This window comes from Micromonospora sp. NPDC047738 (assembly GCF_040642675.1).
GTDB lineage: Bacteria > Actinomycetota > Actinomycetes > Mycobacteriales > Micromonosporaceae > Micromonospora.
In genome coordinates this window covers 1-56605 of the sequence record NZ_JBEYSO010000023.1, presented here as the reverse complement: position 1 = coordinate 56605, position 56605 = coordinate 1, and the positions used below count along the sequence as shown (strand labels likewise).

Annotated in this window: 53 protein-coding genes and 1 pseudogene (1 of these 54 cut by a window edge); 21 read left to right on the top strand and 33 right to left on the bottom strand. The window is 70.4% G+C overall.

Annotation, left to right across the window (positions count from 1 at the left end; all coding sequences use genetic code 11):
* From ABZ783_RS27910 to ABZ783_RS27900, 3 genes and pseudogenes are all read right to left on the bottom strand, one after another.
* Nucleotides 1-1099: the 5' portion of an alkaline phosphatase D family protein gene (locus ABZ783_RS27910; RefSeq protein ID WP_357443174.1), read on the bottom strand. 407 nt of this gene lie to the left of the window's left edge; the window shows 1099 of its 1506 coding nt (coding positions 1-1099); its start codon is at nt 1097-1099; its stop codon lies off the left edge, out of view.
* A 285-nt stretch (nt 1100-1384) separates the two neighbouring features.
* A pseudogene (locus ABZ783_RS27905) lies at nt 1385-1525 on the bottom strand (hypothetical protein); the annotation flags it as partial.
* The gene (locus ABZ783_RS27900) at nt 1516-1647 is read right to left on the bottom strand and encodes a hypothetical protein (protein ID WP_357443172.1); all 132 of its coding nucleotides are present in this window, start codon (nt 1645-1647) and stop codon (nt 1516-1518) included. The pseudogene ABZ783_RS27905 and the gene ABZ783_RS27900, both read right to left, overlap by 10 nt.
* Before the next feature lie 53 nt (nt 1648-1700).
* Between ABZ783_RS27900 and ABZ783_RS27895 the strand changes: the two genes are divergently transcribed.
* The 6 genes from ABZ783_RS27895 (at nt 1701) to ABZ783_RS27870 (ending at nt 7323) form a co-directional block, all read left to right on the top strand.
* On the top strand, nt 1701-1961 hold the full coding sequence (locus tag ABZ783_RS27895; RefSeq protein ID WP_357443169.1) for a hypothetical protein: 261 nt from the start codon (nt 1701-1703) through the stop codon (nt 1959-1961).
* A gap of 358 nt (nt 1962-2319) precedes the next feature.
* A complete protein-coding gene (tuf, locus tag ABZ783_RS27890; protein ID WP_357443324.1) occupies nt 2320-3507 on the top strand; it encodes an elongation factor Tu in 1188 nt (395 codons plus the stop codon).
* Nucleotides 3508-3705: 198 nt separating this feature from the next.
* Complete coding sequence (locus ABZ783_RS27885) at nt 3706-4647, top strand: ABC transporter ATP-binding protein (protein ID WP_357443167.1); 942 nt, start codon at nt 3706-3708, stop codon at nt 4645-4647.
* Complete coding sequence (locus ABZ783_RS27880; protein WP_357443165.1) at nt 4644-4904, top strand: hypothetical protein; 261 nt, start codon at nt 4644-4646, stop codon at nt 4902-4904. Before ABZ783_RS27885 ends, ABZ783_RS27880 begins: the two co-directional genes overlap by 4 nt.
* A gap of 351 nt (nt 4905-5255) precedes the next feature.
* A complete protein-coding gene (locus tag ABZ783_RS27875; RefSeq protein WP_357443162.1) occupies nt 5256-5996 on the top strand; it encodes a hypothetical protein in 741 nt (246 codons plus the stop codon).
* An 88-nt stretch (nt 5997-6084) separates the two neighbouring features.
* Nucleotides 6085-7323: a hypothetical protein gene (locus ABZ783_RS27870; protein WP_357443160.1), complete on the top strand. Its 1239-nt coding sequence runs from the start codon at nt 6085-6087 to the stop codon at nt 7321-7323.
* Here ABZ783_RS27870 and ABZ783_RS27865 read toward each other — a convergent pair.
* Nucleotides 7296-9269 (bottom strand): zinc ribbon domain-containing protein, encoded by a 1974-nt coding sequence (locus tag ABZ783_RS27865; RefSeq protein WP_357443158.1) that lies wholly within the window; start codon nt 9267-9269, stop codon nt 7296-7298. The genes ABZ783_RS27870 and ABZ783_RS27865 overlap by 28 nt on opposite strands.
* A 188-nt stretch (nt 9270-9457) precedes the next feature.
* Here ABZ783_RS27865 and ABZ783_RS27860 point away from each other — a divergent pair, with 188 nt between their 5' ends.
* The 3 genes from ABZ783_RS27860 to ABZ783_RS27850 all read left to right on the top strand — a co-directional run bounded on the left by ABZ783_RS27860 (nt 9458) and on the right by ABZ783_RS27850 (nt 12026).
* Nucleotides 9458-10618, top strand: a complete 1161-nt coding sequence (locus tag ABZ783_RS27860) for an alkaline phosphatase family protein (protein WP_357443155.1) — start codon at nt 9458-9460, stop codon at nt 10616-10618.
* On the top strand, nt 10549-10932 hold the full coding sequence (locus ABZ783_RS27855; protein ID WP_357443153.1) for a hypothetical protein: 384 nt from the start codon (nt 10549-10551) through the stop codon (nt 10930-10932). Before ABZ783_RS27860 ends, ABZ783_RS27855 begins: the two co-directional genes overlap by 70 nt.
* Nucleotides 10933-11252: 320 nt before the next feature.
* On the top strand, nt 11253-12026 hold the full coding sequence (locus ABZ783_RS27850) for a DUF2306 domain-containing protein (RefSeq protein WP_357443150.1): 774 nt from the start codon (nt 11253-11255) through the stop codon (nt 12024-12026).
* Nucleotides 12027-12082: 56 nt separating this feature from the next.
* On the opposite strand, the gene ABZ783_RS27845 is transcribed toward ABZ783_RS27850, so the two are convergent.
* Nucleotides 12083-12982, bottom strand: a complete 900-nt coding sequence (locus tag ABZ783_RS27845) for an alpha/beta hydrolase (protein WP_357443147.1) — start codon at nt 12980-12982, stop codon at nt 12083-12085.
* Nucleotides 12983-13066: 84 nt separating this feature from the next.
* Between ABZ783_RS27845 and ABZ783_RS27840 the strand changes: the two genes are divergently transcribed.
* Nucleotides 13067-13822: a PIG-L deacetylase family protein gene (locus ABZ783_RS27840; RefSeq protein ID WP_357443144.1), complete on the top strand. Its 756-nt coding sequence runs from the start codon at nt 13067-13069 to the stop codon at nt 13820-13822.
* Nucleotides 13823-13865: 43 nt separating this feature from the next.
* Here the strand turns inward: ABZ783_RS27840 and ABZ783_RS27835 are convergent, their stop codons facing one another.
* The 3 genes from ABZ783_RS27835 to ABZ783_RS27825 all read right to left on the bottom strand — a co-directional run bounded on the left by ABZ783_RS27835 (nt 13866) and on the right by ABZ783_RS27825 (nt 16877).
* Nucleotides 13866-14918, bottom strand: coding sequence for an FAD-dependent oxidoreductase (locus tag ABZ783_RS27835; protein ID WP_357443141.1), 1053 nt, complete (start codon nt 14916-14918; stop codon nt 13866-13868).
* Nucleotides 14919-15007: 89 nt separating this feature from the next.
* Nucleotides 15008-15670, bottom strand: coding sequence for a response regulator transcription factor (locus ABZ783_RS27830; protein WP_357443138.1), 663 nt, complete (start codon nt 15668-15670; stop codon nt 15008-15010).
* A 76-nt stretch (nt 15671-15746) separates the two neighbouring features.
* Complete coding sequence (locus ABZ783_RS27825; RefSeq protein ID WP_357443135.1) at nt 15747-16877, bottom strand: sensor histidine kinase; 1131 nt, start codon at nt 16875-16877, stop codon at nt 15747-15749.
* Nucleotides 16878-17020: 143 nt separating this feature from the next.
* Here ABZ783_RS27825 and ABZ783_RS27820 point away from each other — a divergent pair, with 143 nt between their 5' ends.
* The 3 genes from ABZ783_RS27820 to ABZ783_RS27810 are packed head-to-tail and all read left to right on the top strand — an operon-like array spanning nt 17021 to nt 20209.
* Complete coding sequence (locus ABZ783_RS27820) at nt 17021-18010, top strand: carboxymuconolactone decarboxylase family protein (RefSeq protein ID WP_357443133.1); 990 nt, start codon at nt 17021-17023, stop codon at nt 18008-18010.
* Between the two features lie 10 nt (nt 18011-18020).
* A complete protein-coding gene (locus tag ABZ783_RS27815; protein WP_357443131.1) occupies nt 18021-18473 on the top strand; it encodes a DUF6220 domain-containing protein in 453 nt (150 codons plus the stop codon).
* A complete protein-coding gene (locus ABZ783_RS27810) occupies nt 18470-20209 on the top strand; it encodes a multicopper oxidase family protein (RefSeq protein ID WP_357443129.1) in 1740 nt (579 codons plus the stop codon). Before ABZ783_RS27815 ends, ABZ783_RS27810 begins: the two co-directional genes overlap by 4 nt.
* A gap of 23 nt (nt 20210-20232) precedes the next feature.
* Here the strand turns inward: ABZ783_RS27810 and ABZ783_RS27805 are convergent, their stop codons facing one another.
* From ABZ783_RS27805 to ABZ783_RS27795, 3 genes are all read right to left on the bottom strand, one after another.
* A complete protein-coding gene (locus ABZ783_RS27805) occupies nt 20233-20556 on the bottom strand; it encodes a carboxymuconolactone decarboxylase family protein (RefSeq protein WP_357443125.1) in 324 nt (107 codons plus the stop codon).
* Between the two features lie 70 nt (nt 20557-20626).
* Nucleotides 20627-21037 carry a cupin domain-containing protein gene (locus ABZ783_RS27800; protein ID WP_357443122.1) on the bottom strand — a complete coding sequence of 137 codons (411 nt, stop codon included), beginning with the start codon at nt 21035-21037 and terminating at the stop codon, nt 20627-20629.
* Between the two features lie 87 nt (nt 21038-21124).
* On the bottom strand, nt 21125-22147 hold the full coding sequence (locus ABZ783_RS27795) for a zinc-dependent alcohol dehydrogenase family protein (protein WP_357443119.1): 1023 nt from the start codon (nt 22145-22147) through the stop codon (nt 21125-21127).
* A gap of 259 nt (nt 22148-22406) precedes the next feature.
* Here ABZ783_RS27795 and ABZ783_RS27790 point away from each other — a divergent pair, with 259 nt between their 5' ends.
* Both ABZ783_RS27790 and ABZ783_RS27785 read left to right on the top strand, forming a co-directional pair.
* Nucleotides 22407-23297, top strand: coding sequence for a helix-turn-helix transcriptional regulator (locus ABZ783_RS27790; protein WP_357443116.1), 891 nt, complete (start codon nt 22407-22409; stop codon nt 23295-23297).
* A 292-nt stretch (nt 23298-23589) separates the two neighbouring features.
* Nucleotides 23590-24633 carry an NAD(P)-dependent alcohol dehydrogenase gene (locus ABZ783_RS27785; protein WP_357443322.1) on the top strand — a complete coding sequence of 348 codons (1044 nt, stop codon included), beginning with the start codon at nt 23590-23592 and terminating at the stop codon, nt 24631-24633.
* A gap of 191 nt (nt 24634-24824) precedes the next feature.
* Here the strand turns inward: ABZ783_RS27785 and ABZ783_RS27780 are convergent, their stop codons facing one another.
* The 9 genes from ABZ783_RS27780 to ABZ783_RS27740 all read right to left on the bottom strand — a co-directional run bounded on the left by ABZ783_RS27780 (nt 24825) and on the right by ABZ783_RS27740 (nt 34821).
* Complete coding sequence (locus ABZ783_RS27780) at nt 24825-26459, bottom strand: hypothetical protein (protein ID WP_357443113.1); 1635 nt, start codon at nt 26457-26459, stop codon at nt 24825-24827.
* Nucleotides 26460-26743: 284 nt separating this feature from the next.
* Complete coding sequence (locus tag ABZ783_RS27775) at nt 26744-28972, bottom strand: discoidin domain-containing protein (protein WP_357443110.1); 2229 nt, start codon at nt 28970-28972, stop codon at nt 26744-26746.
* Between the two features lie 226 nt (nt 28973-29198).
* A complete protein-coding gene (locus tag ABZ783_RS27770) occupies nt 29199-30302 on the bottom strand; it encodes an ABC transporter ATP-binding protein (RefSeq protein WP_357443107.1) in 1104 nt (367 codons plus the stop codon).
* A complete protein-coding gene (locus ABZ783_RS27765; RefSeq protein ID WP_357443320.1) occupies nt 30299-31123 on the bottom strand; it encodes an ABC transporter permease in 825 nt (274 codons plus the stop codon). Before ABZ783_RS27765 ends, ABZ783_RS27770 begins: the two co-directional genes overlap by 4 nt.
* Before the next feature lie 17 nt (nt 31124-31140).
* Nucleotides 31141-31926, bottom strand: coding sequence for a molybdate ABC transporter substrate-binding protein (gene modA, locus ABZ783_RS27760; protein ID WP_357443318.1), 786 nt, complete (start codon nt 31924-31926; stop codon nt 31141-31143).
* 11 nt (nt 31927-31937) lie between these two features.
* Complete coding sequence (locus tag ABZ783_RS27755; RefSeq protein ID WP_357443104.1) at nt 31938-32363, bottom strand: TOBE domain-containing protein; 426 nt, start codon at nt 32361-32363, stop codon at nt 31938-31940.
* 136 nt (nt 32364-32499) lie between these two features.
* Nucleotides 32500-33414 (bottom strand): cation diffusion facilitator family transporter, encoded by a 915-nt coding sequence (locus ABZ783_RS27750; RefSeq protein ID WP_357443101.1) that lies wholly within the window; start codon nt 33412-33414, stop codon nt 32500-32502.
* A gap of 275 nt (nt 33415-33689) precedes the next feature.
* The gene (locus ABZ783_RS27745; RefSeq protein WP_357443099.1) at nt 33690-34130 is read right to left on the bottom strand and encodes an OsmC family protein; all 441 of its coding nucleotides are present in this window, start codon (nt 34128-34130) and stop codon (nt 33690-33692) included.
* Between the two features lie 10 nt (nt 34131-34140).
* Complete coding sequence (locus ABZ783_RS27740; protein ID WP_357443096.1) at nt 34141-34821, bottom strand: VTT domain-containing protein; 681 nt, start codon at nt 34819-34821, stop codon at nt 34141-34143.
* Between the two features lie 490 nt (nt 34822-35311).
* Between ABZ783_RS27740 and ABZ783_RS27735 the strand changes: the two genes are divergently transcribed.
* Entirely contained in the window at nt 35312-37285 is a 1974-nt protein-coding gene (locus ABZ783_RS27735; RefSeq protein WP_357443093.1) for a zinc ribbon domain-containing protein, read from the top strand.
* Between the two features lie 140 nt (nt 37286-37425).
* Here ABZ783_RS27735 and ABZ783_RS27730 read toward each other — a convergent pair whose 3' ends face one another.
* Together ABZ783_RS27730 and ABZ783_RS27725 are read right to left on the bottom strand one after the other, a co-directional pair.
* Entirely contained in the window at nt 37426-37821 is a 396-nt protein-coding gene (locus tag ABZ783_RS27730) for a VOC family protein (RefSeq protein ID WP_357443090.1), read from the bottom strand.
* 13 nt (nt 37822-37834) lie between these two features.
* The gene (locus ABZ783_RS27725; protein ID WP_357443087.1) at nt 37835-38608 is read right to left on the bottom strand and encodes an ArsR family transcriptional regulator; all 774 of its coding nucleotides are present in this window, start codon (nt 38606-38608) and stop codon (nt 37835-37837) included.
* A 62-nt stretch (nt 38609-38670) separates the two neighbouring features.
* On the opposite strand from ABZ783_RS27725, the gene ABZ783_RS27720 reads away from it, so the two are divergent.
* Nucleotides 38671-39945: an APC family permease gene (locus ABZ783_RS27720; protein WP_357443085.1), complete on the top strand. Its 1275-nt coding sequence runs from the start codon at nt 38671-38673 to the stop codon at nt 39943-39945.
* Nucleotides 39946-40018: 73 nt separating this feature from the next.
* Here ABZ783_RS27720 and iolD read toward each other — a convergent pair whose 3' ends face one another.
* From iolD to iolC, 4 genes are read right to left on the bottom strand one after another with little or no spacing between them, the layout of a single operon-like run.
* Nucleotides 40019-41965 carry a 3D-(3,5/4)-trihydroxycyclohexane-1,2-dione acylhydrolase (decyclizing) gene (gene iolD / locus ABZ783_RS27715; RefSeq protein ID WP_357443081.1) on the bottom strand — a complete coding sequence of 649 codons (1947 nt, stop codon included), beginning with the start codon at nt 41963-41965 and terminating at the stop codon, nt 40019-40021.
* Complete coding sequence (gene iolB / locus ABZ783_RS27710; protein WP_357443079.1) at nt 41962-42888, bottom strand: 5-deoxy-glucuronate isomerase; 927 nt, start codon at nt 42886-42888, stop codon at nt 41962-41964. The genes iolD and iolB overlap by 4 nt, the downstream gene beginning before the upstream one ends.
* A complete protein-coding gene (locus ABZ783_RS27705; protein ID WP_357443077.1) occupies nt 42885-43784 on the bottom strand; it encodes an aldolase in 900 nt (299 codons plus the stop codon). The genes iolB and ABZ783_RS27705 overlap by 4 nt, the downstream gene beginning before the upstream one ends.
* Nucleotides 43781-44758 carry a 5-dehydro-2-deoxygluconokinase gene (gene iolC / locus ABZ783_RS27700; protein ID WP_357443074.1) on the bottom strand — a complete coding sequence of 326 codons (978 nt, stop codon included), beginning with the start codon at nt 44756-44758 and terminating at the stop codon, nt 43781-43783. Before iolC ends, ABZ783_RS27705 begins: the two co-directional genes overlap by 4 nt.
* A gap of 166 nt (nt 44759-44924) precedes the next feature.
* Here iolC and ABZ783_RS27695 point away from each other — a divergent pair, with 166 nt between their 5' ends.
* The gene (locus tag ABZ783_RS27695; RefSeq protein ID WP_357443071.1) at nt 44925-45662 is read left to right on the top strand and encodes a GntR family transcriptional regulator; all 738 of its coding nucleotides are present in this window, start codon (nt 44925-44927) and stop codon (nt 45660-45662) included.
* A 31-nt stretch (nt 45663-45693) separates the two neighbouring features.
* On the opposite strand, the gene ABZ783_RS27690 is transcribed toward ABZ783_RS27695, so the two are convergent.
* On the bottom strand, nt 45694-46782 hold the full coding sequence (locus tag ABZ783_RS27690; RefSeq protein WP_357443068.1) for an FUSC family protein: 1089 nt from the start codon (nt 46780-46782) through the stop codon (nt 45694-45696).
* A 352-nt stretch (nt 46783-47134) separates the two neighbouring features.
* Here ABZ783_RS27690 and ABZ783_RS27685 point away from each other — a divergent pair, with 352 nt between their 5' ends.
* A complete protein-coding gene (locus ABZ783_RS27685) occupies nt 47135-48961 on the top strand; it encodes a long-chain fatty acid--CoA ligase (protein ID WP_357443065.1) in 1827 nt (608 codons plus the stop codon).
* Between the two features lie 103 nt (nt 48962-49064).
* Here the strand turns inward: ABZ783_RS27685 and ABZ783_RS27680 are convergent, their stop codons facing one another.
* The 4 genes from ABZ783_RS27680 to ABZ783_RS27665 form a co-directional block, all read right to left on the bottom strand.
* Nucleotides 49065-50438: a permease prefix domain 1-containing protein gene (locus ABZ783_RS27680; protein ID WP_357443063.1), complete on the bottom strand. Its 1374-nt coding sequence runs from the start codon at nt 50436-50438 to the stop codon at nt 49065-49067.
* Nucleotides 50435-50809, bottom strand: coding sequence for a helix-turn-helix transcriptional regulator (locus tag ABZ783_RS27675; protein ID WP_357443060.1), 375 nt, complete (start codon nt 50807-50809; stop codon nt 50435-50437). Before ABZ783_RS27675 ends, ABZ783_RS27680 begins: the two co-directional genes overlap by 4 nt.
* Nucleotides 50810-50975: 166 nt before the next feature.
* Nucleotides 50976-52007, bottom strand: coding sequence for a M14 family zinc carboxypeptidase (locus ABZ783_RS27670; RefSeq protein WP_357443057.1), 1032 nt, complete (start codon nt 52005-52007; stop codon nt 50976-50978).
* A gap of 240 nt (nt 52008-52247) precedes the next feature.
* On the bottom strand, nt 52248-53669 hold the full coding sequence (locus ABZ783_RS27665) for an MFS transporter (RefSeq protein WP_357443054.1): 1422 nt from the start codon (nt 53667-53669) through the stop codon (nt 52248-52250).
* A 241-nt stretch (nt 53670-53910) separates the two neighbouring features.
* Between ABZ783_RS27665 and ABZ783_RS27660 the strand changes: the two genes are divergently transcribed.
* Both ABZ783_RS27660 and ABZ783_RS27655 read left to right on the top strand, forming a co-directional pair.
* The gene (locus tag ABZ783_RS27660; protein WP_357443051.1) at nt 53911-54195 is read left to right on the top strand and encodes a heavy-metal-associated domain-containing protein; all 285 of its coding nucleotides are present in this window, start codon (nt 53911-53913) and stop codon (nt 54193-54195) included.
* A 289-nt stretch (nt 54196-54484) separates the two neighbouring features.
* Nucleotides 54485-55024: a hypothetical protein gene (locus ABZ783_RS27655; protein ID WP_357443049.1), complete on the top strand. Its 540-nt coding sequence runs from the start codon at nt 54485-54487 to the stop codon at nt 55022-55024.
* 71 nt (nt 55025-55095) lie between these two features.
* Here the strand turns inward: ABZ783_RS27655 and ABZ783_RS27650 are convergent, their stop codons facing one another.
* Together ABZ783_RS27650 and ABZ783_RS27645 are read right to left on the bottom strand one after the other, a co-directional pair.
* Nucleotides 55096-55470, bottom strand: a complete 375-nt coding sequence (locus ABZ783_RS27650; RefSeq protein WP_357443046.1) for a VOC family protein — start codon at nt 55468-55470, stop codon at nt 55096-55098.
* Nucleotides 55471-55717: 247 nt separating this feature from the next.
* A partial coding sequence (locus ABZ783_RS27645) for a zinc ribbon domain-containing protein (RefSeq protein ID WP_357443043.1) occupies nt 55718-56605 on the bottom strand: 888 nt, incomplete at its 5' end.

Here is a 56605-nt window from a genome sequence, read left to right as displayed (position 1 = left end):
CGCCGAGCTGCTGGCCCTGCGCGAACACGTGCCACGTGGCGCCGGTCGAGTTGATGCCGTCGATCAGCCACGCCTCCTGCTCGTTGCCGAGCTTGGAGACCAGCGGGTCGTTGTCGCCGATGCGGTGCTGACGGCTGTCCAGGAGGTCCAGCTGCGCGAGGCTACCGATGGTGAACCGGCGGAAGATCCGCTGGTCGGGGCCGACGGGCGGAGCGCAACGCGTGGGGGTGTTCTCCCACCACGCCTGGTAGCCGGCGGCGCGTCGGGCGAGCTGCTTCTGCCCGCGGTCGATGCCGCCGGCGTAGTCGTTGGTGACCTCGTGGTCGTCCCGGGTGATCGCCCACGGGAACGCGGCGTGCGCCGCCTGCAGGTCAGGGTCCAACTTATACAGGGAGTAGCGCAGCCGGTACTGGTCGACCGTGTTCGTGGCGGCGCGCACCTCATCGGGCACGAAGGTTCCGCCGCGGGGCGCGGCCGCGGTGATCGCGCCCTCGTAGATGTAGTCGCCGAGGTGCACGACGAGGTCGATGTCGTCCTGTGCCAGGTACCGGTACGCCGTGAAGTAGCCGGTCTGCCAGGTCTGACAGGACGCGTGACTGATGGTGAAAGAGTTGACCTGCGCACCGGCGGCTGGCAGGGTCCGCGTACGGCCGACCGGGCTCAACTCTGGCCCGCACCGGAATCGATAGAAGTACCAGCGGTCGGGCGCGAGTCCCTGAACGTCGACGCGGACGCTGTGGTTGTACTCCGGCAGAGCGAACACCTCGCCCTCCCGGACGATCTGGGTGAACGCCTCGTCGTGGGCGACCTGCCAATGGACCGGGACCTTCTTCGGCGGCATGCCGGACCCGACGGCCAGCGGCTCCGGGGCGAGACGGGTCCACAGGATGACTGAGTCGGCCAATGGATCACCGGAGGCCACGCCGAGGGTAAAGGGGTAGCCGGGCAGGTTGCCGATGCCGCCGCCGAGGGCGGCGGTGGCGGCGGTGGGGATGGCAGTGCCGATCGAGGTCGCTGCGGCGACCGCTCCCGACAGGATCAGGAACTGACGCCGGCTCGGCCCGGAAATGGCGGAACGGCCGTCTTCGTGGTGGGACAAGGTGAGCATCCTTGACAGAGGGGGCATCAGGAATGCCCAGGTGTACGCAGCCGCAGACGCTCGTGGATCTTGGTGACGTCTGTGTGGGATGCCAGGGAAGCAGCGGACCAACGGCAGCGGAACATCGGCCACCAGGCGCCTGCCCGGTAAGCCCGGCCCGAACAAGTCGGAACTTCTGGCCGAACGGGATCTTGCGCGCGTCGTCGCATCGATGCCCGACCGGACGGGTACCGGCTTTGACGCGTTGCTGAGGCCGTCGACGCGGTGTCGACTCGTCACGCCGGGTCAGCGGGCGGCCCGGCGGGGCGGCGAGCCCGCCAGCGGCGTGCTGTCCTCGTATCGGACCTCGTAGACGCGCTCGGTGAACCTCCAGCCGTCGCCGGTGCGCCGGTAGCGGTCGTGGTAGATGGCGTAGTTCAGCCCCTGGCGACCGTCGCGGGTACGCCCGAGCTCCGACCTGTACGCGCGGCCGGACGCGGTGTCGCGGTGAACTCCCCGCGCAGCGCCTCGATCTCGACGCGATCCGCGATGATCTGAAAGTCACTCACTGGTTCCTCCTTGTCATATCGACGTAGTCCTCCTGGGTGACGGTGGCGGACTCGTGCAGGCCGTGCTGAAGCCCGTTGTGGGGGCCGACCGGGTGGCCCGCGTGCTGAACGCCGGGCGGGGCCGGATCACCGCCGCGGTGTCGCTGCAGCCGGCACAGGTCAATGGCTACCCGGCGCTGATCCTCCGGCTCAACGGCGAGATCGACACGGTCATCGCGGCGCGCATCGACGACGGCCTCATCACCGGGCTCTACGCCGTGCGCAATCCCGAGAAGCTGTCCCGTGTCGAGCGGAAGACCGCGGTGAGCCGCTGAGTCCGAAAGACTCCGTCGGCCGCTCTGCCAGGCGGGTCGCGGCGTACAGCCAGACCGGCAGGGAATATCGGTCGCTCCACCGGACGTTCGAGGCTAGCGTGATCGCCATGTTCGGCACCGTCGGCTCTGTGCGGCCCGCAGGTTTCCACCTGCCGGGCGCCGCTGGCGTGTGCGCATGGCTGGCTGATACCCGAGGCTGACCCTCCTCCCGCTGCGGCAGAACCACGGAGGAGGGTGGCCCGGTGCTCCGGCGCTGCCCTTCGAGGCGCGCCGTGGCATGCGGTTCTGGCGCGGTTCCGCGGAGTGGCACCCGCCCGCGTTCGTTTCCCGCCAGTTCGTCTCCAGTGTGGAGTTCATCATGGCCAAGAGCCAGTTCGTGCGCGCGAAGCCGCACCTCAACATCGGCACGATGGGTCACGTCGACCACGGCAAGACGACCCTGACGGCCGCCATCACCAAGGTCCTCGCCGACCGCGACCCCGCCGTCAACCGGTTCGTGTCCTTCGACGGCATCGACCGGGCGCCGGAGGAGGTGGCGCGCGGCATCACCATCAACATCGCGCACGTCGAGTACGAGACCGCGACCCGGCACTACGCCCACGTGGACATGCCCGGCCATGCCGACTTCGTGAAGAACATGATCACGGGGGCGGCGCAGGTCGACGGCGCGATCCTGGTCGTGTCCGCGCTCGACGGGGCGATGCCGCAGACCCGCGAGCACGTGCTGCTCGCTCGGCGGGTCGGTGTGCCCTACCTGGTGGTGGCGATGAACAAGGCCGACGCGGTCGAGGACCCGGAACTGCTCGACCTGGTCGAGCTCGAGGTCCGGGAGCTGGTGTTCGAGTACGGGTTCCCCGGCGACGAGGTGCCCGTCGTGCGGGTCTCGGCGCTGCGGGCTCTCGAGGGCGACCCGCGCTGGGTGTCGTCCGTCGTGGAGCTGCTCGACGCTGTCGACCGGTACGTCCCGGTGCCGCCCCGCGAGCTCGGCGAGCCGTTCCTGATGCCGATCGAGAACGTCATGACGATCTCCGGTCGGGGGACGGTGGTGACCGGCGCGGTCGAGCGGGGCGTCCTGCGGGTCGGCGACGCGGTGGAGGTGGTCGGGCTCGGCCCGACGCTGTCGACCGTGGCGACGGGGCTGGAGACCTTCGGCAAGTCGTTGGCGACCGCCGAGGCCGGGGACAACGCCGCCGTACTGCTGCGCGGGGTCAAGCGCGACCAGGTGCAGCGGGGTCAGGTGGTGGCGCTGCCGGGCAGTGTCACGCCGCACCAGCGGTTCCGGGCCAGGCTCTATGCGCTGACCACGGCCGAGGGCGGGCGCCACACGCCGTTCCTCGCCAACTACCGGCCGCAGTTCTACTTCCGCACGACCGACGTGGTCGGGTCGGTGGACCTCGGCGACGTGACGATGGTCCTGCCGGGCGACACCGTTGACCTGTCGGTGGAGCTGGGCAAGCCGGTCGCGATGGATGTCGGGCTCGGCTTCGCCGTCCGGGAGGGCGGCCGTACGGTCGCCGCCGGCACCGTGACCGAGTTGCTCGACTGAGGTACGTGGAAGGGCTCCTTGCCGACAAGGGGCCCTTCCGCGTACGTCGACGAGGTGCCGTCGAATATCGACGGCCGGCGGCGGGCATCGGCGGCAACGGATGCCCGTCGCCTCCCGTTCCATGAACGTTTAACCAGCTGTCGATGCCTGGGTTGGGTGCGGTCCCGAGGTTGCTTAGGGCGACGAAAGAAGGGGCTCATGGACGCACTCCTCGCAATCCGGGCTCGAAGGATCACCAAGTGTTTCGGCGATGTCGTGGCGCTCGACGGCATCGATCTGGATGTGGCGCAGGGGCAGATCCACGGCCTGGTCGGGCCGAACGGCGCCGGCAAGACCACATTGCTCGGCCTCCTGCTGGGCCTGGCCGTCGCCGACAGCGGCCGCCTCGAGATCCTGGGTACGCCGATCGCCCGGGCGCTGGACGCTCCCGACGGTGTCGCCGGCTTCGTGGACGGTCCCGGCCTCTACCCCTCGCTCACCGCCAGGCAGAACCTCGCCGCCCTGGCCGTTCTGTGCGGCCACGACACGCGGACGACGGCGATCGACGACGTGCTCGACCAGGTCGGGCTCACCGATGTCGCCGACGACCGGGCGAGCAGCTTCTCCCTCGGCATGCGCCAGCGGCTCGGGCTCGCCGCCGCGCTGCTCACCAAGCCCCGACTGCTCGTTCTCGACGAACCGTCCAACGGCCTCGACCCGGCCGGCAAGAAGCACGTACACGGTGTCCTCACCCGGCTCGCCGGGGGCGGAACCAGTGTCGTACTTTCGAGCCACCGCATGGGCGACCTCGAGGCACTGTGCTCCGAGGTCACCACCCTCGCCACGGGACGGGTCGTCTTCTCCGGCCCACTCGGCAAGCTGGCCGCCGAAAACCGTGAACTCAGCTACCGGTTGCGCACCTCCGATCCGGGGGCCGCCCGGCGGCTGGCCGACGACACGGCCGGAATCCGCGTTGACGACGACGCCGTGGCGCGGCCGGACGCCGAGATGCTCGTCGTCCGCGCGCTGGTGCCCGCGCTCGACGAACTGGTGGTACGGCTCGTGCAGGCGGGCATCGCGGTGCGCGAGCTCGCACCCGTGGTGTCGCCGCTCGAGGCCGCGTTCCTCGCCCTCACCGAGCAGCAGGAGGCCGGCCGATGACCGCCACCATCACCGCCGACCAAGCCACCAGGGCCCGCCGCGTCTCGGTGGCGCGCGGCTACCGCTTCGAACTGGTCAAGCTGGTCTCGCAATGGCGGATCCGCTTGCTGCTCCTCGCCTGCTGGATCGCGCCGGCGCTCTTCGTCGCCGCGGTGAGCCAGCAGAGCTCGCTGCCCGTCGACACCCTCTTCGGCCGCTGGATGCACGCCACCGGGTGGGCCGGTCCGCTGGTGTCGCTCGGTTTCGCGGGCACCTGAGCGCTTCCGCTGCTGACCTCGGTGGTCGCCGGCGACGTGTTCGCCTCCGAGGACCGGCTCGGCACCTGGCGCTACCTGCTCGTTGCGGTCCGGTCGCCTCGACGGATCTTCGGCGAAGGCACTGTCCAGCCTCACCGTCATCCTGCTGCTCGTGGCCGGGCTGGCCTGTTCGAGCGCGGCCGGCGGCGTCGTGGCAGTCGGCAATGAGCCGCTGGTCGGCCTCGACGGCCACCTGCTGACGCCAGCGGACGCCACCGGGAAGGTGCTGCTCGCCTGGGTCTGCGTGCTCGCCCCAACCTTGGCCCTCGCCGCGATCGGACTACTCGGTCCGTCACGCTGGGGCGCTCGCCGATGGGACTGCTGCTGCCCGCGCTCGTCGCGCTGGCAATGCAGCTCGCCCAGATGCTGCCGCTCCCCGTCGCCGTACGCCTTGCCCTGCCCGGCTATGCCTTCATCGCGTGGAACGGTCTGTTCACCAGCCCGACACAGCTCGGCCCGCTGCTGATCGGCATCGTGGTCAGCCTGGTGTGGACCGTGGCCGCGACGGCGCTGGCGTACCTGCTCTTCCTGCGGCGCGACTTCACCAATCCGACCTACGACGGCTCGGGGCGCCGGGCGGTCACCGCCGGCGTCCTGCCGCTCGTCGGGCTGCTCGCCGCGACGGTAGGGGTCGTCGCCGCGGCGACGCCGGCCACCGGCTCCGGGATCGAGCAGGACAAGGTGCAGCGCGCGGTCGCCACGGCATTCGCCCACCTCTACCGCATGCAGACCAGGCAGCTCAATCGCCTTGACGTCACCGAAGCGCAACTGAAGGCGACGGCGACGTGCAACAAGGGCGGTGGCAAGGTCGCCGCCCAGGGGCCAGGCAACGACTGGCGTTGCGTCGTCTCCTGGCATCTCCCCGACGTCGAGGCCGCCGGGACGGCCATCTACCAGCTCGACGTCACCGCAGACGGGCGGTTCGTGGCCGACGGCGACGGACCGAAGGAAGTGAACGGCTACTTCCTGGTGCGGACCTCGACCGGGGACGCACCGAACCCGCTCTGGCAGTTCGACGGCAATGTCGAACTGCTCCCCACCACGAAGGGATAAGTCAATGCAGGTAACACGCCGCCGCCGGCGTGTCGGGAAGGACGGCTCAGGCCTTCTCGGTCGACGCATCGGCCGCCGGATCCCCCTCGTGACGGCAGGCACCACCGCTGTCGTCGTCGCCGCCGGCACCGGCATCGGTTTCGCCCAGACGCACCGGTTCGGCACCGACCAGGTCGGCCAGACCACCGACCAGGGCCTGGTCGTATCCGCCGACCAGTACATCAACCCGATCGGCGAGCGCCTCGTCATCAACAACGGCAAGATCATGTCGTCCACGGTCAGCCCGGACGGCACCCACCTCGCGGCCGCGGTCACCGACGGCGGGATGGCGCTGGCCGTCGTGGACCTGAAGAACTGGAAGGTGCAGCAGCTCGTCGGCAACAACGCGGCGGCGGATCTGCGGATCAGCGGCAACGACGTGGGCCAGGAAGGCCCCACGTACTCCCCCGACGGATCGCAGCTGTGGCTGGGCCAGGCCGACGGCTACCGCAAATTCACCGTGAACCCGGACGGCACCCTCGCCAACCCGACGTTCATCCGGATTCCGCAGGACGGGCCCCGGCGCGCGCTGGCGAGCGAGGCGGTGTTCTCGCCGGACGGCTCCACCGTGTACTCCGCCGTCAACGGCCAGAACCGCGTGGTCGCCATCAACGCGGCAACCGGGGTCATCGAGCAGAGCTGGGCCGTGGGCAACGCCCCGCGTGACATGATCGAGGTCGGCGGCAAGCTCTACGTCAGCAACGAGGGCGGGCGGAAGGCGTTGCCCGGCGAGCCCACGATCAACTCGTACAACACGCCGGTGCTGGCCGACCAGGTCACCGCCGCCACCCTCAGCGGCACGGTCAGCGTCATCGACCTGGCGAACCCGGCCGCCGCTCCGTCGAGCATCGACGTCGGTCTGCACCCGACCGCCCTGTACGCCAAGAACGGGGCGTTGTTCGTCACCAACACCGCCACCAACGACGTGTCGGTCATCGACACCGCGAGCAACAAGGTCGTCCAGACCATCGCCACCCAGCCGTGGCCGGAGGCGACGGTGGGCTACGAGCCCAACGCGGTGACGCTCACGGATGACGGTCACCTGCTGGTCGGCCGCGCCAACGCGGTCGCCGTCTACCGGTACACGACCCCGCTGGAGCCGGTCAGCTATGTCGGCCTGCTCCCGACGGACTACTTCCCCGCGGAGATCACCACCTTCGGCAAGGACGTGCTGGTCTCCAACACCCGCGGTATCGACGCCCGCCGGCCCACCAAGAACGCCGGGCACGGCACCCACGACACGACGTCGAGCGTCCCTGATCAGCTTAGCGATCTTGAGTCGGATTGAGTTTCCGGGATCGTTTCCCACCGTGGTGGAGATGCATGGACGTGGAGATGGAATCCTGCGCCCAGTGCGGCTCCGCGTGGCCGGTGGCCGGCGGTGGGTGTGCTGATCGTGTTCACGCTCTGGTGTCGGTGGGCTGCGCGGGGCAGCTTCCGGTCCGTTGGTGCGTGTCCCTCCGGACGCTTGCCCGCCTGACCGTGGGGCCGGGTGGGGGAGGGTGCCCTGCGTCGCCTGGGCGCGGGGCGTGGTGGCTTGTGCCGGGTAGGGCCGGCCTTCGACCGGTCCCTCCGGCTGCCTGTGGTGGTGCTGGGGGTGATGACGGCTGCGGCTTCGAGTTCGTCGACGACCGAGCGGATCACCATCTGCCCGCTGGTCTTGTCGGTGACGGTTTTGGCTTGGTGGGTGAGTCCGCGGGCGGCGATGCGCCGCCAGGCGCCGTGGTCCCGGTCTCCTTGCCAACGGCAGGACTGGTTGGGGCAGATGGCCCACTTCCATCCCGACGTGGCGGGCCGGTCGGGGGCTTTACGGTGCTGTAGCGGGGTCAAACATTGCGGGCAGTGCTTGGAAGTGTTCCGGGCGGGGACGGTGACCACGGCGATACCGTGCTCGGCGGCGAGGTGCCGCATCCGGTCGCTGATCTTTCCGCGGACCTGCTGGGACAGCCGCGTGTTCAGGCTGTGTCCCATGCCCTTGGCTTCCATCGAGCGCAGGTCTTCCAGATAGATGACGGACGCCCGCGCGGCGATCGCCTGGTCGACGGTCCAGCGGGCGGCAGCCCACGCAAGCGCATCGTTGAGGTTGGATCGGCGGGCGGACACGTGGCGGATCTCGCCGGCCAGCACCTCGTGTTTCGCTCTCAACTGCTCGTCGGGGCGGCCGCCGAGCAGCCGCGCGTACTGGTCGGCCTTCGCATGCAGCCGCTCACTCTGGCGCCGCAGGCGGTGCTGCTTGGCCAGGACCCCAGCGGCCCGGAACTGTCCACCAGCCCCCAACGCCGTGACCCGCCCATCCTTACCCAGTCGCAGGGCGCCCGCGCTGAGGAGAGTGTTGAGACCCCAGTCCACACCGAGCGCCACCGAGTGACCGGTAGCCCGGGCCTTCGGCACGGCATGCGTGTACGCCATGTCGGCACACACCGTCCCGTCGGTGACGCGGAGGGTCGGCAGGTGCAGCACCGCCGAGGCAGGAACCGTGGACGGCAGCCTGATCGGACACTCGACCCACGTCCAGTCCCGATACGTCCGCGGATCCGGACGGGTGGGCAGTTGCAGCCGCAGCAGCGCCCTGCCCGGGTCGGTGTCGCTGCGCTCGATGATGGCCTGCTGCCGGTCACACGCGGCCAACAGCAACATCCGCCCGATTCTCGGGACGCCTTCCAACTCGAACACGTCCACCGGCAGCCGACCGTTGACCTTGACGAACGTGACGACCTGCCGGGTCCGGCCCTTGATAACACTGGACGGCAGATGCTTCCCGCCGGGGATCGAGGCCCGAACCTGATCCCACTCCGCAGGGGTGCGCTTGCGCGGATCAGCCGGCCACGCCGACAGGACTCCGGCTGTCACCTCGGCACGCCACGCCGCCGACCGCAGCGCACGCCCCGCCTGCTCCTGCGCCATCCGCACGACCCGGTCATTGACCCTCACACCCCGAGGCGGGGTGGCGGTCCAGCCCAGGCGTCGCAACGCCATCCACGCGTGCGACGGCAACCGCCGTCCACCCGCATCCACCCCGGCCGCCAGTACCTCCACATCCATACGGTTCCAGTGTTCGCCGACCAGCGCGGCCACCATGCCCGCCACCAGATCAGCACACCAACCAACCCGCCGCACCAGCACCGCCCGAGACAGGACCTCACCGGTCTCCTCGTCCACACCGGTGCGCAGCACAGCCCGGGCACACGCAGTCCGGGCCGTCTCGCCTTCGCCCAGCCGCAGCTTCCCGCTCACCGACTCAACGACCCACCATCGATCGAGCAGAACTAACGCTCACGGCCGGACCGCGTCCCCGGAATCCTCCCCGAACCAACCCAACCACCAAACGTCACGAGGTAAACACCGACAGGAGTCCCGCGGTCTGCGAGAATCGAAGAAGGTCCACACGACCAATCTATGATCACTGACGATCCACAATCAAATTGGTCAGCCTGACGCGGTTCACGCTGCCCGGCGACGATGTCATCAAGTCCGAGACCGGAAAGGTGTTCAGCCAGAACGGTTGGCACGGCAGCTCGGTCACGCTGACCGAGGGCAAGGGCGACAAGAAGCCGGTGCCGGTCCCGTTGCGCCTCGGCGACCCGTCAACGATCAAGCACGTCTTCCTGATCGTCAAGGAGAACCGAACCTACGACCAGGTCTTCGGTGACGACCCGCGGGGCAACGGCGACCCGTCGCTGGCCCAGTTCGGCGAGAACGTGACCCCGAACCAGCACGCGATGGCTCGCCAGTTCGGGCTGTACGACAACACGTACGACGTCGGCACGAACTCGGCCGAGGGCCACAACTGGCTGATGCAGGCCGACAACCCGGAGTACACCGAGTCCTCGGCCGGTGAGTACATCCGCAGCTACGACACGGAGGACGACGCTCTCGGCCACCAGCGGACCGGCTTCCTCTGGACCGGCGCGCAGGCGGCCGGGAAGACCGTGCGGAACTTCGGCGAGTTCCACCAGTTCCTGACCAAGCCGCCCGGCTCGAGTTGGCAGAACCTCTACTGCGACACCAGGAACATGGCCGCGACCGGGCAGGATTCCGCCTACCGCATGGTCTCCTCCTCGCCGATCCCGTCGCTCAACAACGTGTCGGTGCCCGGCTTCCCGAAGTACGACCTGGGCGTCCCGGACATCTACCGGTACGAGATCTGGAAGCGTGACTTCGAGAAGAACGGGCCGGCGAACCTCAACATGTTCTGGCTCTCCAGCGACCACACCGGTGGCCCGCCGAACGCGGCCGCCCAGGTCGCGGACAACGACCTCGCGGTCGGCAAGATCGTCGACAAGATCTCGCACAGCCCGTACTGGAAGGAGTCGGCGATCTTCGTGGTCGAGGACGACTCGCAGGCCGGCCTCGACCACGTCGACGGCCACCGTGCCCCGATCCAGATCATCAGCCCCTGGGCCCGGCACGGTGTCGTCGACAGCCACTACTACACGCAGATCACGATGATCCGGACCATCGAGCAGATCCTCGGGATCCACCCGATGAACCAGAAGGAAGCGCGGCCAACCCGATGCGGGGGGCGTTCACCCAGAACGCGGACTTCACGCCGTTCACCGCGGTGCCCAACCGGACCTCGCTGACCGCGGGTCTGGCGACCCCGCCTGCCTGCGGCGTGGACACCCCGGCCCAGCAGAACCCCCTCGCCGCGGCCGCGCCGTCGGCGACCGTGCCGGCGGACAAGCAGCAGGTGGCGGCGCAGTGGGACGAGTGGAAGTCGCACCAGCGGCTGACCGGGCCCGACGCCAAGCCCGACTTCGCGAACCCCGCGCAGATGAACCACTTCACGTGGTACCAGGCGCACGACTGGAAGAGGCCCTACCCCGGCGAGGACAAGATTTTCGCGCCGGAGGACGTGCCGGGCGCCTACATCCCGTCGTCGGAGTCCGACGGCTGAGGTAAGGCTGATCGCGTCAAGGGGCCCCTGGCCGGCGTCACCAAGCCGCTGGCCAGGGGCCCCATTCTGTCCCCTGCAGCGCAGAGCTCGGAGCTTTCGCGCGTGCCCAGGGGTGGTGCCAGCACCACCAGCGATGCGGGAGCCAGCACCGCTGACCCGGCGGCCGGGACGGCGCAGAGTCTGTTGCATCCGGTTCGCCACATCACGAGCGGCACGGCCGGCGGTTGCGGGTCGTAGGCCCCGGCCGACCGGGCTCGGTGGGTGAGCGCCGGACGCCCTGGGTCAAGACCGGCCGATGCGAGAAGGCAGGGGAAGCGAACATGCCAACGACCGTCGACACCTCGTCAACCCCGCCCGTAACCGGCGGGCCGGCCGGGCACCCGGCCGGTCGCCGCCGCGTGCGGCGGCAGCTGCGCTGGGCGGTACCGCTGCTGCTGGTCGCGGTCGCGTTCGTCGCGTACGCGCTGCCGCCGTACCTGACGCTTGACCCGAGCCGGTCGCGGCTGCCGGTCCCGGAGGATTACCCGCAGTACTACCCGCTGCTGGTGGCGCACATCGTGTTCGGCTCCGTGGCCCTGGTCGCCGGCTGCTTCCAGGTCTGGCCCTGGTTCCGTCGCCGCTACCCGGCCGCGCACCGCTGGATGGGCCGGGCGTACTTCTTCGGTGGGGTCTTCCCGGCGGGGATCGCGATCCTGGGCGTCGCACCGTTCAGCAGCACCGGCTTCGTCTCACAGGTCGGCAACACCATGCTGGCAGTGCTCTGGCTCGCCACCTCGGTCGCCGGCTATCGGATGGCGCGGCAACGCCGGTTCGTCGAGCACCGCCGGTGGATGATCCGCAGCTTCGCGCTGACCACGTCGATCGTGGTTAACCGGGCGTGGTTGGTGCTCTTCATCGTCCTGCTGCTGCCCCATGTCGACACGACCTACGGCGGCGACCAGGACGCGATGATCCGGGCCGCGGCCGGCGCCAGCGTCTGGATGAGCTGGGTGGTCAACCTGCTCGTCGCCGAGTGGTGGCTGGAACGCGGCGACGCCCGCCGCCGGGCCCGACGCACCGGCCGAGCCGCCGGCCACCGCCAGGACGCGGCCTGACGAACACCCCATCGCGACGCCCAAGGTGCTGGCCCGCAGCGGCGGTACCAACCGTTTCACCAACGGCTCAGCGCGGCGGCCAACTGGGCCAGGGCGACATGGGCGGCGTCGAACAGGGCCAGCTTCCGCGGGAAGTTGTGGATGAGCCCCTGGTATCGGGTTGCGGTGACGGGAACGCCGGCCGCCAGCAGCCGGGCCGCGTACCGCTCACCCTCGGCGGACAACAGGTCGAGTTCGGCGGTGATGACCAGGGCGGGGGGCAGGCCGGTGAGGTCGGCCCGCAGGGGGTCCAGATCTGGCTGGGTACGGTCCACCCCGGGTGGGGCGAACGCGTCCCAGAAGAACCGCATCTCCTCCCGGTCCAGGCCGTACTCGTCGAGGGCCGGGTAGTCGGCGGCGGGGTCGATGACCGGGCAGATGAGGATCTGTCCCGCAAGACGGATCCCCGCGTCCCGGGCGCGCCGGGCGGTCACCGCCGCGAGGTGCCCTCCCACGGAGTCACCGGCCACCGCTATCCGGCCCGGGTCGAGGCCGTGCCGAGCCGCCCCAGGCCCGCGCAGCCAGGTGAGCGTGCGCGTCATGTCGTCCACCGCGGCCGGGTACGGATATTCGGGGGCGAGCCGATAGTCCACGGAGAGCACGGCCCAGCCGGACGCGGCCGCCACGTGCCGGCACAACCCGTCGTGGGTTTCCACGCTGCCCATCACCCAGCCCCCGCCGTGCGCATAGAGGACCACCGGCGTCGCGTCGTGATCGCCGTCGCGGTAGAGACGGGCGGGCACGCCGCCGGCGTCGACGGTCACCACGGACCGGATCGACGGTCCGTTGCCCACCTCGGCCGGGGTTGCCTGGACCATGCTGAGCCGTGCCGCCGGCAGGGTCGACCGGGTGAGCGGGACACGCTGCTGGACTTGCATCGCCGCCCGCGCCTGCGGGTGCAGCCGGCTGGGATCCACCCGCTCATTATCGCCTGGTTGACGGATGTCAACGTGGCGGCGCGGCGGTGACGGAGCGGCGGTGAGTCGCCTACGGTGTGGACCGTGGATGGTCTTCTACCGGCACTGCCGGAGGACTGGGAGCGCTGCCTTGCGGTGGCCGCACACCCTGACGACATCGAGTACGGCGCGGCCTCGGCGATCGCCCGCTGGACCGCGCAGGGCAAGCACGTCACCTACCTGCTGGCCACCCGGGGCGAGGCAGGAATCGACACCATGCACCCGGACCAGGCCGCGCCGTTGCGGGAGGAGGAGCAGCGCGCCGCGGCCCGGGAGGTCGGCGTGGAGGTCGTGGAGTTCCTCGATCACCGCGACGGGGTCGTCGAGTACGGCCCGGACCTGCGCCGCGACATCGTGCGGGCGATCCGCCGGCACCGGCCCGAGGTCATCGTCGCGGGCGCCTTCACCATCCGCATGGTGGGCGGCATGACCAACCAGGCCGACCATCGGGCGGTGGGGCTGGCGACGCTGGACGCGGCCCGCGACGCGGGCAACCGGTGGATCTTCCCGGAACTGGTGGGTGAAGGGCTGCCGCCCTGGGGCGGGGTGCGCTACGTCTGCTTCGCCGGCGCGGAGCACCCCACGCACGGCGTGGACGTCACGGGTGAGCCGTTGCAGCGGGGTATCGCCTCGCTGGCTGCGCACGCCGAGTACACCAGGGGCTTGGGCGTGGCCGGCCCCGAACCCGGGCCGTTCCTCACCTGGGCGGCCCGACAGGGCGGGCCGGCGCTGGGCGTGGAGGCGGCAGTGCTGTTCGACGTGCACGCCCTCACCTTCGAGGGTCCACCGCCCTGGCTCTGAGCCCTGCCGGCACAGCGTCCTTGATGGATCCGCCGCGTTGCGGTCAGGCCGGGGCGGGTGCCGCCAGCAGCGCGCGCAGCTCGCGGACCGCTGCCCGCCCGGCGCGGTTCGCGCCGACCGTGCTCGCGGACGGCCCGTAGCCGACCAGGTGGATCCGGGGGTCGGCGACCACCCGGGTGCCGTCCACGACGATGCCGCCACGGGGCCCCCGCAGCCGCAGCGGGGCCAGGTGGTCGAGCGCCGGCCGGAAGCCGGTGCACCAGAGGATGACGTCCACGTCCTGCGCCGCGCCGTCGCGCCACTGGACGCCATCGGGGACGATACGGTCGAACATCGGCAGACGGCGGAGGAGACCGCGTTCCCGGGCTTCGCGCAGCTGCGGTGTCCACGACAGCTCGGTCGCGCTGGCGATGCTTCCCGGGGGCAGGCCGGCCCGTACCCGTGCCTCCACCTTGGCGACCACCTCACGTCCGTAGTCCGGCGTGAACGGCCCGTCCCGGAACACCGGCGGCCGGCGGGTGACCCAGGTCGTCGTCGCCGCGACGTCGGCGATCTCGACCAGGAGCTGCACGGCCGACGCTCCGCCCCCGACGACGACCACCCGCTTCCCGGCGAATTCCGCCGGCCCCCGGTAGTGGGCGGTGTGCAGCTGCCGCCCGCGGAACGTTTCCTGTCCCGGGTAGTACGGCACGAACGGCCGGGTCCAGGTTCCGGTGGCGTTGATCAGTGCCCGGGTGGTCCAGGTGCCGTTGTCCGATTCGACGAGGAGTCGTCCGTCGCGGGCGTTCCGGACGGCCGTGACGGCGACCGGCCGCTGCGCGTCGATGCCGAATTCCCGCTCAAAGGCGGCGAAGTAGGCCGGCACCGCGTCGGCGGCTGGTTCGTCCGGCGGCGGAGGCGTGAAGCGCATGCCGGGCAGGTCGAAGATCCCGTGCACGGTCGCCATGCGCAGCGTCGGCCACCGGTGTTGCCAGGCCCCGCCCGGTGCCGCGTTGCCGTCCAGGAGGGCGAAGTCAAGCCCCGCGGAGCGCAGGTGGTACGCGCTGGACAGCCCCGCCTGTCCAGCCCCGACAACCACCACATCCGTCTCCGGCATGTGCCGGACAACGCCCGAGGCTCACCCGGCCCTTCCCGTGGGCGATGGAGGTCACACCGCCGCTGTCGTCCGCGCACGGCGAGGCGGTGTCACCGGCGACGCGGTGTGATCAGACCCGACTCGTACGCCCACACGACCAGCTGGGCACGGTCGCGGCAGTGCAGCTTCGTCATCGCCCGGTTGACGTGTGTCTTGGCGGTCAACGGGCTGATCACCATGCGCTCGGCGATCTCGTCGTTGTTCAGCCCCCGGGCGACGAGCTCGACGATCTCCTGCTCGCGGGCGGTCAGCACGTCGCGTCCGGCCGCCGGGTCAGCCGGCGGTGGGCTGGCGACGAACTCGCTGATGAGCGTACGCGTGATCGCCGGGGCGAGCAGCGCGTCGCCGCGCGCCACGACGGCGACGGCCTGCAGCAGGTCGGCGGGGTCGGCGTCCTTGAGGAGGAATCCGCTGGCGCCCGCGCGGAGTGCGGCGAAGACGTGGGAGTCGAGCCCGTAGTTGGTGAGGATGAGGACGCGGACCGCGGCGAGGTCGGGATCGACGGCGATGCGCCGGGTGGCTTCGATGCCGTCGAGTCCCGGCATCTGCACGTCCATCAGCACGACGTCCGGTCGCAGGCGTCGCGACAGCTCGACAGCCGAGGCGCCGTCGGCGGCCTCGCCGACGACCGCCAGGTCGTCCTCGGCGTCGAGCAACGCCCGAAATCCGGCCCGCATCAGCGCCTGGTCGTCGGCGAGCAGCACCCGGATCATGCCGGCTCCTCCCTGCGGTCGGAGCCGCCACGATCCGTGGCGGACTGAGCTGCTTCGACCTCGCGCAAGCGCTCGGTCATGCCGGCTCCTCCAGCGGGAACGTGGCCTGCACCCCGAACCCGCCGCCGTCGCGGGCGGCGGTGTGCAGCGTGCCGCCCAGTCCGGTGACCCGTTCCCGCATGCCGCGCAGGCCCACACCGGGTGTCACCGGCCGGACCGGCGAGGCCTGGCCGTCGTCGGTCACGGAGACGGTCAGCTGTGCCGGGGCGTACTCCACGTGGACCTGGGCGGTGGCGGGGCCGGCGTGGCGGGCGACGTTGGTCAGGGCCTCCTGGACGACGCGATAGCCGGCCTGGTCGACGTCGGCGGGCAGGTTCCGGGGCTGACCGGTGACGGACACCTGCACCGGTACGCCCGCCGCCCGGGTCCGCTCGGCGAGCTCGCCCACCCGGGCCAGCCCGACCCCGTCCCCGTCGGAGGGTGAACGCAGGACGTCCAGCGTCGCCCGCAGTTCCCGCATCGCGGCGCCGCTGGCCTCCTGGATCGCCAGCAGCGCGGCCGACGGTTCCGCGCCGTGCTTGCGGGCCAGGTGTACGGCGATCCCGGCCTGCACCTTGATCACGGAGATGCTGTGGGTCAGCGAGTCGTGCAGGTCCCGGGCGATACGCAGGCGCTCCTCCCCGGCGCGGCGCAGCGCCATCTCCTCGCGGGTGCGTTCGGCCTCGACCGCCCGCTGCTCGACCTGCTCCAGGTACGCCCGGCGCTGCCGCGAGACGAGCCCGGCGACGTTGGCCGCCACGAACCAGCCCAGCAGCAGGGCGGTCCGCTCGGCGATCAGCTGGCCGGGACGGCCGGCGGGCGCGACCGAGACGTCGCGGGCCAGGAAGCCGCCGAGGAAGACGAGGCTGGCCAGGGCGGTGGCCGATCGGTGCCCCCGCCAGGCGGCGACGTAGACCGCACCGAGGACGGGGAACGCGGCGGACACCCCGGGATGCACCCGGACGTGGAGGGCCAGCATGGCGGCGGTTACCACGCTCAACGCCACCACCGGGTACCGCCGGCACGCCGCCAGGGCCGACGCCATGACCAGGACCAGGGCGACATCGATCGCCCGCACCGGTGCGGCGTCCGGCGCGAGCGCGGCGTTGCCGAGCAGGAGGATGCCGAGGGCGAGGCCGCTGAGGGCGTACGGCAGATCGCGGCGCATGATCGCACTGTAGAACGGTCGCCATCAGGGAGCATCCCGCGCCTGCGGTAGATGCGGCGTACTGCGGACGCGGTATCGGCGCCCGGGCAAGTGCCTGCGGCGGCACGACGCTTTCCCGGCCCGCCGCCGCAAGCATCGAGTCCATGACATACCGCTTCTTCACCCCCGCTCCAGCTGGCGCTGCGACCGGTCTCACCGCGGACGTCTACCGGCAGCTGCGGGACGAGTTCCTCGGTCCGGCGCCCACCTTCCAGGCGCTCTCGGCGGTGCCGGAGGTGCTGGCCGCGACCTGGGCGCTGATGCGCGAGGCCCTGCTCGCCGGAGACGCGTCCCGGGTCGACCGCGAACTCGTCGCGTCGGCGGTGTCCCGGGCCAACCGCTGCCGATTCTGCGTCGACGCCCACGTGATGCTGTTGCACGCGCTGGGCGAGCACGAGCTGGCCGAGGTCATCGCCCGGGGCGGGACGCCACCGGAGCCGCGGCAGGCCGCGCTGGTCGGCTGGGCCGAGGCCAGCCGCAGCCCCAGCGCCGGTGAGTGGACCAGCCCGTACCGCCCTGAGGTCACCGGCACCCTGCTCGCCTTCCACTTCATCAACCGGATCGTCTCGGCGCTGCTCGATCCGGATCTGCTGCCCGGCGGCCTGCAGCGCTCCCGTGTGGTGCGGTCAGCCGGGGGCCGGCTCTACGCGAGGACGGTCCGGGAGCCGAAAGAGCCCGGCCACAGCCTGCCGCTCCTCGGCGCCAGAGCGGCATCGCCACCGGCGTGGGCCGAGGACAGCCCGGTCGGCGTCGCGTACGCGTCGTTGCGGAACGCCGCCATGCGGGGCGGAGACCTGCTGGGCGACGTGGCGCGCCGGACCGTCACCGCCACCGTGAGCTGGGAGGACGGCCGGCACCCGGCCCGGCCCGCGGAGTGGGCCACCGATCTGGTCCGGGACGTGCCCGGCGCGGACCGCGTCGCGACGCGGATCGCCCTGCTGGCGGCGTTCGCGCCCAGCGCGATCCGCTCGGGCGATGTCGCCCTCTGGCGGCTGTCCCATCCGGACGACGCCGACCTCGTACGGCTGGTCGCCTACGGCGCGATCACGGCCACCGACCACGTCGCCCGGGCACTGTCCCCGGCTCAACTCTAGGAGGTCACCCATGCGCAAGGCCTTGGTCGTCGTCAGCATTCTGTTGCTCGTCGCGTTCGCCCTGCAGTTCGTCTTCGCCGCCGTCGGCGCGTTCACCAAACCCGCGGGCGACGGCGCGTATGCGCTGCACAGCGTCACCGGGATGGCGGTCATACCCGTCCTCACCCTGCTCACCATCCTGTTCGCCGTGCTGGCGAAGGCGCCGGGCCGGCTCGTCGGACTGGCCGTCCTGCCGCTCGGCCTCGTCGTCCTGCAGGCGCTCCTCGCCATGCTCGCGAACGCCTTCACCGACGCCGCGGGCGCCAGCACGCCGTTCGGCCTGGCCATCGCCGGGCTGCACGCGGTCAACGGAATCGTCGCGGTGCACGTCGTGGTCAACGTCCTCCGGGCAGCGCGCAAGCTGGCCAGCCCGGTGCCGGCCCCCGCCGCCCGCCTGACCGTCCGGGAAGGGGAGCCGGCATGACCGTCGGCTCGCTGCTCGCGGCCGACCTGGTGATCGCGCTGCTCGCGGCCGCCGGCTGGCTGACCGGAGGTGCCGCGTCGGCCGCCCGGCGCCGCCGGCTCGCACTGGCGCTGGCCGCCGTCGCGCTGCTCGCCACGGTCGCCCGCGCGATCACGATCACCGCGCTCGCCCGCGCCGGCTGGTGGTTCGCGGCGGAGAAGGTCCTCATCGCCGCCCCACTGTCGGTCGCGGCGGTGGTCGTCGCCGGGCCGCGGCTGCTGCGGGCCCCGGGCGACATCCGGTCCGTCGCGGTCCCGCTCCTCTTCGCCGGGTACGCCGACAGCGGTGCCCTGCTCGTGACGGTCCTGCACGGCTATCCCGCGTCGGCGGGCGCGGGCCTGCTCGCGGTCGCCGGGGTCGTCGCGGCGACCGCGGTCACGTGGCGCGTCCTCGGCGCGCGCCCGTCGCAGACGGTGTCCAGGGCGGCCGTCGCGGTGGCGGTCGCGGCGCTGGTGACCGGAACCGGGCTGGCAGCCGTACCGGGAGCTGCTCCCGCCGTATCACATGATCACCGAGTTGGAGATGCGCGGACCGTGGGCGAACCGACCAGGCGGTTCACCCTGACGGCCGGGACCGCCACGGTGAGCGTGAGCGGCCGTGACGTCGCGGCGTGGACATTCAACGGGCAGGTCCCCGGGCCGGAGTTGACCGCCGCCGTCGGCGACGTCCTGGAGGTGACGCTCCGCAACCGGGACATCGCGCGGGGTGTCACGCTGCACTGGCACGGCTACGACGTGCCGAACAGCCAGGACGGGGTGCCCGGCGTGACGCAGGCGGCGGTGCTGCCCGGACAGGAGTTCGTCTACCGGTTCCGCGCCGACCAGGCCGGGACGTACTGGTACCACACGCACTCGGTGTCCGACGTCGGTGTGCGGACGGGGCTCTACGGGGTCCTGGTGGTGCGCCCGGCGCCGGCGACCGGCGTCGACGTCACGGTGCCGGTGCACACCCTTTCCGGCCTTCCGCTGCCCGCACCGCGAACGGAACCGGTCGAGGCGGGGACGCCCGTACGGCTGCGGCTGATCAACACCGACAGCACGACGCACCGCTACGCCCTGGCCGGAACCCCGTTCCGGGTCGCCGCGATCGACGGATCCGACCTGCAGGGCCCGACCCCGCTCGTGGACACCGCCGTGCTGATCCCGGCCGGAGGCCGCTACGACCTGGCGTTCACCGCGCCCGCCACGTCGGTGGCGCTGTTCGTCGACGGACGGGCGGTCTACTCGACCGGGCCGGTGTCCGCGGCGACCGGCGCGTGGCCGGTGCTGGATCCGCTCACCTACGGCGCCGGTGCCCCGAGGCCGTGGTCCCGGTTCGACAAGGAGTTCACCCTGGTCCTCGACCGCGGCCTCGACCTGCACGGACTGCTTCCGCGGTACGCCCACACCGTCAACGGTGCGGCCGGTCCGGACATCCCGCCCCAGGTCGTACGCCCCGGCGACATCGTCAAGTTCACGATCGTGAACCGGTCACTGGTGGTGCACCCATGGCATCTGCACGGCCATCACGTCCTGGTGCTGTCCCGCAACGGAGAGCCGGCGACCGGGAGTCCCCTGTGGCTGGACTCGTTCGACGTACGCCCGGGCGACGTCTGGGAGGTGGCGTTCCCAGCCGACAACCCCGGAATGTGGGCCAACCACTGCCACAACCTGGCACACGCCGACGCCGGAATGACGCTGCACCTGATGTACGGGTGAAGGTGAGCCGGCTGGCACTCCGGTCAGCCCTCGAAGGTCTGCCTGGCCACCGAGATGGCGGACATGGCCTGCGGCCACCCGGTGTAGAACGCCAGGTGGGTGATGGCCTCGACGATCTCGGCCTGCGTGAGGCCGTTCTGCTTGCCGAGGTTGAGGTGGAACGGCAACTGTTCGCTGTTGCCACCCGCGACCAGGGCCGCGATGGTGATCAGGCTGCGGTCGCGGGGCGCGAGGTCGGCGCGTTCCCAGACGTCGGCGAAGAGCACGTCGTCGGTGAGCGAGACGAGCTTGGGCGCGAAGTCTCCGAGCATCTTCCGAGCGGGGCTCTGCTGAGTGGTCCCGGACATGTCCGTACTCCTCCTGTTGTTCGGCGGGGTGGGCCGGCGGCCGCGGGACGACGCAGCCGCCGGCTGGTGGTCACGCGGGCTGCCGGCGGTACTCGTCGTCTGTCACGTGCTCGCCCCATTGCGTTTCCGGCCCGTCCTGCCCGGGGGTGAGGCCGTCCCAGATGGCCAGGTGGGTCATGAAGTGGTCAGGGGTGGCGCCATGCCAGTGCCACTCACCAGGCGGACACCAGACGGTGTCGCCCGGGCGAATGACGACGACCTCGCCGCCGCGTGACTGGGTCAGCCCGATGCCTTCGGTGACGTGCAGCAGCTGCCCGTTGGCGTGCCGGTGCCAGGCGGTGCGGGCGCCGGGGGCGAAGTGCACGGCGTTGCAGCGGCCGATGTGCGGGCCGGTCATGGGAACGATCTGGTCGAACCAGACGTCCCCGGTGAACCAGTCGGCCGGTCCCTTGACCGACGGCTGTCTGGTCAGGATCTCCAAGATGTCCTCCTGTGCGATACGCCCTGCGCTGGATGCAGCGGCTTGTCGCTGCCACGGTGGCCACCCGCTCCGGGGCGACGCAGGTCGTCACGGGTTGAGGAGGACCTTGATGGCGCGACGCTCGTCCATGGCCTGGTACCCCTCGGCCGCCTGCTCAAGGGGGAGGGTAAGGTCGAAGACCTTGCCGGGGTCGATCTCCCGGTTCCAGATCAGGGCGATCAGCTCGGGCAGGAACCGGCGCACCGGGGCGGGGCCGCCGTGCAGGTGCACGTGGGAGAAGAACAGCTCGTCGCCGGGCAGCTGGACGTCGTGGGCCACTCCGACGTACCCGACGTGACCGCCGGCACGGGTGGAACGGATGGCCTGCATCATCGATTCCTGCGTGCCGACCGCCTCGATGACCGAGTGCGCGCCGAGCCCGTCGGTCAGTTCCTTGATCCGCGCGACGCCCTCATCGCCGCGCTCGGTGACGACATGGGTCGCGCCGTAGTGTGCCGCGAGCCGCTGGCGAGGCTCGTGCCGGCTCATCGCGATGATGCGTTCCGCGCCGAAGTGCTTGGCCGCCAGCACGGCGAGCAGACCGACAGCCCCGTCGCCGACCACTGCGACGGTCTTGCCCGGGCCCACCTCCGCGGCGACGGCGCCGAACCAGCCCGTGCCGAGCACGTCGGAGGCGGCGAGAAGGCCCGGAATCAGGTCGTCCGAGGGAGTGTCGGGCGTGGCGACCAGGGTGCCGTCCGCCAGCGGGACACGCAGGTACTCGGCCTGGGCGCCGAGTCCGCCCACCGGCTCTCGGTGGATGCATGAACTCTGGTAGCCGGCCTGGCAGATCGGGCAGGTGTTGTCGGAGGCGAAGAAGGAGCCGACCACGAACTGGCCCGGCTTGATGTTCTTGACCTCGCTGCCGACCTCCTCGACGACGCCGACGTACTCGTGGCCCATCGGCGACGGCCCCTTCGACACTTCAACGCCCCGATACGGCCACAGGTCCGAACCGCAGACACAGGTCGCGGACAGCCGAATGATCGCGTCGGTCGGGAGCAGGATCCGGGGATCCTCCCGCGTTTCCACCCGGACGTCGCCGGGGGCGTGCATGACGACACCACGCATAGGTTCTTCTTCCTCCCAAAGGACCGGCCGCGACCCGACCTGCCAGCTTCCGCGTCCTACCCGGGCAGGCCGCGATGATGTCGGGGAGCCGGGCGTACGACCCCGCCGAGGACGACGACAGTCACTCCCCCTGGGCGCGGCCGGTCGTTGCGTTCATCGCCACCCAGCAAACCCCGGCAGCGCCCGCTCAGGGAGTTTCTCCTGGAAGGTGTACTGACAGGGCACCCCACCGGCCAGCCGCGACACGTACGGTCGAGACGTGGACAACCGCTCAGAGGTCCGCGAGTTCCTCGTCTCGCGACGTGCCAAGATCAGCCCGGAGCAGGCCGGTCTGCCCGCCGGCCCCAACCGGCGGGTTCCGGGACTACGCCGCAGCGAAGTCGCGTCGCTGGCCGGGGTGAGCATCGAGTACTACTCGAAGCTCGAACGGGGCTCGCTCGCCGGGGTATCGCCTGGCGTGCTGAACGCCATCGCACGGGCGCTGCAGCTCGACGACGCGGAGCGGGCCCACCTGCTCGACCTCGCCCGAGCCGCGGACGGCAGCAGTGCCCTCATGCGGCCCCGGCGCCGGACGGCACGGCAGTGGTCCCCACGCCCCAGCCTGCAATGGGCCCTCGACGCCGTCACCCAAGGTCCCGCGTTCGTCCGTAACGGCCGCATGGACCTGCTCGCCGCGAACCGGCTCGCCCGCGCGTTCTACGTCGACGTGTACGCAGATCCGCAGCGGCCCGCCAACCTCGCACGGTTCACCTTCCTCGACGAGAAAGCGCACCGCTTCTACCCGGATTGGGACGTCGCCGCCGACATCTGCGTCGCCATCCTGCGCACCGAAGCCGGCCGCGACCCGCACGACAAGGATCTTCACGACCTCGTGGGCGAACTCTCCACCTGCAGCGACGAGTTCCGGAAGCGCTGGGGAGCCCACAACGTCCGGCACCACGGCACCGGCGCCAAGCATTTCCGCCATCACATCGTCGGGGACCTGACCCTCGCCTACGAAGGGTTGGAAATGGTCGCCGAGCCCGGCCTCACTCTCACCATCTTCACCGCGGAGCCCGGCTCCCCATCCGAGGACGCGCTGCGCCTGCTCGCGTCCTGGGCCGCCTCACAGGAAGCGGACGCCGGCGCACAAACCGCTATCGCGGAGTGATGTTCTCTCGCTTTGTGGTTGCCTGGCCCGCCCGTACCGGGGCGATCTTGCCACGCCGCGACAACTCGCGGATCTGTCCACGGTCCGACCTGCCTCCCCGGGCTCACCGTGGGGTGGCCTGTCAGTACACCTTTCAGCAGAGACTCCCCGGCGCGCCGCAGCCGAGGTTTCCTGGGTGGCGATGAACGCAGCCATCCTGCGCGACGCGGCACCCTGACGCCCTGCGTCAGATACCCGCACGGGCAACCGGCCGCCCCGCGGCCAAACCTTGTCACGAAGAACCAGGAGCAACATCATGCGTGTCCACGCTTACGCAGCACCCAGCCCGTCCGAGCCGCTGGCCCCCACGATCGTCGAGCGGCGCGACGTCGGCCCCAACGACGTGCTCATCGAGATCAGGTACGCGGGCATCTGCCACTCCGACATCCACACCGTTCGCGGTGACTGGGGGCCCCAGCCCTACCCGCTGGTGCCCGGCCACGAGATCGTCGGCATCGTCACCGAGGTCGGCCCCGAGGTCACCCACCACCAGATCGGGGACCGGGTCGGGGTCGGCTGCATGGTGAACGCCTGCCGGGAGTGCATCAACTGCCGCAACGGCGAGGAGCAGTACTGCCGGGGCGGCATGGTGCCGACCTACGGCGGTGTCGACCGCGACGGCACCATCACCCAGGGCGGCTACGCCACCCACGTCGTGGTCGACGCCGACTTCGTCGTGTCGGTGCCTGAGGGAATCGACTTCACGGCCGCCGCGCCGCTGTTGTGTGCGGGCATCACCACCTACTCGCCGCTGCGCCGCTGGGGCGCCGGCCCGGGCAAGAAGGTCGCCGTCGTCGGCCTCGGCGGGCTGGGGCACCTGGCCGTCAAGATCGCCCACGCCCTGGGCGCCGAGGTGACCGTGCTTTCCCAGTCGCTGAAGAAGCAGGAAGACGGACTACGCCTGGGTGCCGACCACTACCACGCCACCAGCGACCCGGACACCTTCCAGCAACTCGCCGGCCGGTTCGACCTGATCATCAACACGGTCAGCGCGCACATCGACGTCGACGCCTACCTCGGCCTGCTCGCGGTCGACGGCACCCTCGTCAACGTCGGCGCCCCCGCCGAACCGCTGACCCTCAACGTCTTCTCCCTCATCGGCGCTCGCCGCTCCTACGCCGGCTCGATGATCGGCGGCATCCGCGAGACCCAGGAGATGCTCGACTTCTGCGCCGAGCACCACATCGGCGCCGACGTCGAACTCATCTCGGCTGACAAGATCAACGACGCGTACGACCGCGTCCTCGGCTCCGACGTCCGCTACCGATTCGTCATCGACACCACCACCCTCGGCTGAGCCGAGGTCCCCTGACCGGCTCCGCCCGGCCGACCCCGCGGCCGGGCGGAGCCCCCGGCACCCACTGTCCTCGACCGCAAACCGACCACCACGCCTGACCGGCCCGCTCGTGGTCACCGCCGTCCTGGCCACCGGATGCGCCGGCCGGACGCACTCGCGCCGCTGGCAGGTGACGGACGCCAGGGTGTTCTTCACCGGACCGGACCGCAGATCCGGCCCGACGAGAACGATGGTCCAGGCGGCGCTTTGGGACGCCACACCGGATTCGCGTCCACCGTCAGAAGGGGTGCCTGCCAGGCCGCCCCAAGCCGCTGAAGCAGGCCGTACTCGGCACGGACGCGGCTGACATGCTCTCCGGCAAGGAAGTCCAACACCTCCTCGTCGACCATCTGCCGGCCAAGAAACTCCGCGTGGAAGGACGGCACCTCGACCACCGGAATCTTGGTGAACAGACCCGGTGTCGACTCAGCCGCGGTAACCGTCGGCAGGAAGGCGATCACCCGGACACCTGGAATCGGGCACATGAGCTGAAAACGATAGAACGGCGCATCTTCCAGCAGTGAACGGATGAACGGCTCATCCGGGTACACGTCGATTGCGGTGCCCGCGTTCCCGAGCGCGAACATGCCCCGCAGCAGCCAACCGGTCGCCACCCCGTATCCCGACCCGGCGTTCGGCGGCGGATAGTACGCCCGTCCGGTACGCACCAGCGGACTGAACATCATCAGCGCCGTCACCGGTGACTCCGGCCGGTCCCGCAGGTAGGTGCGGGCCACCATCGCCCCCTCACTCTCCCCCATCAGGGCGATCGGCCGGCCGGACCGTCGGTGTACCGCTTCGACCTGCGCGGCGAGCAACTGGGCGCTGGACGTCAGCGACCGGTGGGTGGCGGTCGACCGGTACGGCAGCGGACGGCCGCCCGAGTCCAGCCCCTCGTACGAGAACCTCTCCACGTTCGGATCCGCGGCGGCTCGGCCGTCGTACGCGGAATTGTGCCCGGCGAGCAGGATCACCGCATAGGGAACGTTGGCGGGCAACGGCCGATTGAAGATCGGCGGCGAGAAGGTGTACGTCTGCTTGTGGCTCCGGGTCAGCACCTGCGCCGCCAGCGGGACGAGCAGCACCAGCACCACGACGATCGGTACCACCGGCACCCGCCGCAACCGTACGTGGGAGGGCAGCACGGCCGCCCGCACGGTCCGGTTCCACAGCAGGCCGTTGACCATCCCGACGGCCACGGCGACGACCGGCGTCCACGTCTCGGCCGCGCTCCATACCAGGCCACCGGCCACGGTGATGACCACGAAGTTCAGCGACGACCAGCCGAACAGCTCCAGCGTCGGCAGGCCACGCCACCAGCCCGCACCCACCGACATCCGCTGCAGGAACGGGGCCAATATCACCATGGGGATCAGCGAGGCGAACAGAACCCAGGACAGCGACACCACCGACGCGGCCACCGCGAGCGCGGCGAACGGCGCGACGATGGCGGCCGTCAACGCCGCCACGCCGAGATTGCGCAGCAGCAGGGTCCGCCGTAATGGCCGGCGCTTCCCGGCCGGCCAGGACAGGCCGACCAGCACCGCGGACAGCGCCCCGCGCAGCACGATCGCCCCCACCAGGCCGAGCCCGAACACCCACCAGGAATTGTGGTAGACCAGCAGCCAGCGCATGTCGTGGTAGGAGTCGTACGGCCAGACCGCCGAACTCTGCCCGATCAATCCCTCCGCCTGCCGGAACCCGATCAACACGAGCACGAGGGACTCGGCCAGCGGAAAGATGGCGGCGACCCCGAGCAGTGCCAACAAGCGCCAACGGCTCGGCACTCCTCCTCCTTCGGGTCAGGCTCTGCGCCGACTCTCCCACGCTCATGTCGTGCAGGAGAGCGTTCCGACCGAACCCGTTGTCCCACTGGCTGCCGTGCGTCGGTGAGACCGACGCGGCGGAGCGCGCAGAGGCGTCGGCCGCCGACGCCGACGAGGTGATGTACCAGATCCGCGTCGGTGCCGCCGCGCCGATCCGGACCCGGTTCCGAGACCTGCCGCATCCCCCCGAAGCGCCGCTTTGCTGTGCCGGCCAGGGATGCGCCGGCCGGCACAGCGCCAACTGATCAGCCTCGGCGCGTCGTGAAGATCGCGGCGGCGCTGGCTGGCAGGCGGTAGGCGTAGGTCGTGTCTCCCCACGGCACGTCGAACGTGGCGACCGAGCGGCGCGAGTTGTACACGACGAGAAGCTGCGTGCCGTCGGGCAGCATGGCCGTCTTGCGCTGAACGCCACTGTCCGAGCCTGCCGCCACGCTCGCCGAACCGGTCGGCCCGAGCACGTTCAGCTCGTGGATCGACCACCAGTTGCCGGCATCGCCCTGGTTCACCACCCGGATGTAGCGGCCCGTGACCTGTGGAATGAGGATCTTGTTCACCGGGCTGCCCGGTCCGGTCGCGATCGGCTGGCCCCAGTTCGTGCCGTCGTTGGACACGAAGAGTTCGTACCCCCGGGGGGAGTCGCCGCTGCTACCAGTCGTGTCCAGGACGACCTGGTTGAACGTCTGCGCCGAGCCGAGGTCGACCTGGAACCAGTCGCCGAGCTGCATGCCGCGGCCGGTGCTCCACCGCGTTGCCGGGTCGCCGTCGATCGCATTACCAGCTGGTTCGGTGGCATTGCTCGCTGACGCCGACACCGTCCAGGCGCCCCGGGACAACGGCACCGCGGTCGTCGAAGCGGTGAGCGACGCTCCGGCGGGAAGCGTGTAGCCGAGCCACTGGTTGCCGACCCGCACCTGAGCCTGGTGAGCCAGCATCCCGGAGTCGTAGCTGATCAACGCTCGCGTCCCGTCCGGGTTCTCGAGCGGGATGTCGACCGAGCCGATCGCGGCCGGGTCCACCGGGCCAGGCTGGGTGCCGGTCCAGGTGAACGTGGCTGCCGCCCCGCCGGCAAGGCTGTAGGTGAACCACTTGTTGCCCCACTGCACGCGGAAGGTCTTTCGGCTGTTCGCGGAGTTGAACGCGACCAGCGCCGTGGAGCCGTCCGGATTGACGAAGGCGACGTCCTGCACGTCACCGGCCCCAAAGGAGTTGGACGCGACCCGGCGGGCGCCCGGCCGCACGAACTTGCTGGCGTGACCGAGGGCCCAGTAGTCGACCGTCTTGGCGTACGACCAGTGGCCGGCCGTGTCCTGCGCGACCGTCACCACGCCGCGGCAGGTCAGGCAACCGCCGTTGGTCGGTCCGTTGTTCTGATCCAGGGCCATGTTCCAGCGGATGACACCCCTTGCCCAGTCACGGGTGCTGTTGATAATCAGGCCCAGCGCCCCGGCGAAACCGGCCTGCTCGTCGCCCTCCCACGTGCCGCCCGAACACTCCGTGTGCCATGCCGGCTTGTTGGGATAGTCGTTGTGCGACACGGCCTGAGCCCGCACGTCGCCGCCGTAGCAGTGCCACGCTGTGCCGGCGACGAACCCGGCCGTAGCCGGGTCGGCGTACATGGTTTCCGGATAGCTGACGACATCCCAGTTGTGGTCGTAACCAAGGATCTCTGTGCCCAGATCGCGGTCCCGTAGTGCCGGGCCGAGGTAGTTCTTGATCAGGTTGTTCTGCTGCTCCGCGCTGAGCGACATACCCGGATATCCCGAGGGTACGTAGAGCGGCTCGTTCTGCGGGGTGATGTAGCGGACCGGAACCCCCGCCTCCCCGTACGCTTCGAGGAACTTCGCGAAGTAGTCGGCCAGCGGCTGATAGGCGTCCGGCTTGAGCGTCCCACCGATCATCGAGTCGCTGGTCTTCATCCAGCCTGGCGGGCTCCACGGCGACGCCATCACAGTCAGCTTCGGGTTGAGCTGCCGGGCCCGCTTGAGCAGCGGGATGATGTATGCCCGGTCGTGGTCGATGGAGAAATGCGCAAGTGCCGGATCGGTCTGGCCGGGTGGCATGTCGTCGTACGAGTAGTTCCCGTTCACCGCGAAGTCACTGGAGCCCATCGGCTGGCGCAGGAAGCTCAAGCCGATGCCCTGGCCGCTGAACAGGTCGCGCATCACCGCGTCGCGCTGCTCGTTGTCGAGGCGGGTGCCGACGAGCCAGGCGGAGGAGTCGGTGAACGACGCCCCGAAGCCGGTGATCTCCTGATACCGCCGCTGGCTGTCGACGGTGATCGTCGGTCCGTCCGGGGCCCGCCCGCCATGCCACGACACACTGGATTGGCGCGACAGGTAGGTGTTGGTGTCGAGGTCGGTGAGATACACGGACACCCCTGCCGGCACGCCCGTGGCGACGGATGCCTCGGCCGGACACAGCGCGAGTAGGGACAGTGCTGTGACCAGGCCGACGCCTAGCCCTCTGCGTGACACCTCGTGATCCCTTCGTCGCATGTCTCGGCAGCGCCCAGAACTGGAACTTTCCCCCGCACGGCGCGAGGAATCGCCACTTCATCCAAGCGTTGAAATATTTACAGCTTTAACGTATGGGTAGCGATGCCGTCAAGGACCTTTGACCGGGCGGCGTGCCAGATTCCCAGGTGCGGGGCATGACCTACGCTGCCGGGGCGGCGGTCACGAGTGTCCTTCGGTGGGCAGGTCAGGCTGGGTACGCCTGGGTTTCGGTGGCCTTGACCGCGGCCCACACCTGCTGGCCCGGCGTGAGCTGCAGGTGGGCGGCGGCGGCCGGGGTGACGTCGGCGGCGGCCGTGACCGGTCCGGCGAGTTGGACGCGCAGGTTGTCGCCGTGGCGCTGGATCCCGGTGATCGTGGCCGGCCAGGTGTTGCGGGCGCTGCCGTCGGGCCGCTGGGGGTGCAGCGCGACGGCCGTGGGCGGGAAGACCACGAAGGCGTCGCCGTCGAGCCGGTCGGCACAGGCGAGCGTGAACCCGTCGCCGAGGTGGACGGTATGGCCGTCGGCCCGCCCGCGGTACAGGTTGAGCCCGACCAGGCGGGCGACGTAGTCGGTGCGGGGCCGGGCGGTGACCGCGGCGGCGTCGCCCTCCTGCACGACCTTGCCGTCCTCGACGATGACCAGCCGGTCGGCAAGCACGAGCGCGTCGAGCGGGTCGTGGGTGACCAGCAGCGCCGCTCCGGGGTGGGCGGTGAGGTGGCGGTGCAGCTCGGCGCGGGTGTCCAGGCGGGTACGGGCGTCGAGCGCGGCGAGGGGCTCGTCGAGCAGCAGCAGGGTCGGGTCGACGGCGAGGGCGCGGGCGAGCGCAACCCGCTGCGCCTGCCCACCGGACAGCTGCCGGGGTTTGCGGCGGGCGAGGTCGGCAAGCCCGACCCGGGCCAGCCACGACTCGGCCCGGGCACGCGCCGCACGGCGGTCCAGGCCGCGTCGGCGGAGTCCGAACGCGACGTTGTCCACGGCGGTCAGGTGCGGGAAGAGCAGGTAGTCCTGGAACACCACGCCGATCGGGCGGTCTTCGGGCGGCGTCCACACCCGGCGCTCGGGGCGGTCGAGGTCGCCGCCGGCGAGTGCCAGGTGGCCGTCGGTGAGCGGTTGCAGGCCGGCGAGGGCGCGCAGGGCGGTCGTCTTGCCCGCGCCGTTGGGGCCGAGCAGCGCCACGACCTCCCCGGCGGCGATGCGCAGCGCGACCTCGAGGCGGAACGGGCCCCGGTCGACGACCAGGTGCGCGTCGAGCATCGGGCCGTCGACCGGTGTCCGGGTCGCCGTGACGGGTTCGGGAACGGTGGTCATGTGCTGTTGATCCAGCGGTCGCGCAGCCCGGCGAGGATGGCCACGGAGACGGTGAGCAGGATGAGGCTGAGCACGATGGCGGCGTCCAGGTCGGTCTCCAGGGCCAGGTAAACGGCGAGTGGCATGGTCTGCGTGGTGCCGGGATAGTTGCCGGCGAAGGTGATGGTCGCACCGAATTCACCCAGTGCGCGGGCCCAGCAGAGCACGGCCCCGGCGGCGATCCCGGGCGCGACCAGCGGCAGCGTCACGTGGGTGAACGTCGTCCACCGGCCGGCGCCGAGCGTCGCGGCGGCCTCCTCGTACCGGCGGTCGGCCCCGCGCAGCGCGCCCTCGACGGCGATGATCAGGAACGGCATCGCCACGAATGCCTCGGCCAGCACAACGCCGGTCGTGGTGAACGGCAGCGTGATGCCGAACGTGCTGTCGAGCCAGCCGCCGAGTAGGCCGCGGCGGCCGAAGACCAGCAGCAGCGCCACCCCACCGACGACCGGCGGCAGCACCAGCGGGACGGTGACCAGCGCACGGACCAGCCGCCGGCCGGGGAAATCGACCCGGGCGAGGAGCCACGCGAGCGGGACGCCGAGGGCGAGGCACAGCAGCGTCGCCAGGGTGGCGCACTGCAGGGACAGCCGCAGGGCCGTGAGCACGCCGGGTGCGGCCAGCCGCTGCGGCAGCGTTGCCCACGGCGCCCGGATCAGCAGCCCAGCAAGCGGGAGCACAAGGAACATCAGCCCGAGTACGGCGGGCAGCAGCAGTGCGGCGGGCACCTGCCGGCCCGGGGTGCCGCGGCGGGACGCCGTGCTCTCGGGCCGGCCCGCCACGACGGCGTCGGTGTCGGTCACGGGGCTTGGAACCCGGCCTCGGTCAGCACCGCCTTCCCCTGGTCGGACAGCACGTAGGCGACGAACGCCTTCGCGCCGGCCGCGTTCCTGGCCTCCTTCAGCGCGACGATCGGGTAGTCGTTGACCGCTCCCGCCGACTCCGGAAACTCGATGCCCTCGACGTCGGCCGCGGCGGCCTTGGCGTCGGTGCGGTACACCAGGGCGGCGTCGACCTCGCCGAGCTTCACCTTCGACAGCGCGGCCTTGACGTCCTGCTCCAGCGTGACCGGGGTGAGCTTGACCCCGCCTGTGTCGAGCGCCTTCTTCGCTGCGGCGCCGCAGGGAACCTGCTCGGCGCACACGGCGACCTTCACCCCGGGCCTGGTCAGGTCGGCCAAGCCCTTGACGCCCTGCGGGTTGCCCGCTGGCACGGCGATGACGAGCTGGTTCCTCACGAACGTGGTCGGGGTGCCGTCGGCGTTGCCGGCGTCGGTCACCGTCTTCATGTTCGTCGGCGCCGCGGACGCGAACACGTCCGCAGGCGCGCCCTGGTTGATCTGCGTTGCGAGCGCGGAACTGCCGGCGAAGTTGAACTTCACCGTGGTGCCGGGGTGTGCGGCCTCGAAAGCTTTGCCGAGTTTGGTGAACGTCTCGGTCAGGGACGCCGCGGCGAACACGTTCACCGTGCCGGTGACACCCGCGCTGGCGTTCGTGCCGGTCTGTGCACCAGTCGTGTCGTTGCCGCCGCAGCCGGTCACCGCGACCAGCGCCGACACCGCCAGTGCGGTCAGCAGGGTACGCATGCGATGCGATGTCACGTGGCGGTCCTCCCCTTGTTCGCCATGGCCGGGGTGGATCTCTCCACCACCACCGTGGTCGACTTGATCACTGCGACCGCAACCGAACCGACCTGCAGGTCCAGCTGATCGACGGCCTCGCGACTCATCAGCGACACCAGCCGGAACGGCCCGGCCTGGATGTCTACCTGCGCCATGACGGTGTCCTTCACCACCGCGGTGACGATGCCCCGCAGCCGATTCCGCGCCGACGACGCGTCGGCTCGACCGTCCGCCGCACCGGCTTGGCCGCTGACGAACGTGGCGAGTTCGACCCCGTCGATCGTCCGGTGGCCGTGGCCGTCCCGGGTCGCGCTCAACCGTCCGGCGTCGATCCAACGACGGACCGTGTCCGGGCTGACCCCGAGCAGTTCGGCTGCCTCACCGATCCGAAATGCCGCCACACGGGCACCCTAACGTCCGGCACCTGCCAAGCCAAACCCGCTAATCCATCCGCATCTTCGGCCGTCAATAGCGTGTCAGGTGCCGCATCTGCGTGGCTGTGGCGCGTACGCATCTCGCCGAGCGAGGCAGGGCCGGTCACCACTGAACGCCGTGGCACACCTTCTCCGCCGTGGCCGGTTCCACCTGCAGAGTGCAGTGGTCGATGCTGAACCCATCGTGCAGCCGGGCCCGCGCCGCCGCCAGCACCGGCCCCAGCTCGGCGCCGGCACGCAGGCTCAGGTGCGCCGAGGCCACGTCCATGCCCGAGGTCAGCGTCCACACGTGCAGGTCATGCACGTCGGCCACCCCGGGCACGTCGATCAGGTTCGCCCGGACCGCCGCCACGTCGATGTGCGGCGGGGCCGCCTGCACCAGCACACGCAGCGCGGCGCGGGCGAGTTGCCAGGTACGGGGGAGGATGAACACGCCGACCGCCACCGCGACGACGAGGTCCGCGTAGAGCCAGCCGGTCATGGCGATCACGACAGCGGCGACAATCACCCCGACCGAGCCGACGAGATCGCTCAGTACCTCAAGGTATGCGCCGCGTACGTTGAGGCTCTCCTTCGAGCCGGCCCGGAGCAGCAGGAACGCCACCACGTTGGCGATCAGTCCGGCGATGGCGACCAGCAACATCGGCCCGACCAGCACCTGCGGTGGGTCGCCGAACCGGCGTACCGCCTCGACGAGCACGTACACCCCCACCCCGAACAGCAGGGCGGCGTTGGCCAGAGCCGCGAGGACCTCCAACCGGTACAGACCGAACGTGCGGTGGCTGCCGTGGGACGACCGACCTGCTGCCGTGATGGCCGCGACGGCCAGCGCGATCCCGAGGACATCGGTGAACATGTGCGCCGCGTCCGACAGCAGCGCGAGGGAGCCGGTGAGCCAGGCTGCGACCGCCTCCACAATCATGAACGTGGCCAGAACGGCCAGCGCCGCCCAGAGCGGTTTCCGGTGCCGCGCACCGGCCCGCATCGCCTCACCCCCATGATCGTGACCCGCACCCATGTCCGCATCCCTTCAACCTTGGCGACGTCGCCAACATATGCTCGTATTGCAATGTATGCAACCATGAAATGGGTTTCGTTCCCAGTTGCATCAGCATCGTCATCAGGTGCGCGGTCCACGGAGCGACGAGGCGTTTGACGATCTCGCCCGGACGACGCGGTAGAAGTTGGACGTGTTCATGTGCCTGTCGAAGGCCGCCAGGTCAGTCCGGTTCCCGTACCGGAACATGACCGGCGGGCCCTCGACCGGCTGGTGGAGGCCGTAGCCCGGAGACCTCAGTCCCCGGTGGGACCGGCCTCGACGATCGAGACGGGAGTGCCGAGTTCGACGGTACGGGAGACGGTGCAGAGCCGATCGTGCGACTGCTGCAGCGACCGGGGCAGCGCCTCACGCGCCTTGTCGCCGTCCACGCCAGCCGGGAACGTCACGGTGAACTCGACAGTGAGGTTCTGCATCCGGTTGCCTCCCGCCTCGTCCCGGACCTTGTCGCCGGTGACCGCAACCGAGAACTGAGCCGGCTCGGCGCGGCGGCTGGTGATGAGGTCCACGTCGATCGCGGTGCAGCCGCCGATCGCCGCCAGCAGGAGTTCCACCGGCGTAAAGCTGGCATCCTGGCCCATGCCCACCGACATCAATCCACCTCGGACGTTCCGCACGACGTACTGCCCGACGCTGGTGCGCTCGATCTCCACCGAGCGGAAGGTGTCCTCACTCATGACAGGGAAGCTACCCAGGCCTGCTGGTCCCCGAGCCACCGGCCCGGCCGGTCGATCGACCCGTCCTCAGGACACGCCCTAACCGGCCAGGCGCCGGGGACCCGCCCAGGCGACGGGCGAGCCCGGCGACGACGGCCACCGTAGCCGCGACGGTGTAGGCGAGGGCGAGCCCCAGCGTGGGATTACTACCGAAGAGTGCGCCGCTGCCGTAGCCCAGCAACGTCGCCCAGACGGCCCAGATGGTGACCGCCAACGCGGTGAACCGTTGGAACCGGCCCAACGGGTACCCGACCAGGCCGGCGGTGACAGCGGTCGCCGAGCGCCCACCGGGCAGGTAGCGCCCGAAGACGATAAGCATGCGACCGCGCCGGTGCATCACGCGATGTGCCAGCTCCGCCATGGCGCGAGTTCGCCGGCGCCGCTGCAGGCGGGCAGTCATCGCCGGCCCACACCAGCGGCCCACCCCGTACGCCAGCCGATCACCACCGTACGCACCGAGCGCCGCAGCGACGACGACGGCGACCAGCGGTGGGTGCCCGCTGGCGGCTGACGCCACGGCGACAGCGATCACCGTGCTCTCGCTCGGAGCCAGCGGAACGAGGGCATCTGCCGCTGCCACAATCACGACGACGAGCAGCACCCAGGGACTTCCCGCGACCGTGGTCAGCGCCGCGTCGACCGTGTCGAACACGTAGCCAGATTCGACGGGAAAGGCATCCCCCGCCGAACATCGGCCTGACATCGCGGTGGCTGCTGGGCGGCCAGTCCATCGAATACCGCGGACCGCGCCGGCACCGTCTCACTCATGCATAGCCGCGGTAGGACCCGCCACTGGCGCCACGATGACCGAGCCGCCTTCCGGGCCCTGAACTCGGGACTGCGCCGCCACGGCGACGGCGCACCGGCCGTCGAGCAGGGAGTGGCGCTAGCCCTGCTCATCGAGCTGTCGACGGCACTGGAGGAGCCGGAACCGGGTACCGGATTGGGCCGTCAGGCTGACCGACTTGATTATCGATGATCAGTGATCATAGGTTGGCCTGTGTGGAACGTTTTCGGCTTTCCAAGGCCGGGAAGCGTGTCGGTGTTCACCCCGTGGCACATCACGTTTGGGTTGGCTCGGGGAGGGTTCCGGTGGCGTGGGTCGGCGGTGAGGGCCGGTTTTGTGGGCCGGCGTTGAGTCGGTGAGCGGGAAGCTGCGGCTGGCCGAGGGTGAGGCCGCCCGCACCGCGTGTGCCCGCGGTGTGCTGCGCGCCGGGGTGGACGAGGCAACCGGTGAGGTGCTGTCTCAGGCGGTGCTGGCGCGGCGGGTGGGTTGGTGTGCCGACCTGGTGGCGGGCATGGTGGCCGCGCTGATCGGCGAGCACTGGAACCGCGTGGATGTGGAGGTACTGGCCGGCGGGGTGGATGCGGGTGGACGGCGGTTGCCGTCGAACGCGTGGATGGCGTTGCGACGTCTGGGGTGGACGGTCGCCCCGCCTGGGGGTGTGCGGGTCAATGACCGGGTCGTGCGGATGGCGCAGGAGCAGGCGGGGCGTGCGCTTCGTTCGGCGTCGTGGCGTGCCGAGGTGACCGGCGGGGTCCTGGCGACGTGGCCGGCCGATCCGCGCAAGCGCACCCCCGCCGAGTGGGATCAGGTGCGAGCCTCGATCCCAGGCGGAGAGCATCTGCCGGCCAGCATCATCAAGTCCCGGACCCGGCAGGCCATCACGTTCGCCAAGGCCAATGGTCGTCTGCCGGTGGACGTGTTCGAACTCGAGGGCGTCCCGCGGATTCCGCGGATGTTGCTGTTGGCCGCGTGTGACCAGCAGCAGGCCACCATCGAACGCAGCGACACCGACCCGGCAAGAGCACTGCTGCGGCTGCAACTGCCCACCCGCCCAGATCCGCGAGGGTATCGGGACTGGACGTGGGTGGCGTGCCGGATCACGTTGCCGCCTACGGTTCCTGCCTCGGCGGTGCTGCACCTGCCGACCCTCCGCGTCACCGACGGGACGGTGCGTGCCGACATGGCGTACACGCATGCCGTGCCGAAGGCCCGGGCCACCGGTCACTCGGTGGCGGTCGGTGTGGATTGGGGTCTCAACACGCTCCTCAGCGCGGGTGCCCTGCGACTGGGTAAGGATGGGCGGATCACGGCGTTGGGGGCTGGTGGACAGTTCCGGGCCGCTGGGGTCCTGGCCAAGCAGCACCGCCTGCGCCGCCTGTCAGAGCGGCTGCATGCGAAGGCCGACCAGTACGCGCGGCTGCTCGGCGGCCGCCCCGACGAGCAGCTGAGAGCGAAACACGAGGTGCTGGCCGGCGAGATCCGCCACGTGTCCGCCCGCCGCCAAAACTTGAACGACGCGCTCGCCTGGGCCGCCGCCCGCTGGACCGTCGACCAGGCCATCGCCGCGCGGGCGTCCGTCATCTACCTGGAAGACCTGCGGTCGATGGAAGCCAAGGGCATGGGGCACAGCCTGAACACGCGCCTGTCCCAGCAGGTCCGCGGAAAAATCGGCGACCGGATGCGGCACCTCGCCGCCGAGCACGGTATCGCCGTGGTCACCGTCCCCGCCCGCAACACGTCCAAGCACTGCCCGCAATGTTTGACCCCGCTACAGCACCGTAAAGCCCCCGACCGGCCCACCACACCGGGATGGAAGTGGGCCATCTGCCCCAACACCGGGTGCGGTTGGCAGGGCGACCGCGACCACGGCGCCTGGCGCCGTATCGCCTCCCGTGGCCTCACCCATCAGGGCAAGACCGTCATCGACAAGACCAGCGGCGCCATGGCGATCCGCACGGTCATCGACGGGCTCGAAGCCGCAGCCGTCGTCACCCCCACCACGACAGGCAGCCGGAGGGACCGGTCGAAGACCAGCCCCACCCGGCCCCGCACCCCACGCCCCGCGCCCAGGCGACGCAGGGCACCCTCCCCCACCCGGCCCCACGGTCAGGCGGGCAAGCGTCCGGAGGGACACGCACCAACGGACCGGCCGAGGCTGCCCCGCGCAGCCCACCGGCACCAGAGCGTGAACACGATCAGCACACCCACCACCGGCCACCGGCCACGCGGAGCCGCACTCGGCGCAGGATTCCACCTCCACGCCCACGCGACCCCACCACGGTGGGAAACGATCCCGGAAACCCCATCCGACTCAGGATCGCTAAGCTGATCAGGGACGCTTCGGCAACTCAGCCTGACCGCGGAGGAGCGTCATCGGGTCGAGTCCGGCGTCGCCGACCCCACGCTGCTCAAGGGGTGGATGCCCGCCACGGCCTGAACACTGGCCACTGCGCGACGGCGATGAGGCGGTCAGGATGCGTCCGGGCGGTGGGCGGGTTGGAACAGTTCGATGAGGTTGCCGGCAGGGTCGGTGAGCAGGATTTGACGTCCGCCGGGGCCGCTGACCAGATCGCTGCGGAATGGCAGGCCGGCGGCGCGCAGTCGGTCGATCTCGGTGTCCAGGTCGTCGACGGTCAGGTGGATGCGGTTACGCCCGGCGGCGGTGGCGTCGGCCGGGGTGGCGCGGGCGCCGGAGCTGGCTGGCCCGGACAGGAGCAGTCGCAGCGGGCCGCGTACCACGTCGGCGAAGGCGGGCGCGGCACTGGCGTTCACGGTGAAGCCGAGATGGGTGGTGTAGAAGTCGATGGCCGCTTGGACGTCATCAACGACGTAGCGGACGCTGGCGTACTGGCTGGCTGCGGTCACGGTTGATCCTCCTTCAAGGCCGGTGGGTGCCAAGGACAGACAGCAGGTGCCTGATACGGGTGTCGATGTCGGCTGCGGTGCGCTGAAAGGCGGGGTAGCCGGCCTGGTCGGTGTCGCCGGCCGCGGCGGGGTCGGGGATGCTCCAGTGCGCCCGCCGGGGATGGTCCGGGAAGTCCGGGCAGACCTCGCGGGCCTTGTCGCACAGGCTGATCACGTAGTCGAACCGGCGACCGGTCACCGTGTCCCAGTGCCGGGGGCGCTGGCCGGTGATGTCGATACCGAACTGGTCGTGCAGCACCCGTACGGCGTTGGGATGAAGGCGGGACTTGGGGTGGCTGCCGGCGCTGACCGACAGGGCCCGGCCGCCGGTGCGGTGGCGTAGCAGGGCCTCGGCTATCGGCGAGCGAGCGCTGTTGCCGGTACACACAAACAGCACCCCGACTCGAGGCGAGCGCTGCAGGCCAGCTGGCGATCTGCGGGGTGCCGGCGCCCGGCGCAGCGCAGGGTGCAGCGCGGCACCGGTCTCGGCCAGCGCGTCCGTACAGCGATCCAGGTCCAGGTGGTAGTAGCTGTCGCGGCCGTCGAAGCTGCTGCGGGTGGCGGTGACCAGCCCGCCGTCACGCAGTAGCCGCAGATGGTAGGAGACCAGGTTCTGCGGTTCACCGACCCGCGTCGCCAACTCCCGGACCCGGTAGTCGCTGTCGGCGAGTTCGGTCAGCAGCCGCCACCGCAGCGGATGGGCCGCCAGGCGTACGAACGCCGGGGTGGCTTGACTCGACGACGCCATGGTCAGCAGAATACATCAAATCAGTTTGACCTAATAGTTGCGCGGAGAGGTAGGCGCTGCAGGTGGCGGACAGCCCAGGCCACCCCACGACGTTGGCCCGCCGGTTGGGCACCTCTGACGCGGTGGTCATCGGCCTGGGGTCGATGATCGGTGCCGGGGTGTTCGCCGCCTTCGCACCCGCCGCGGAGGCGGCCGGCAGCGGCCTCCTGATCGGCCTGGCGTTGGCGGCGGTCGTGGCCTACTGCAATGGGACCTCCTCCGCACAGTTGGCCGCGGTGTACCCGACCTCCGGTGGGACCTACATCTACGGGCGCGAGCGGCTGGGCGACTGGTGGGGCTTCCTCGCCGGGTGGGGATTCGTGGTGGGCAAGACAGCCTCCTGCGCGGCCATTGCCCTGACCTTCGCCGAATACGCCGCGCCCGACGGATGGCAGCGGCCGGTTGCCCTCGCCGCAGTGATCGGCCTGGCGGCCGTCAACTACCGGGGCGTTACCCGCACCGCCCGACTGACCCGCGTCCTGGTCACGATTGTCCTGGCGGTCCTGGGCTTGGCGGTGGCGCTGAACGTAGCCGGTGGAGTGGACACCTGGTCCCACCTGTCGAGCTGGGCGGGACCGTCCGGCGGATGGTACGGAATCCTGCAGTCGGGCGGGTTGCTGTTCTTCGCCTTCGCCGGCTACGCACGCATCGCCACCATGGGTGAAGAGGTCCGTGACCCACGACGCACGATCCCCCGTGCGATCGTGCTCGCCCTGGCCATCACCATGGCCATCTACCTCACGGTGGCGCTCAGCCTGCTGCTGGTGCTCGGTCCCGACCGGCTCGCCCAATCTGCCGCGCCCCTGGCTACCGCGGTGCAGGCCGCCGGCTGGAGTTGGGCCTCACCGATCGTACGCATCGGTGCCGCCGCGGCGGCGCTGGGTTCACTGCTGGCTCTGATCGCCGGTGTTGGACGTACGAGCCTGGCCATGGCCCGCGAACGCGATCTGCCGAGCTGGCTGGCCGCCGTACATCCGCGGTTCCGGGTGCCGCACCACGCCGAGATCGCTTTTGCCGCCGCCGTCGGGGTCCTAGTGCTCATGACCGACCTGCGCAACGTCATCGGCTTCTCGTCCTTCGGCGTGCTCACCTACTACCTCATCGCCAACATCTCGGCCTTCACCCAGCCCCCGGAACAGCGCCGCTTTCCGCGCCCGCTGCAGCTGCTCGGCGCCCTCGGCTGCGTGATCCTGGTCGCCGCGCTGCCGATCACCGCCGTACTCGCCGGACTGGCCGTCTTCGCCGTCGGCCTGCTCTATCGCGGCCTACGCCTGGCCCTCACCGCCCGACCGACCTGATTGGCCGATCCCGCGTTCGGGCGGTTCACCGGGCCCGGGCAGGCTCAGGAGTCGTCGCGGCTCGCCGGCTTGGTCATCGAGGTGTCCTCTCCGTCGGCGCCAGGTGGGGGCGCTGGGTGGCCTTGTGCGCGGCGTAGCTCTGGTACGCCTGCCGGGTGCTGTCGAGTTCGCTGACCTGGCTGACCGGTACGTCCCACCAGGAGTCGCTGTCGGGGGCGTGGACCGTGGGGTCGGCCTCGACGTGGATGACGACGGGTCCGCCGTCGGCGGGGATGGCCTTGGCGTCCTTGATCGCCTGGTCGAGCTCCTCCGGGCTGCGCACCTCGATGACGGTGGCGCCGAGGCTGCGGGCGTTGGCGGCGAGGTCGACCGGTAGCTTCGCGCCGTCGAGGCGGCCGGTGGCGTCGTCGCGGTATCGGTACCGGGTGCCGAACCGCTGCGAGCCGAGCGATTCCGACAGCGAACCGATGGAGTGGAAGCCATGGTTCTGGACCAGGACGACGATGACCTTGACACGTTCCTGGACCGCGGTGACCAGCTCGGTCGGCATCATCAGGTACGAGCCGTCGCCCACCAGGATGAAGACGTCCCGGTCGGGGTCGGCCAGCCGTACCCCGATGCCGCCGGGGATCTCGTAGCCCATGCACGAGTAGCCGTACTCGACGTGGTACGCCTTGCGGTCCCGGACCCGCCACAGCTTGTGCAGGTCGCCGGGCATGGAGCCGGCGGCGCACACCACCACGTCCCGGGGGTCGGACAGCTCGTTGACCCGGCCCAGCACCATGCCCTGGGTGAGCACGCCGGCGGGGAGGGTGTCCACGACCTCCGGACCGGGGTGGTAGGTGGCCTCCACCCGTGCGTCCCAGTCCCGCCACAGGCGGGCCTGCCGCTGCCGGTGCTCGGGGGCCACCGCGTACCCGTCGAGGGCCGCGCCGAGCGCGGTCAGCGCCTCCCGGGCGTCGGCCACGATCGACAGACCGGCGTGCTTGCCGGTGTCGAAGCGGGCGACGTTGATGTTGACGAAGCGGACGGCCGGGTCCTGGAAGGCCGTGCGCGAGGCGGTGGTGAAGTCGCTGTAGCGGGTGCCGATCCCGATGACGACGTCCGCGTCGCGGGCGAGCGCGTTGGCGGCGGTGGTGCCGGTCGATCCGACGGCGCCCATCGCCTGTGGGTGACCGTGTGGCAGTGAGCCCTTGCCGGCCTGGCTTTCGCCGACCGGAATGCCGGTCGTCTCGCAGAACGCGCGCAGCGCCGCCTCGGCACCGGAGTAGTGCACCCCGCCGCCGGCGACGATGAACGGCTGGCGGGCCGACCGGATGATCGCGGCGGCGTCGGCGATGTCGGCTGCCTCCGCCGGGGGCCGGGCCACCCGCCAGACCCGCTCGGCGAACAGTTCCAGCGGCCAGTCGTACGCCTCGGCCTGCACGTCCTGCGGCAGCGCGATCGTCACCGCCCCGGTTTCCACCGGATCGGTCAGCACCCGCATGGCCCCCAGCAGGGCCGAGGGCAACTGCTCTGGCCGGTTGATCCGGTCGAAGAAGCGGGACAGCGGACGGAAGGCGTCGTTGACGGTGAGGTCGCCGCCGTAGGGCACCTCCAGTTCCTGGAGTACCGGCTCGGACACCCGGGTGGCGAAGGTGTCCGACGGGAGCAGCAGCACCGGCAGGCGGTTGACGGTGGCCAGTGCGGTGCCGGTGAGCATGTTGGTGGAGCCGGGGCCGATCGACGCGGTGCAGGCCCAGGTCTGGAGGCGGTCCTTCTGGCGGGCGTAGGCGGCCGCCAGGTGCACCATCGCCTGCTCGTTGCGGGCCAGCACGTACGGCAGGTGTTCGGCACCGCCGGCGAGTTCGTTCTGCAGCAGGGCCTGACCCAGACCCGCGACGTTGCCGTGGCCGAAAATGCCGAGGCAGCCGGCGAACAGCTTCTGGCGTACGCCGTCGCGCTCGCTCCACTGGTTGGCGAGGAAACGTACGACGGCCTGGCCGACGGTCAGGCGAATCGTCGTGGCGCTCGCGGTCATCGAGGCCCTCCCATCGGCAGTCTCGGGTCCACGGCCTGTCCAGCCCATGACTGGCGCACCCACCCGTGGGCCGGGTCGTCACAGATCAGCCAGGTCCGGGTGGCGCCGGGGCCGGCCATCACGTTGAGGTAGTAGAGGTCGTAGCCGGGCGGGGCCATCGCCGGGCCGTGCCAGCCGTGCGGTACGAGGACCACGTCACCGGAGCGGACCTCGGCGAGGACATCGATCGGACGCTGCGGCATGCCGTAGACCCGTTGGTAGGCGACCGGGTCGGCGCCGTCGACCGGCGTGCCGCCGGCCTCGGTCCGGACCTCGAAGTAGTAGATCTCTTCGAGTTCGGTCTCCACACCGTCGCGCTCCTCGTCGTGCTTGTGCGGCGGGTAGGAGCTCCAGTTGCCGGCCGGTGTGACGACCTCGCACGCGATGATCGAGTCGGCGTCCAGCACCTGTGGGATGCCGAAGTTGCGCACCTCGCGCGAGGCCATGCCGGCGCCGCGGAGTTCAACGGGCACGTCGGCGGCGGTCAGGTGACACACCGGCAGCGGTGCGGCGAGCTTCGTCGCCCTCGCCCCCGCCAGCGCGACCACGGCCGACGCGCGGCCCGGGTTGCGCACCGTGAGACGCGCCTCCCGGGGCACGTAACACACATCGGTCGGGCCGGTGAAGACACTCTCCCGGCCGGTGAGCCGGACCTCGTGCCGTGCGCCGTGGTGGTCGACGACCTCCACGTCCGGGCCGCCGCGCAGCGGTACGACGATGATCTCGCTGTTGCCGGTGGCGAGGTCGACCTGACCGGCCGGCGGCAGCGTGGCCACTCGCAGGCTGGTGTACTCCCACCCGTCCAGGGCGTCCGTGATCGCCACCTGGAAGTCGCCCGCTCCGGCCGTGCCGTAGCGGTGGACCCAGCGGCTGGTCGTGCTCACGAGGGCTGCCGATGGACGAGGCCCGCAGCGATGTCGACGGCCGCCGCCACGTCGCCGTCCGGCGGGAAGAGCAGCGCGCGCCCGACGACCAGTCCGCGCACCGGGGGCAGGTCGAGCGCCGCGCCCCACGCGGCGTACGTCTCGTCGGGGCGGCCGCTCGGATCGCCGCCGAGCAGGAGAGTCGGCAGGGTCGTGGCGTCCATGACCCGGGCCAGGTCGTCGACGACCGGCAGCTTCAGCCAGGTGTGCTGACTGCTCGCCCCGAGCGCTGAGCCGATGTGGATCGAGGCGATGACCGATTCGGGGTCCAGCAGGTTGCGGACCCGGCCATCGACGCGGACGGACAGGAAGGGCTCCACCATCGCCATCAGGCCACGCCCGGCCAGTTCCGTGACCGCCCGGCCGCTCGCCTCGAGGGTTGCCGGTGTCGCCGGATCATCGAGGCAGATCCGGGTGAGCATCTTGCCCCCGTCGAGTCCTCGGGCGGCGATCTCCGCGACGTTGTAGGCGGTGAACCGGTCGTCGAACTCGAAGACCGAGCCCTGCAGGCCGCCCCGATTCATCGAGCCGATGGCGATCTTGTCGTCGAGCGCGCCGAGCAGCAGCAGATCGTCAAGGATGTCGGGGGTGCCGAGCACCCCGTCGGCACCGGGGCGGGACAGCGCGGTGGCAAGGCGTTCCAGCAACTCGCTGCGGGACGCCATGGCCTGGCGGTTGTCCCGTACGCCGAGGGCGCCGCGGGCGGGGTGGTCCGCGGCCACGATGAGCAGTTGGCCGTCGGGGCCCACCAGGTCGCGACGCCTGCGGGCGGCCCACCCGGCGGCGATCCGTTCCGGCTCACGCACCCGGACCTCGGTCAGCTCACGGATACGAGGTCGTATCGAGGTCGTGATCATCGTGCCACCTCCTCTTCCCGGTCGCCGAGGAGCACCTCGACCTCGGCTGTTGTCGGCATGGCGCTGGAGCATTCGAGTCGGGATGCGACGATGGCCCCCGCCGCGTTGGCGAACCGCAGGACGCGGTGCAGCTCCCAGCCGCTGAGCAGCCCGTGGACGAGGGCGCCGCCGAAGGCGTCGCCGGCGCCGAGGCCGTTGACGACCGCCACGGGTACGGGCGGCACCTCGACGCGCTCGGTGGTGGTCGCGGCGAGGACGCCCTTGGGGCCCTGCTTGACGATGGCCAACTCGACCCCCATGCCCAGCAAGGCGTCGGCGGCGCGCTGCGGGTCGGTCTCACCGACCGCGATCTCGCACTCCTCGCGGTTGCCCACCGCGACCGTGACGTGCCGCAGGGCTTCGCCGATCTGGGCGGTGGCCTCCTCGGGGCTCGACCAGAACATCGGCCGGTAGTCGAGGTCGAGGATGGTGTGCGCCCGCCGGCCGCGAGCCCGCCAGGCGGCGAAGTGCGCCGAGCGGGACGGGTCCTGCGACAGGCCGGTGACCGTGCTCCAGTAGACGGCCGCGTCGCGGATCGCGTCGAGCGGGATCTCGTCCGGTTCGATCAGCAGGTCGGGGGCGACCGGATAGCGGTAGAAGTACAGCGGGAAGTCATCCGGGGGAAAGATCTCGCAGAAGGTGACCGGCGTCGGCGGGCCGTCGACCTCGGTGACAAAGGTGTCATCCACGTTGAACCCGCGTAGCGCGCGGTGGATGTACCGGCCGAAGGGGTCGCGGCCGGTACGGGTGACGAGGGCGGTCCGTCGCCCGTGCCGGGCCGCGGCCACCGCCACGTTGGTCGCGCTGCCGCCGAGGAACTTCTCGAACCGCTCGACGTCCTCAAGCCCCACGCCGTGGTCGAGCGGATAGATGTCGACCCCGGTCCGGCCCATCGCCACCAGGTCGTACGCCTTCACGCCACGCCCGATGCGCATCCGTATCCCATCCCGTGCATGGAGGTATGCCCCGGCCCGCTAGGCGGCCCCTGGCCGAGCCGGCAACGTTGCCCGAGAGCCTGCCTGGGGGTAAAAGTTCTGTCAAGAGTTTGTTCTGACATAGTTACGTGCTGTCTTACTATCAAGGCAGGTGTAGAGTGCGGCCGTGGCAATTCAAGTTGGCGTGACGATCGACCGCTCCTCCCCCGTGCCGCTCTACCACCAGCTCGCAGAGCAGCTCAGCAACGCCATCGCCACGGGCCAGTTGCGACCCGGCGACCCCTTCGAGAACGAGATCGCGCTCGCGACGCGGCTCAGCCTGTCCCGCCCGACCGTGCGGCGCGCCATCCTGGAGCTGGTCAACCGCGGCTTCCTCGTACGACGGCGGGGGCTGGGCACCACGGTCGCGAACCGCAAGGTGCACCGACGCGCCGAACTCACCAGCCTCTACGACGACCTCAAGCGCGAGGGCGTCCAGCCCGAGACCATCCTCCTGCAGCACGAGCTGAAGCGGGACGAGCAGATAGCCGGCATGCTCGACCTGCCCGCCGATACCGAACTCCTCGCCATCGTCCGCCTGCGGCTGGCCGGCGGTCGACCACTGGCCATCCTCCGCAACTGGCTGCCACCGCCGTACACCGACATCGACAAGGACGATCTTGAAGCAGCTGGCCTGTACGCCGTGCTACGGGAGCGCGCCGTGCGTCCCGTCGTCGCACACCAGTCGATAGGCGCGCGCATGCCGGACGCGGCGGAACGCCGCCACCTCCAGCTACGGCCCGCGGAGCCCGTGCTCACCATGACGCGCAGCGCGTTCGACGCGGTCGGCGCACCGGTGGAGTACGGCGACCACTGCTACCGAGCGCAGGACTACAGCATCGACGTCATGATCGACCAGCGCTGACGCGGGGCTTCAGCTGGCCCGCTCTGTCCGCCTACCGCTTGCTGTCGGGCTCGGTGGCGGCGTTACGGACGAGGTGGTTGGCCTCTTCAGGGGTGAGGTTGGTGGCACGGAGCAGGTCGCTGGCGGCGCTGCGGATCTGGAGGACGACAGTCTCACCGAATGCGTAGGTTGGGTGTCTGCTGGCGTGTCCGGCCAGGCGTGCGGCTTCGAGGACGGCCTGGCGGGTCTGTCCTGCTGCCCTGGCGGTGGCACACGCGTGATGAAGGTGGGTCAGGGCGTCGCCGAGGGTGTCCACGGCCTGGTGCAGCGGGGGCGGAACGGGTTCGTGATATTCGAGCAGGGTGGCGACCCGGCGGGCCAGCACTCGGATGTCGATGGCGAAGGCGTCGAGTTGATCCGAGGCCGCCCGGTACTGCTGGTAGCGGTGGCGTCGGTGGCGCCACCAGGGGGCGATGGTCACGGCCTCGTCAGCGGCTCGCAGGGCTTCGTTGAGGCGCGTGCTGTCGGTGTCGATCGTGTTGAGGCTGTTCAGGGCCCGCATGGCAAGGTTCCGGTCGCCGGTGGCCAGGGCCTGGGCGGTGTTGTGGATAGCGGCGGCGAGGTCGGTGAAGAACGGTCTGGCGGCGCGGTCGACGGCCCGCAACGGGTCCAGGGGCAGGAGCAGTGCCACGGCGAGGAAGCCGACCGAGGCGCCCACAGCGGCGTCGATGATGCGGGGTAGCTCGAGACTGCGTTGATTCCCGGCGAGGGTGGCGAACAGCGTGGCGGTCGCGCCGGCCTGACTGACCATGGCACCGCTGCGGCCGGCGACCAGCATGCTCAGCGCGATGGAACTGGAGACAACAACCGAGATCTGCCACACTCCGCTACCGACGAGATAGAGCAGGGCGTCGGCCACCGTGATGCCCAACCCCACCCCGACGAGCAGTTCCACCGCCTGCCTGGTGCGTTGCCCGGTGGCAGCGGCGATCGTGGCGAGCGCGGCCACAGGTGCGAACACCGGCGCCTCGCGGCCGAGGAAATGTGTGGCGATGAGCCACGCGGCGGCCGTGGCGAGCCCGGCCTGGACGGAGAGCAGCGCGATGGCCGCCAACTGGCGGGTGGCGAGAAAGTGGCGCACGGCCGGCAGCCACAGGGCCCGGCCGAGACGCTCGGCGGGACGGCCCGATCTTCCCCGGCCGCGATCGTCCGGAGAGGCCATGTCATGGGCTTCCCACTGGTGCTGGAGATAATCCCGGCCGTATTGGGTGTCATTCACCCGGTGGCTGGTCGGCGCGCGTGTGGCCGGCCAGCCTGGCCCAGCCCGAGGCTAATCCGTCCCGGCGGCTGACGGCGGCCGTGCGGATCATGTCGTGGGCCGTTTGCCGCCGGACGCCTCGGGCAATCGGGCGGTAGCCCCCCGGGGAAGGGCAGGCAATGCAGATGGTGGGCGCGGGCAGCGACATCGCATCGGTGGAGAGCTGAGGGGCGTGATGCGGCGCAACGTCAGGGTGGAGCCGAGGATCACGGACGGGGAGTCGGTCGGGCTGGCCGACGTGGTGTGGGACAACGCGCGGCAGGAGCCGGACGCGGTGCAGTTCCGGCGCCCTGACCCGGACGCCCGGTCGTGGCCGCGCTCGTCCGGTGATCCATCGGTGGTGACCTGCCGGCAGTTCCGCGGCGACGTGCTGGCCGTGGCTCGCGGGCTGATCGCGGCCGGCGTGACGCCCGGGAGCCGGGTGGGCCTGATGAGCCGTACCCGGTACGAGTGGACCCTGGTCGACTACGCGGTGTGGACGGTCGGCGCGGTGACCGTTCCGGTGTACGACACGTCGAGCGCGGAGCAGCTGGCCTGGATCCTCGCCGACTCGGGCGCGGTGGGGTGCGTGGTGGAGACGGCGGACCACGCCGCGCTGCTGGCCGGCGTACGTGGCGGGCTGCCGGAGTTGCGCCAGGTGTGGCAGATCGACTCCGGCGACCTGATCAAGCTGGCGGAGCAGGGCCGGGCCGTTGACGACGAGGCGGTCGAACGCAGGCGGGCCGCGGTGTCGGGCGCGGACCCGGCCACGATCGTCTACACCAGCGGGACCACGGGCCGGCCCAAGGGCTGCGTGCTCACGCACCGGAACATTCACCTCGACGTCGGCAACGCGGTCGCCGCGCTGCCGGAGTTGTTCAACCAGGCGGCGTCGACAGTCCTCTTCCTCCCGCTGGCGCACGCTTTCGCCAGGTTGGTCCAGGTGGCCACGGTGCAGACCCGGGCGACGATGGTGCCCAGCCCCAACGCGCACGACGTGCTGAAGCAGCTTCGCCGATATCAACCGACGTTCGTCCTGGCCGTACCGAGAGTGTTCGAGAAGGCGTACAACGGGGCGCGGCAGAAGGCCGCCGACCAGCATCGGGGGTGGCTGTTCGACGTCGCGGACCGGGTGTCGGTGGGGTACAGCCGGGCGCTCGACACGCCGTCCGGCCCCGGGATCGGCCTCCGGCTGCGGCGCGGTCTTTTCGACCTGCTGGTCTACCGGAAGCTGCGGGCCGCGTTCGGCGGCCGCTGCCGTCTCGCCGTCGTCGGCGGGGCTCCCCTCGGTGAGCGACTCGGGCACTTCTTCCGTGGCGCCGGCCTCACCACCCTGGAGGGGTACGGGTTGACGGAAACGTCCCCGGCGCTGGCGGTGAACCGGCCCTCGGGGATGCGGATCGGCACCGTCGGCCGGCCGCTGCCCGGCGTGGAACTGGCCATCGCCGACGACGGGGAGGTCCTCGTCCGCAGCGACGTCGTGTTCCAGGGGTACTGGAACAACCCGGCCGCGACCAGCGAGACGTTCACCGCCGACGGCTGGTTCCGCACCGGCGACCTCGGCAGCCTCGACGACGACGGCTACCTGCGGATCACCGGGCGCACAAAGGAGATCATGGTGACCGCTGAGGGAAAGAACATCGCTCCCGACCCGATCGAGGACCGGGTCCGCGCACACCCGCTGGTCAGCCAGTCCATGCTGACCGGCAACGGCAAGCCGTACGTCGCCGCCCTGGTCACCATCGACCCGCAGGCGTGGTCCCGGTGGCGCGACGCGCACGGTCACCCACGAGCCTCGGTGGCGGAGTTGCGCGAAGACCCCGCCCTGCGCGGCGAGATTCAGACCGCGATCGACCAGGCGAACCGGTCGGTCTCCCACGCGGAGGCGATCAAGACCTTCCGGATCCTGCCCGACGACTTCACCGAGGCCAACGGCGAGCTCACCCCCACCTTGAAGATCAGACGCGAGGTGGTGCAGCGGCACCGCGCCGCCGACATCGACGCCCTCTACCGCGGCCACTGACCCCGAACCCCGACTGACCCGTAATCCGGTGCCGTGACCGGTGCCCGGAGGGCGATGCCTGGACTCGGTGGGATGGCGGTGGTGGTCGAGAGCCGTGGTGATGTCAGAGGTAGCTGAACAACGGGGGAAAGGCCAGGACAACGATCCAGGCCCACGCGGCGTACACCGGTAGGTAGCTGGTCTGCCAGCGCTCGAGCGCCGCGAACGGGGTACGCCGGCGGACGAAACCCAGCAGCAGCCACGCCGACCAGGCGAGATTGGCCAGCAGGATGACGTTCTCCCCCAGCGCCGCCGCCTTGTTGGGTGTGGTGCCGTACTCGGTGATGCGCCCGGTGATCGCCACCAGCACCAGCACATCGATGACCAGCGCGCTGACCACGAGGGCGAACTGCAGCTTGTCGAACAGGCCGGGCGGGGCGAGCGGATCGCGGGCTGAGATCGAGTAGAGCAGCAACCCCAGCACCACGACCAGCAGGAGGTCGAACAGAATCAGCGCTTCCCGCTCGACGTTGATGCCGGCGGTGGTCCAGGCGAGGGCAACGAGGAAGGCCAGCAGCGCGGCGGTGAAGAGCGGCGTGAACAGCCGCGTGAGCACTGGGGCGATGTTCTCGACAACACTCTGCTTGGCCTCGACGAGCCACCCGGCCACCACCACCGCGGCCACGACGCCGCAGGGCAGAAGCCACTGCGAGATGAAGTTTTCCGGGGAGATCCCGATGGCCTTGAAGGTCCCGACCATGAATGCCATCAGCACGCCGCCACCGAGGGCGATGAGGACGAAGTAGACGAACCATTCGCCGGTGAAGCGGATGAAGTCCATCCGCCGGCGTGACGAGCGCAGATCGTCGGCCACATAGGCCAGACCGACCACGATCCACAGGGCGATGGGGAGATGGATGCTGGTCAGGACCACCGACTGGGAGTCCTCCGCGAGCGGATAGACGTTGGCCGCCACGGCGCCGAGGGCGAACAACGCCAGCAGTACCCCGATCAGCGCCTTCCCGGCGTGACGACGCCAGGCCAGGAAGGCCGCCAGCCAGGGCAGCGCGAGCACGCTGAAGTTGGGCCCATAGAACGCGGCGTCCTCTTCGAACCTCATCCCGAACAGTTCCGGCACCTTGATCGACGCCGCCGCGCCCGCCGCGCAGATGACCATCGCGGCCAGGTCGCGCCGCGACCCGGTGTCCGCCGCCGGACCGCCGGTCTCGCCGGTCAGCACCAGTTGCTTCCAGAGCCGTTCCGAATGCTCCCGGGCGAACTCGCGGGACAACTCGTCCAGGCCACCCATGCGTTTGACCGCGACGAGGAACGCCTCGTCGGCACGTAGGCCAACGGCGATGAGCTCGTCGACGGAACCCCGCAGATGGTCTTCGAGCTCTTCGGCGTCGGACTGCTTCAGCTCGGAGCGGCGCTGTACGTGTTGACGCCACTGAGCAAACTGCGCCTCCAGTTCGTCTTGGCCGTCCGGCGCTGTCATGCCTGGCCCTCTAGCGGGATCGCCGTCAACGGCCGGAAGTCGCCGGGGCCGAGCCAGATCTGCTTGAGCGCGTCCACGACGGTGTCCCACTGGCGGCGTTGCTCGGCAAGCTCGGCCAGGCCGCTGTTGGTGATGCGGTAATACTTGCGCCGCCGCTCCCCAGCCACCGACTGCCAGCTCGACTCCACGTGCCCGAGGCGCTCAAGCCGGTGCAGCAGCGGGTAGAGCAGTCCCTCGGTCCAGTCCAGCTCTCCACCCGACAGCTGGTTGATCCGCTTGAGGATGGCGTAGCCGTAGCTCTCCCCCTCGGCGAGGATGCCCAGCACCATCGGTGTCGCCGAGGCAGCGACGAGATCCTTGGTGACCCTCACGAGACCTCCCTGAGCTCACACCCTAGGACTATGATGCATAGTAGCTCTAGGTATGGGCAGGCGCAGGGAACTAGGGCCGCCAGTAGATGGATCGACGGGTGCGGAGCGGACCGACGCGCCTGCGGTGGGCCCGGCCGGACCTGGGCCCACCGCGGCATCGGCGTTGTCAGACCTGGCCGCACGACCCCTGGCTGGCGAACGGCAGGTTGGCGTACCGGGAGACGTCGTACGACGTCAAGGATCCGTCAGCGGCGGCCCGCAGAACCGCCATGGTCGGAATCCGGAACAGGTTTTCGAGCTGGCCGTTGCTCTTCTGGCCGACGGAGCGGACCTCGTAGAAGATGGCGCCCCGAGTGGGTGCCTGCGCCACGGGCTGCTCCCCCGCGGGAGCCGTCCCGCCCAGGAGCATGCGGCTGAGCACGGCGTTGGTGATGTCGATCAGCGGGTAGTGCGCGACGTTGGCGAGCCCGTAGCGGCTGAGTGCGTCGACGCTCACCATGGCCATCTGGCGGTTCGTGAGCCACTGCTCGGCCGTCATCCGTGACGGGTCGATGGACCGGGCGCCGATCTGAAACTGGTTGAGCTGGTCGGTGCCGTCGACCACGGGAGCCTGGCCCATGTGGTGCAGATCGAGCGCCAGCTGCGGGGCCACCTGGCGCCACAGCCGCCAGAATGCGGCGGACTCCGGCTGGGCAAAGTTCTCCCAGTCGCGGTTGAGGTCGACGCGGTTGGGGGTCGTGCTCTGCCGGATGTTCGCCTCGGAGCCGTCGGGGTTGTACATCGGGATCACCACGACGGTGAGCTTCTCGCGGATCAGGCGTGCCTCCGGGGACCCACTGGCGAGGTGATCGAGGATCTGAAGCACCGCCTCGGTGCTGTGCAGCTCATTGCCGTGGATCCGCGCCTGCAGCCAGAAGGTCATCGGACCGCTGCCGACCGTCGCGTACAGCAACTCCCGCCCCTCGCCGGAGGTCCCCGCCGAGTCGACCCTGACCAGTCCCCGGCTGGTCCGCTCGATCCGATCGAGCACCTGACGGACATCGTCGTAACCGGCGACGCTGGACAGGCTCACATTCTGGCTGGGCTGCAGGCATGGACCGCCTGGCAGATGTGTCGGGCTGGCGGAGGCCGGCGGGGCGCCGGTCAGGACGGTGGCGAGCAGACCGGCCGTGGCGAGCGCCGCGAGGCTTCTACGCATCGATGCTCCTTGCGATCGGTTGGAGGCGAGTCACAGTGGCTGGTGACTTGACGCCTTCGTATCCCGGCCTCACCGCCGTGAACAAGTCTTGTCTTTGCCAAGGGATCGGGTTAGCAGGGTTGCCGAAGGACCTCGAAGACCTCGGACATACGGGGACCGGTCGCGTGGTTGACGCCGGTGGGCGAGCCAGAATCTGGCTGACCCACCGGCGTTCCATGCCGGCCATGGTTCCCGTGCGGGTCAGCCCGCGGGCACCGGCTCGGCGGCGTCGACCTGCCGCCGCTTCGCCGCGCGCAGCGTGAGACCGGCGGTGACGGCGCCCGCGGCGGCGATGATCCCGGCGCCGACGAAGGCGGCGGAGTAGCCGTCGGTCAGGGCGGGCAGGTCGCCGAGCTGGTCGGCTCCGGCGGAGGAGGCGACCGCGGTCATGGCGGCCAGGCCAAGCGCGGAGCCGACCTGGTAGCTGGTGTTGACGATGCCCGAGGCGAGGCCACCCTCCTCAGGCCGGGCGCTGGAGATCGCCGTGCCGAGAGACGGGATGAACGCCAGGGACATGCCCAGCGCCGCGACCAGCGAGGCGGGCAGGACGTCCACGGCGAAGCTGCCGTCCGGGCGGACCAGGGCGAGCCAGCCGAGCCCGACGGCGAGAACCGCGAGGCCGGTGACCACCATGGGCTTCGTGCCGAACCGGGCGATGGCCCGCGGGGCGAGCGCGATCATGCCAATCATGATGAGGATCGTCATCGGCAGCAGCGCGGCGCCGCTGGGGAAGGCGCGGTAGCCGAGGACGTGCTGCAGGTAGAGGTTGAGGAAGAACCACATCGGGATCCACGCCGCGCCGAGCAGCAGTTGGGCGACGTTGGCGGCGGCGAGGTTCGGGGCGCGGAAGATCGACAGTCGCATCAGCGGCTCGCGGCGGGCCGCCTGGATGGCGACGAACGCGCCCAGGGCGACGACGGCTCCGGCGAGGACCAGCCAGGTCTGCCCCGAGGCCCAGCCGACCTCGGGGGCCCGGACGATTCCGTAGACGGCCGCGCCGAGCCCGACGGTCACCGTGAGGGCGCCGAAGATGTCCAGCGACCCCTTACGCGTGCCGCCGGCGGGCATCAGCGCCGGGGTGGCCACCAGCGCGAGCACGGCGATGGGGATGTTGATGTAGAAGACCCAGGGCCAGCTGATGTATTCGGTGATGACACCGCCGAGGAAGACGCCGGCGGTGCCGCCGGCGGGTGCCGCGGCTCCGTAGAGGGCGAGAGCGCGGGTAAGTTCCTTGGGTTCAGCCCCGAACAGCGTCATCAGCAGGGTGAGCGCGGACGGGGCGATGAGGGCCGCACCGGCTCCTTGTACGGCACGGGCGGTGAGCTCGACCGCCACGCTGTCGGCCAGGCCGGCGACGGTGGAGCCGATGAGCAGGATGAGCCAGCCTGCGGCGAACATGCGTCGGGCGCCGAGGAGATCAGACAGTCGGCCGCCGAGCAGGAGCAGGCCGCCGAACGCGACGACGTAGGCGTTGAAGACCCAGGACAGGTTCTCGGGTGAGAAGCCGAGATCCGCCTGGATGCGTGGTAGTGCGACGCCGATGATCGAGGTGTCCATGATGACCATGAACTGGGCGAGGGCGATGAGCCCGAGGGCCCACCAGCGCTTCGATTGAGATGACATGATGATTACTCCTTCGGTTACCCCTAGGGGGTATCGGTAGCGGAGTTTTTCTACCCCCCACCCGTATGGTTCGTCAAGTGGTATCGGCTTACATCTGCTGCAGGGCATGGGGGCCTGCCGAGGTCTTGATACGGATACCGGTGAGGGGTATGTTCAGAACGCTGGCCGACGGGCAGCTGGCCCGATCGCTTGGGCGGCCGCCTGGCGCACCGCCACGGCATCCGACACGGAGGAGATCCACATGTGCGGCAATGAATCGAACTGCGGCTGCGGCACCGTCACGATCGACAGCGGCCCTGCGGCCGCCGACACCGGTGCGGCACCCCGGAGCACCTATCAGGTGTCGGGTATGACCTGCGGCGGCTGCGCCAAGAAGGTGACCGGGCACATCTCCGAGATCACGGGCGTGACCGATGTGCAGGCCGACGTGGCCGCGGGCAGCATCACCGTCCTCAGCGAAAAGCCGCTGGACACCGCCGAGGTCCGCGCCGCCGTGCAGCGGGCCGGCTACCAGCTCGCGGACTGACCCGCAGGCACGCGCATCCCTGCGGCACCGTCTGGCGCCCTGGGGATGCGGCCTGCCATCCGTCCCGGCACGAGGAGACCGACCTGACCGCCAACGATTTACGGCAGCTTCCTGGTCGAGTCCACCGATGACCAACTACGAGCCCACCTGAACAGCTGCGGCGACAGTGGGACAAGAAGGTGACTTCCAAGCTGTCGTTGATCGGTCCTCGGGTGGTCGCTGAATGCAGCACGCTGACCCTATGAACCGCCCAGCTGCGTTCCTCACTGACCCGCCGAAGAGTTCGGCGGTGGCCGCCGCCTACGAGGCCGATGTCACCTCCGACGGCTACGTCAACAACCTCACTCGGGTCTGGTGCTGGCGCCCTGACGTGCTGGCATCCTTCCAGGCCGTGCGTGCCGATCTCCTGGCCGGCTCAGCCCTGTCGCCGAGGGAAGTAGCCGTGATGGTTGCTGCCACCGCCGCTGCCCGCGGCGACGCTTACTGTGCGCTGGCGTGGGGATCCAGGCTGGCCGAACTCAGTGACGAGGCGACCGCCGCAAGGGTGCTGCAAGGCGTGGACAGTGACCTGTCCGAGCGGGAGGCCGCACTCGCCGGTTGGTCCCGCCAGGTCGTCCAGGATCCGAATGCCACAACCGAGGCCCACGTGGAGCGTTTACGCGACGCGGGCCTCAACGACCAGGAGATCTTCGAGGCGACGACCTGGATCGCGTTCCGGCTGGCGTTCTCCACCATCAACGACGCGCTCGGAGCACGGCCTGATCCGCAGCTTGCCGAGAAGGCGCCGCGGCTCGTCCGGGAAACCGTCACCTACGGCCGCCAGGTCTAGGCCCCGCACCGGGGACACAGAGCTGTCAGAGCGGGTTGAGGTGCGCCCTGAGCAGGCAGAACTCATTGCCCTCAGCGGGGCTGGCTCACGGCGAGAATGTTGCCTTCGCTGTCCTTGAACCAGGCGCCACGCATCGTCGGCAACTCTGCAATGCCGTTGACGGTCTTGAGCCCAGGGATGTCGTACTCCTCGAACGTCACGCCGCGCCCTCGCAGGTCCGCCACTTGGGCGTCGAGGTCAGCGACCAGCCAGGCCGCCAGCGTGTGGGGCGCCTGCCCGGCATTGGAGGTGGGATAGATGAAGAACTGCGTTCCACCGGACTCGAAATGAACGGCGTCCTCGGCTTCCCGCGAAATCGTCAGGCCCAGCGTGTCGCGATAGAAGTGCTTGGCCCGTTCCATGTCGCCCGCTGGAATGGCCGCCTGCACCGGTGCGTCTGTCAACATGATGGCTCACCTCCTGCGACAGCGTAACCAGCACCAGGCCGGCACGGTTCCGCTTTGTCCGGGTCCGGTACCGCCACCGACAACCCCACGCTCTGGCGAACCTCTGCGACCCGGTCATGGCAACGATCGTGGCCCTCGTCATCGCCCGCGACGAATCGCGTACGCGGCCGCGCACGGCCGGCACCGCCCGGTTCCCGCTCGTCGGCAAGGGCGGCCATGGAAGGGCAGCCCACCAGAGCGTCCCTGATCAGCTTAGTGATCCTGATTCGGATTGGGTTTCCGGGATCGTTTCCCACCGTGGTGGGGTCGCGTGGGCGTGGAAGTGGAATCCTGCGCCCAACGTGGCTCCGCGTGGCTGGTGGCCGGTGGTGGGTGTGCTGGTCGTGTTCACGCTCTGGTGTCGGTGGGCTGCGCGGGGCAGCTTCCGGTCCGTTGGTGCGTGTCCCTCCGGACGCTTTCCCGCCTGACCTTGGGGTCGGGTGGGGGAGGGTGCCCTGCGTCGCCTGGGCGCGGGGCGTGGTGGCTTGCGCCGGGTGGGACCAGTCTTCGACCGGTCCCCCCGGCAGGTCTTCGTGATGACCGCGGAGGCTTCGAGTTTGTCGACCACGGCGCGGATGACCATGTGCCCGCTGGTCTTGTCGATGACGGTCTTAGTCTGGTGGGTGAGGCCGCGGGCGGCGATGCGCCGCCAGGCGCCCTGGTCGCGGTCGCCCTGCCACCGGCAGGACTGGTGGGGGCAGATCGCCCACTTCCAGCCTGGGGCGGTGGGCTTGTCGGGGGCTCTGCGATGCCGTAGCGGGGTCAAGCACTGCGGGCAGTGCTTCGAGGTGTTGCGGGCGGGGACGGTGACCACGGCGATACCCGCCTCGGCGGCGAGGTGCCGCATCCGGTCGACGATCTGCCCACGGACCTGCTGCGACAGGCGGGTGTTGAGGGTGGCCCCCATGCCCCGCGCTTCCAACGACCGCAGGTCTTCGACGTAGATGACGGTCGCCCGGGCGGCGATGGCCTGGTCGACCGCCCAGCGGGCGGCGGCCCACGCGAGCGCGGCGTTCAGGTTGGAGCGGCGCTGGGACACGTGGCGTATCTCGGCGCCCAGCGCCTCATGTTTCGCGCTCAGGTGCGCGTCGGAGCG

What these genes read in the sequence shown, in the direction of transcription:
- tuf (WP_357443324.1), top strand. Translation starts at nt 2,320, where the DNA reads ATGGCCAAGAGCCAGTTCGTGCGCGCGAAGCCGCACCTCAACATCGGC.
- ABZ783_RS27885 (WP_357443167.1), top strand. Translation starts at nt 3,706, where the DNA reads ATGGACGCACTCCTCGCAATCCGGGCTCGAAGGATCACCAAGTGTTTC.
- ABZ783_RS27880 (WP_357443165.1), top strand. Translation starts at nt 4,644, where the DNA reads ATGACCGCCACCATCACCGCCGACCAAGCCACCAGGGCCCGCCGCGTC.
- ABZ783_RS27875 (WP_357443162.1), top strand. Translation starts at nt 5,256, where the DNA reads ATGGGACTGCTGCTGCCCGCGCTCGTCGCGCTGGCAATGCAGCTCGCC.
- ABZ783_RS27855 (WP_357443153.1), top strand. Translation starts at nt 10,549, where the DNA reads ATGCGGGGGGCGTTCACCCAGAACGCGGACTTCACGCCGTTCACCGCG.
- ABZ783_RS27850 (WP_357443150.1), top strand. Translation starts at nt 11,253, where the DNA reads ATGCCAACGACCGTCGACACCTCGTCAACCCCGCCCGTAACCGGCGGG.
- ABZ783_RS27835 (WP_357443141.1), bottom strand. Translation starts at nt 14,918, where the DNA reads ATGCCGGAGACGGATGTGGTGGTTGTCGGGGCTGGACAGGCGGGGCTG.
- ABZ783_RS27830 (WP_357443138.1), bottom strand. Translation starts at nt 15,670, where the DNA reads ATGATCCGGGTGCTGCTCGCCGACGACCAGGCGCTGATGCGGGCCGGA.
- ABZ783_RS27825 (WP_357443135.1), bottom strand. Translation starts at nt 16,877, where the DNA reads ATGCGCCGCGATCTGCCGTACGCCCTCAGCGGCCTCGCCCTCGGCATC.
- ABZ783_RS27820 (WP_357443133.1), top strand. Translation starts at nt 17,021, where the DNA reads ATGACATACCGCTTCTTCACCCCCGCTCCAGCTGGCGCTGCGACCGGT.
- ABZ783_RS27815 (WP_357443131.1), top strand. Translation starts at nt 18,021, where the DNA reads ATGCGCAAGGCCTTGGTCGTCGTCAGCATTCTGTTGCTCGTCGCGTTC.
- ABZ783_RS27810 (WP_357443129.1), top strand. Translation starts at nt 18,470, where the DNA reads ATGACCGTCGGCTCGCTGCTCGCGGCCGACCTGGTGATCGCGCTGCTC.
- ABZ783_RS27805 (WP_357443125.1), bottom strand. Translation starts at nt 20,556, where the DNA reads ATGTCCGGGACCACTCAGCAGAGCCCCGCTCGGAAGATGCTCGGAGAC.
- ABZ783_RS27795 (WP_357443119.1), bottom strand. Translation starts at nt 22,147, where the DNA reads ATGCGTGGTGTCGTCATGCACGCCCCCGGCGACGTCCGGGTGGAAACG.
- ABZ783_RS27770 (WP_357443107.1), bottom strand. Translation starts at nt 30,302, where the DNA reads ATGACCACCGTTCCCGAACCCGTCACGGCGACCCGGACACCGGTCGAC.
- modA (WP_357443318.1), bottom strand. Translation starts at nt 31,926, where the DNA reads ATGCGTACCCTGCTGACCGCACTGGCGGTGTCGGCGCTGGTCGCGGTG.
- ABZ783_RS27750 (WP_357443101.1), bottom strand. Translation starts at nt 33,414, where the DNA reads ATGGGTGCGGGTCACGATCATGGGGGTGAGGCGATGCGGGCCGGTGCG.
- ABZ783_RS27745 (WP_357443099.1), bottom strand. Translation starts at nt 34,130, where the DNA reads ATGAGTGAGGACACCTTCCGCTCGGTGGAGATCGAGCGCACCAGCGTC.
- ABZ783_RS27725 (WP_357443087.1), bottom strand. Translation starts at nt 38,608, where the DNA reads ATGGCGTCGTCGAGTCAAGCCACCCCGGCGTTCGTACGCCTGGCGGCC.
- iolD (WP_357443081.1), bottom strand. Translation starts at nt 41,965, where the DNA reads ATGACCGCGAGCGCCACGACGATTCGCCTGACCGTCGGCCAGGCCGTC.
- ABZ783_RS27705 (WP_357443077.1), bottom strand. Translation starts at nt 43,784, where the DNA reads ATGATCACGACCTCGATACGACCTCGTATCCGTGAGCTGACCGAGGTC.
- iolC (WP_357443074.1), bottom strand. Translation starts at nt 44,758, where the DNA reads ATGCGCATCGGGCGTGGCGTGAAGGCGTACGACCTGGTGGCGATGGGC.
- ABZ783_RS27685 (WP_357443065.1), top strand. Translation starts at nt 47,135, where the DNA reads ATGCGGCGCAACGTCAGGGTGGAGCCGAGGATCACGGACGGGGAGTCG.
- ABZ783_RS27680 (WP_357443063.1), bottom strand. Translation starts at nt 50,438, where the DNA reads ATGACAGCGCCGGACGGCCAAGACGAACTGGAGGCGCAGTTTGCTCAG.
- ABZ783_RS27670 (WP_357443057.1), bottom strand. Translation starts at nt 52,007, where the DNA reads ATGCGTAGAAGCCTCGCGGCGCTCGCCACGGCCGGTCTGCTCGCCACC.
- ABZ783_RS27665 (WP_357443054.1), bottom strand. Translation starts at nt 53,669, where the DNA reads ATGTCATCTCAATCGAAGCGCTGGTGGGCCCTCGGGCTCATCGCCCTC.
- ABZ783_RS27660 (WP_357443051.1), top strand. Translation starts at nt 53,911, where the DNA reads ATGTGCGGCAATGAATCGAACTGCGGCTGCGGCACCGTCACGATCGAC.
- ABZ783_RS27650 (WP_357443046.1), bottom strand. Translation starts at nt 55,470, where the DNA reads ATGTTGACAGACGCACCGGTGCAGGCGGCCATTCCAGCGGGCGACATG.